This window comes from Streptomyces sp. NPDC044044 (assembly GCF_056434405.1).
Window position 1 is genome coordinate 228,547 of the sequence record NZ_JBWKFG010000008.1, and the last position, 57,671, is coordinate 286,217.

At 71.5% G+C, this 57,671-nt stretch carries 47 protein-coding genes (2 of these 47 only partly in view); 32 read left to right on the plus strand and 15 right to left on the minus strand.

The genetic code is table 11. The features are described from left to right. Together AC07AG_RS29105 and AC07AG_RS29110 are read right to left on the minus strand one after the other, a co-directional pair. Window positions 1-549, minus strand: the start of a protein-coding gene (locus tag AC07AG_RS29105) for a sensor histidine kinase (protein ID WP_478759086.1). Its footprint begins 1,251 nt before the window's first position; 549 of the gene's 1,800 nt are visible here — the first part of the coding sequence; its start codon is at window positions 547-549; its stop codon lies beyond the left edge, outside the window. Between the two features lie 258 nt (window positions 550-807). Beyond that, complete coding sequence (locus AC07AG_RS29110) at window positions 808-1,548, minus strand: hypothetical protein (RefSeq protein WP_478759087.1); 741 nt, start codon at window positions 1,546-1,548, stop codon at window positions 808-810. A 139-nt stretch (window positions 1,549-1,687) separates the two neighbouring features. On the opposite strand from AC07AG_RS29110, the gene AC07AG_RS29115 reads away from it, so the two are divergent. Further along, window positions 1,688-2,068, plus strand: coding sequence for a VOC family protein (locus AC07AG_RS29115; RefSeq protein ID WP_478759088.1), 381 nt, complete (start codon window positions 1,688-1,690; stop codon window positions 2,066-2,068). A 63-nt stretch (window positions 2,069-2,131) separates the two neighbouring features. On the opposite strand, the gene AC07AG_RS29120 is transcribed toward AC07AG_RS29115, so the two are convergent. The 3 genes from AC07AG_RS29120 to AC07AG_RS29130 all read right to left on the minus strand — a co-directional run bounded on the left by AC07AG_RS29120 (window position 2,132) and on the right by AC07AG_RS29130 (window position 4,253). Further along, window positions 2,132-2,380 (minus strand): hypothetical protein, encoded by a 249-nt coding sequence (locus AC07AG_RS29120; RefSeq protein ID WP_478759089.1) that lies wholly within the window; start codon window positions 2,378-2,380, stop codon window positions 2,132-2,134. A gap of 104 nt (window positions 2,381-2,484) precedes the next feature. After that, complete coding sequence (locus tag AC07AG_RS29125; RefSeq protein ID WP_478759090.1) at window positions 2,485-3,753, minus strand: MFS transporter; 1,269 nt, start codon at window positions 3,751-3,753, stop codon at window positions 2,485-2,487. Next, the gene (locus AC07AG_RS29130) at window positions 3,750-4,253 is read right to left on the minus strand and encodes a GNAT family N-acetyltransferase (protein ID WP_478759091.1); all 504 of its coding nucleotides are present in this window, start codon (window positions 4,251-4,253) and stop codon (window positions 3,750-3,752) included. The genes AC07AG_RS29125 and AC07AG_RS29130 overlap by 4 nt, the downstream gene beginning before the upstream one ends. A 26-nt stretch (window positions 4,254-4,279) precedes the next feature. On the opposite strand from AC07AG_RS29130, the gene AC07AG_RS29135 reads away from it, so the two are divergent. Then, window positions 4,280-4,810 (plus strand): CGNR zinc finger domain-containing protein, encoded by a 531-nt coding sequence (locus AC07AG_RS29135; RefSeq protein WP_478759092.1) that lies wholly within the window; start codon window positions 4,280-4,282, stop codon window positions 4,808-4,810. Window positions 4,811-4,994: 184 nt separating this feature from the next. Further along, entirely contained in the window at window positions 4,995-6,578 is a 1,584-nt protein-coding gene (locus AC07AG_RS29140) for a phosphodiester glycosidase family protein (RefSeq protein ID WP_478759093.1), read from the plus strand. Here AC07AG_RS29140 and AC07AG_RS29145 read toward each other — a convergent pair. Beyond that, the gene (locus AC07AG_RS29145; protein WP_478759094.1) at window positions 6,568-7,857 is read right to left on the minus strand and encodes a cytochrome P450; all 1,290 of its coding nucleotides are present in this window, start codon (window positions 7,855-7,857) and stop codon (window positions 6,568-6,570) included. The genes AC07AG_RS29140 and AC07AG_RS29145 overlap by 11 nt on opposite strands. Before the next feature lie 227 nt (window positions 7,858-8,084). On the opposite strand from AC07AG_RS29145, the gene AC07AG_RS29150 reads away from it, so the two are divergent. Then, entirely contained in the window at window positions 8,085-10,304 is a 2,220-nt protein-coding gene (locus AC07AG_RS29150) for an NADP-dependent isocitrate dehydrogenase (protein WP_478759095.1), read from the plus strand. Window positions 10,305-10,403: 99 nt separating this feature from the next. Here the strand turns inward: AC07AG_RS29150 and AC07AG_RS29155 are convergent, their stop codons facing one another. Continuing rightward, a complete protein-coding gene (locus tag AC07AG_RS29155) occupies window positions 10,404-11,351 on the minus strand; it encodes a hypothetical protein (RefSeq protein WP_478759096.1) in 948 nt (315 codons plus the stop codon). Between the two features lie 279 nt (window positions 11,352-11,630). On the opposite strand from AC07AG_RS29155, the gene AC07AG_RS29160 reads away from it, so the two are divergent. Further along, window positions 11,631-12,809: an acyl-CoA dehydrogenase family protein gene (locus AC07AG_RS29160; protein ID WP_478759097.1), complete on the plus strand. Its 1,179-nt coding sequence runs from the start codon at window positions 11,631-11,633 to the stop codon at window positions 12,807-12,809. A gap of 13 nt (window positions 12,810-12,822) precedes the next feature. On the opposite strand, the gene AC07AG_RS29165 is transcribed toward AC07AG_RS29160, so the two are convergent. Next, entirely contained in the window at window positions 12,823-14,391 is a 1,569-nt protein-coding gene (locus AC07AG_RS29165; protein WP_478759098.1) for an MFS transporter, read from the minus strand. 568 nt (window positions 14,392-14,959) lie between these two features. Here AC07AG_RS29165 and AC07AG_RS29170 point away from each other — a divergent pair. The 4 genes from AC07AG_RS29170 (at window position 14,960) to AC07AG_RS29185 (ending at window position 20,010) form a co-directional block, all read left to right on the plus strand. Next, window positions 14,960-16,333, plus strand: coding sequence for an MFS transporter (locus tag AC07AG_RS29170; RefSeq protein ID WP_478759099.1), 1,374 nt, complete (start codon window positions 14,960-14,962; stop codon window positions 16,331-16,333). A 110-nt stretch (window positions 16,334-16,443) separates the two neighbouring features. Further along, window positions 16,444-17,304, plus strand: coding sequence for a shikimate dehydrogenase (locus tag AC07AG_RS29175; protein WP_478759100.1), 861 nt, complete (start codon window positions 16,444-16,446; stop codon window positions 17,302-17,304). A 27-nt stretch (window positions 17,305-17,331) separates the two neighbouring features. After that, window positions 17,332-19,218, plus strand: a complete 1,887-nt coding sequence (locus AC07AG_RS29180; RefSeq protein ID WP_478759101.1) for a bifunctional sugar phosphate isomerase/epimerase/4-hydroxyphenylpyruvate dioxygenase family protein — start codon at window positions 17,332-17,334, stop codon at window positions 19,216-19,218. 114 nt (window positions 19,219-19,332) lie between these two features. After that, window positions 19,333-20,010 (plus strand): TetR/AcrR family transcriptional regulator, encoded by a 678-nt coding sequence (locus AC07AG_RS29185; RefSeq protein ID WP_478759102.1) that lies wholly within the window; start codon window positions 19,333-19,335, stop codon window positions 20,008-20,010. Here AC07AG_RS29185 and AC07AG_RS29190 read toward each other — a convergent pair. Beyond that, window positions 19,964-20,776 (minus strand): DeoR/GlpR family DNA-binding transcription regulator, encoded by an 813-nt coding sequence (locus AC07AG_RS29190; RefSeq protein WP_478759103.1) that lies wholly within the window; start codon window positions 20,774-20,776, stop codon window positions 19,964-19,966. The genes AC07AG_RS29185 and AC07AG_RS29190 overlap by 47 nt on opposite strands. Window positions 20,777-21,053: 277 nt before the next feature. Between AC07AG_RS29190 and AC07AG_RS29195 the strand changes: the two genes are divergently transcribed. The 8 genes from AC07AG_RS29195 (at window position 21,054) to AC07AG_RS29230 (ending at window position 32,051) form a co-directional block, all read left to right on the plus strand. Then, window positions 21,054-22,370, plus strand: a complete 1,317-nt coding sequence (locus AC07AG_RS29195) for an MFS transporter (protein WP_478759386.1) — start codon at window positions 21,054-21,056, stop codon at window positions 22,368-22,370. A gap of 13 nt (window positions 22,371-22,383) precedes the next feature. Continuing rightward, window positions 22,384-23,946, plus strand: coding sequence for an FGGY family carbohydrate kinase (locus tag AC07AG_RS29200; protein WP_478759104.1), 1,563 nt, complete (start codon window positions 22,384-22,386; stop codon window positions 23,944-23,946). Beyond that, a complete protein-coding gene (locus AC07AG_RS29205; RefSeq protein ID WP_478759105.1) occupies window positions 23,939-25,453 on the plus strand; it encodes an FGGY-family carbohydrate kinase in 1,515 nt (504 codons plus the stop codon). The genes AC07AG_RS29200 and AC07AG_RS29205 overlap by 8 nt, the downstream gene beginning before the upstream one ends. Further along, complete coding sequence (locus tag AC07AG_RS29210) at window positions 25,450-26,076, plus strand: histidine phosphatase family protein (protein ID WP_478759106.1); 627 nt, start codon at window positions 25,450-25,452, stop codon at window positions 26,074-26,076. The genes AC07AG_RS29205 and AC07AG_RS29210 overlap by 4 nt, the downstream gene beginning before the upstream one ends. Window positions 26,077-26,125: 49 nt before the next feature. Beyond that, window positions 26,126-27,169, plus strand: a complete 1,044-nt coding sequence (locus tag AC07AG_RS29215) for a 2-hydroxyacid dehydrogenase (protein WP_478759107.1) — start codon at window positions 26,126-26,128, stop codon at window positions 27,167-27,169. 42 nt (window positions 27,170-27,211) lie between these two features. Beyond that, complete coding sequence (locus AC07AG_RS29220; RefSeq protein WP_478759108.1) at window positions 27,212-28,165, plus strand: oxygenase MpaB family protein; 954 nt, start codon at window positions 27,212-27,214, stop codon at window positions 28,163-28,165. Beyond that, on the plus strand, window positions 28,147-30,384 hold the full coding sequence (locus AC07AG_RS29225; RefSeq protein ID WP_478759109.1) for a serine/threonine-protein kinase: 2,238 nt from the start codon (window positions 28,147-28,149) through the stop codon (window positions 30,382-30,384). The genes AC07AG_RS29220 and AC07AG_RS29225 overlap by 19 nt, the downstream gene beginning before the upstream one ends. 116 nt (window positions 30,385-30,500) lie before the next feature. Beyond that, on the plus strand, window positions 30,501-32,051 hold the full coding sequence (locus AC07AG_RS29230) for a phytoene desaturase family protein (RefSeq protein ID WP_478759110.1): 1,551 nt from the start codon (window positions 30,501-30,503) through the stop codon (window positions 32,049-32,051). A 37-nt stretch (window positions 32,052-32,088) separates the two neighbouring features. Here AC07AG_RS29230 and AC07AG_RS29235 read toward each other — a convergent pair whose 3' ends face one another. Continuing rightward, window positions 32,089-33,894 (minus strand): serine hydrolase domain-containing protein, encoded by a 1,806-nt coding sequence (locus tag AC07AG_RS29235; protein WP_478759111.1) that lies wholly within the window; start codon window positions 33,892-33,894, stop codon window positions 32,089-32,091. 175 nt (window positions 33,895-34,069) lie between these two features. On the opposite strand from AC07AG_RS29235, the gene AC07AG_RS29240 reads away from it, so the two are divergent. Continuing rightward, on the plus strand, window positions 34,070-35,173 hold the full coding sequence (locus AC07AG_RS29240) for an NAD(P)H-dependent flavin oxidoreductase (RefSeq protein ID WP_478759112.1): 1,104 nt from the start codon (window positions 34,070-34,072) through the stop codon (window positions 35,171-35,173). Between the two features lie 24 nt (window positions 35,174-35,197). Beyond that, the gene (locus AC07AG_RS29245) at window positions 35,198-36,775 is read left to right on the plus strand and encodes an acyl-CoA synthetase (RefSeq protein ID WP_478759113.1); all 1,578 of its coding nucleotides are present in this window, start codon (window positions 35,198-35,200) and stop codon (window positions 36,773-36,775) included. Here the strand turns inward: AC07AG_RS29245 and AC07AG_RS29250 are convergent. Continuing rightward, window positions 36,772-37,680 (minus strand): nitroreductase/quinone reductase family protein, encoded by a 909-nt coding sequence (locus AC07AG_RS29250; RefSeq protein ID WP_478759114.1) that lies wholly within the window; start codon window positions 37,678-37,680, stop codon window positions 36,772-36,774. The genes AC07AG_RS29245 and AC07AG_RS29250 overlap by 4 nt on opposite strands. Before the next feature lie 157 nt (window positions 37,681-37,837). Here AC07AG_RS29250 and AC07AG_RS29255 point away from each other — a divergent pair, with 157 nt between their 5' ends. Then, window positions 37,838-38,236, plus strand: a complete 399-nt coding sequence (locus AC07AG_RS29255) for a MarR family winged helix-turn-helix transcriptional regulator (RefSeq protein ID WP_478759387.1) — start codon at window positions 37,838-37,840, stop codon at window positions 38,234-38,236. A gap of 85 nt (window positions 38,237-38,321) precedes the next feature. Here the strand turns inward: AC07AG_RS29255 and AC07AG_RS29260 are convergent, their stop codons facing one another. After that, window positions 38,322-40,742 (minus strand): penicillin acylase family protein, encoded by a 2,421-nt coding sequence (locus tag AC07AG_RS29260; RefSeq protein ID WP_478759115.1) that lies wholly within the window; start codon window positions 40,740-40,742, stop codon window positions 38,322-38,324. A gap of 140 nt (window positions 40,743-40,882) precedes the next feature. Between AC07AG_RS29260 and AC07AG_RS29265 the strand changes: the two genes are divergently transcribed. Further along, complete coding sequence (locus tag AC07AG_RS29265) at window positions 40,883-42,382, plus strand: acyl-CoA synthetase (protein ID WP_478759116.1); 1,500 nt, start codon at window positions 40,883-40,885, stop codon at window positions 42,380-42,382. Between the two features lie 16 nt (window positions 42,383-42,398). Here the strand turns inward: AC07AG_RS29265 and paaK are convergent, their stop codons facing one another. Further along, window positions 42,399-43,685: a phenylacetate--CoA ligase PaaK gene (paaK, locus tag AC07AG_RS29270; RefSeq protein ID WP_478759117.1), complete on the minus strand. Its 1,287-nt coding sequence runs from the start codon at window positions 43,683-43,685 to the stop codon at window positions 42,399-42,401. Window positions 43,686-43,862: 177 nt separating this feature from the next. Between paaK and AC07AG_RS29275 the strand changes: the two genes are divergently transcribed. Further along, the gene (locus AC07AG_RS29275) at window positions 43,863-44,708 is read left to right on the plus strand and encodes an alpha/beta fold hydrolase (RefSeq protein ID WP_478759118.1); all 846 of its coding nucleotides are present in this window, start codon (window positions 43,863-43,865) and stop codon (window positions 44,706-44,708) included. 19 nt (window positions 44,709-44,727) lie between these two features. Continuing rightward, on the plus strand, window positions 44,728-45,366 hold the full coding sequence (locus AC07AG_RS29280; RefSeq protein WP_478759119.1) for a chorismate mutase: 639 nt from the start codon (window positions 44,728-44,730) through the stop codon (window positions 45,364-45,366). Window positions 45,367-45,562: 196 nt separating this feature from the next. Here the strand turns inward: AC07AG_RS29280 and AC07AG_RS29285 are convergent, their stop codons facing one another. After that, the gene (locus AC07AG_RS29285) at window positions 45,563-47,182 is read right to left on the minus strand and encodes an acyl-CoA synthetase (RefSeq protein ID WP_478759120.1); all 1,620 of its coding nucleotides are present in this window, start codon (window positions 47,180-47,182) and stop codon (window positions 45,563-45,565) included. Window positions 47,183-47,396: 214 nt separating this feature from the next. Here AC07AG_RS29285 and AC07AG_RS29290 point away from each other — a divergent pair, with 214 nt between their 5' ends. From AC07AG_RS29290 to AC07AG_RS29315, 6 genes are all read left to right on the plus strand, one after another. Continuing rightward, the gene (locus tag AC07AG_RS29290; RefSeq protein ID WP_478759121.1) at window positions 47,397-48,197 is read left to right on the plus strand and encodes a crotonase/enoyl-CoA hydratase family protein; all 801 of its coding nucleotides are present in this window, start codon (window positions 47,397-47,399) and stop codon (window positions 48,195-48,197) included. A 122-nt stretch (window positions 48,198-48,319) separates the two neighbouring features. Beyond that, entirely contained in the window at window positions 48,320-49,279 is a 960-nt protein-coding gene (locus tag AC07AG_RS29295) for a Zn-ribbon domain-containing OB-fold protein (protein ID WP_478759122.1), read from the plus strand. Next, a complete protein-coding gene (locus tag AC07AG_RS29300; RefSeq protein ID WP_478759123.1) occupies window positions 49,280-50,356 on the plus strand; it encodes a thiolase domain-containing protein in 1,077 nt (358 codons plus the stop codon). Between the two features lie 8 nt (window positions 50,357-50,364). Beyond that, window positions 50,365-51,531 (plus strand): thiolase domain-containing protein, encoded by a 1,167-nt coding sequence (locus tag AC07AG_RS29305; RefSeq protein ID WP_478759388.1) that lies wholly within the window; start codon window positions 50,365-50,367, stop codon window positions 51,529-51,531. Window positions 51,532-51,638: 107 nt separating this feature from the next. Next, window positions 51,639-51,902 (plus strand): DUF397 domain-containing protein, encoded by a 264-nt coding sequence (locus AC07AG_RS29310; RefSeq protein WP_249591741.1) that lies wholly within the window; start codon window positions 51,639-51,641, stop codon window positions 51,900-51,902. Between the two features lie 200 nt (window positions 51,903-52,102). Further along, entirely contained in the window at window positions 52,103-52,963 is an 861-nt protein-coding gene (locus AC07AG_RS29315) for a universal stress protein (protein ID WP_478759124.1), read from the plus strand. Between the two features lie 51 nt (window positions 52,964-53,014). Here AC07AG_RS29315 and AC07AG_RS29320 read toward each other — a convergent pair whose 3' ends face one another. Beyond that, a complete protein-coding gene (locus AC07AG_RS29320) occupies window positions 53,015-53,746 on the minus strand; it encodes a leucine-rich repeat domain-containing protein (protein WP_478759125.1) in 732 nt (243 codons plus the stop codon). A 178-nt stretch (window positions 53,747-53,924) separates the two neighbouring features. Between AC07AG_RS29320 and AC07AG_RS29325 the strand changes: the two genes are divergently transcribed. From AC07AG_RS29325 to AC07AG_RS29335, 3 genes are all read left to right on the plus strand, one after another. Next, on the plus strand, window positions 53,925-56,828 hold the full coding sequence (locus AC07AG_RS29325) for an ATP-binding protein (protein ID WP_478759126.1): 2,904 nt from the start codon (window positions 53,925-53,927) through the stop codon (window positions 56,826-56,828). A gap of 84 nt (window positions 56,829-56,912) precedes the next feature. Continuing rightward, on the plus strand, window positions 56,913-57,413 hold the full coding sequence (locus AC07AG_RS29330) for a hypothetical protein (protein WP_249591745.1): 501 nt from the start codon (window positions 56,913-56,915) through the stop codon (window positions 57,411-57,413). A 136-nt stretch (window positions 57,414-57,549) separates the two neighbouring features. After that, a protein-coding gene (locus AC07AG_RS29335) for a glycoside hydrolase family 95 protein (RefSeq protein ID WP_478759127.1) crosses the window boundary here: on the plus strand, window positions 57,550-57,671 show its 5' end (the start). Its footprint extends 2,212 nt past the window's final position; 122 of the gene's 2,334 nt are visible here — the first part of the coding sequence; it begins with the start codon at window positions 57,550-57,552; its stop codon lies off the right edge, out of view.

Genomic DNA, 57,671 nt, shown 5'->3' on the forward strand with positions numbered 1-57,671 from the left:
AGGCAGGGTCACCGCCGTCAGCTGGTCCAACTCGGTTGCCGCCTGCGCGAGTTGCCCCTGCGCCTGGTCGCGCCGGGACTCGACGTCGGCGGCGTGCCGCACGGTCTCCTCCACCACGGACGCGAACACCTGGACGACCTGGCGCAGCTGCGGATCCGACGGAGGTGCCGTCTGCGCCAGGGTCTCGCTCGCGCTCGCCCCGTCGCGCAGCCGTTTCACGACGGTCGGCAGCGTGACGTTCACCAGATGCGCGGACTCGGCACCCTGGCGCGCCAACTGCGCCTTGAGGGAGGAGGCCTCGGCGTGGTCCGCGGCGGCGGCCGCGTGGACCCGCTTGGTGAGCAGCGAACTGCTCACGAGGGCGATCGCCAGGCAGAGCCAGCCGGCCGCGACGGAGGCCACCGTCCAGACCCGGGCGTCGTCAGGTGCCGAGAGGCTCGCGATGGCACCGGCCGCAGCGGTCACCACCAGCACGACCACGGGCACGGCCGACGCGGGCCGCCGCGCCTTCGCTATTCGGTGCGGGCTGGGGGGAGCAGGCACGGGCATTCAGCGGTCCCTCGGTCCTTGAGTACAGGTGAGCAACGAGCCGACCGAATTTGCGCATCGGTCGCAGGCCCGGTGGGAACACCAAAGAGGACGGTGAGCTTCCGGGCTACACATGGCGCCATGCTAGTCACCCCGCGGGGTGCGCAGGACCCAGAGGTGGAACAGTCCTCCCAAGAGAGCACTTCGCCGCGTTCTCGCCCCTCGAACATGGCTGCGTGATAGTGAAGTTCGACTCTACAGCGGCCATCACGGGGTGGATCAGTCGACCGCCGACGTCTCGGTGACCTCGTGGGCCTCGATGCCCGGAGTCGCGAGGAGTTCCGCGACGCAGGCCGCCGTTCCGCCCACGTACGTGCTCACCAGGTCGACGTCACCGGCCACGCACCAGGCGCGGTCATCGGGCCACCACAGGTCGGGGATCTCGGGCAGTGCCATGTCGCGATCGGCCGCGGGTGACGCGGGCGAGTCGGCGTCGTCGAGAGGCCCGGCGAGCAGGATCTCGTGGCGGCCCGGTGTGCGGAACACGGGATAGCCGTCCCAGTTGTAGTTGCCGTACCCCTCCCAGAGTCCGTACCAGCAGCGGTCGGGCGTCCGGGTGTGCCGGGCCAGGACGGGGATCAGGGCGCGGGCCACGTCCGCGGGCGTCGGGCCCTCGTGCGGGTGTTCGTCCCAGAGGCCGGGGACGCCCGGGGTGTCGTCGTTGCGGTACAGGAGACGGTCCCCCAGGCCGATCAGCTCGTGCCAGCGCGTCCCCGCCGACACCGACCGGCCGTACGCGGAGGCCACTTCGTCCCACCGCACCGGCTCCGTACCGAGCAGGGCCGGGTGGAGGATCCGCGCGTACGCGTCGAAGCCGGGTGCGCAGACGCCTGCCACCGTGCCGAACCCGTCGTCGTGGGGCGGGCGTTGCTCCAGCCAGCGGGCGGGCTCGAGGTCGAGCCGCTCGACACGGAGACGGCCGTAGAGGGGCGGGGGCGGGGACTGGTGGACGAGGCGCATGGCTCCAGTGTCGCCTGCGCCGGGGCCCACGCGCTCTGGGGTGGCTGCCGATTGAGGCGGTCCGCGCGGGGCAGTTGGTCAGTCGCGGGGTGGCCGGGCGATACGGCCGCACGCCCTGGCGTCGACGGAAGAGGCTTCCATGGCTGTGAAGAAGACCGCGGTTCTCGTCCTGGACTGCGCGGAGCCCGAGGAGCTCGCGGAGTTCTACGCGGGACTGCTCGGGGGAACGGCCGGCACGGGCGAGGATCCCGACTACGTCGAGGTCCACGACGGGCAGGGCATCCGCCTGGCGATCCACCGGGACAACGGATACGCGCCTCCGAGCTGGCCGCGGCCGGAGGACGCGCAGCAGGCGCACCTGAGGATCCTGGTGCCCGACGGCGACATCGACGAGGCGGAGCGCGAGGCCGTGGGCCTGGGCGCCCGGCCCGTGGACACCACGGACAACTCGGGTTCCCGGGACACCCGGACCTACAGCGACCCGGCCGGCCACTCGTTCACCCTGACCGTGTCCGGCTAGCCGCAGGCGCCCGGCAGGGCAGGCGGCGCCGGGCTCCGTACGGCCGGCCGCGACGGTTTCCCCTCAGCCGGTTGGCTCGTCCGGCACCGGCTGGTCCGGGCGCACACCACCCGTGGGCGGGGCGCCCCGTGGGCCGGTGCCCGCCTCGTCCGTGTCCGGTACGTCGTCGTCGGCGTCCGCGGCGTTGCCGGTGGTGGCCGACGCGTCGTCCGGCTCCCAGTGGTCCTCCTCGTCCGAAGCCTGCTGATCGGGCAGATCCCTCGGTACGGGCTTCTCGTCCTCGCCCCTGGTCTCGGGCTGCTCCTCGCTCACGGTGTCCTCCAGTGCCTTGTCACTTCGTTCCGCGTGGTTCCACGACGGCTTCCGGTGCGGTGGCCCGGCTACCCCTCGTCGTCGCGGCAACACCTCGTACTGGTTCACGGTGGACCGCAGACGCCTTCCCGGCCACACGAGCGGGGCCGGTTGCCCGGCCGTACCCGGGCCGATGCGGCCAGGGCGACGGCGGTCATCGCCGACAGGAGACCCCAGACCGGCACGAAGCTGCCGGACAGGTCCTTGAGCAGGCCGAGCACGGGCGGCATCACCACGATGGCGATCTGGTTGACGGACATGGCGAGACCGAGCGCGAATCCCGTCCTGTCCGGCGGGGCCGATTCGCTCACGTAGGTGACCCAGGGGCCGTACCAGCCGAAGCCGAAGAAGCCGAGCCAGACGAGCGTGCAGCAGGCGATCGCGGGCGACCGGCCCAGCGGTGTCATCAGCACGGCCATTCCCATGAGTACGGCGGCCATGCACAGGACCAGCGAGCCGTACCGCCCGTACCTGCCGCGGTCGCTCCAGGCCGCGAGAGCGATACGGCCGACGACGCCCGCACCCTGGACGGCCACCAGGACAAGGGCCGCCGGTCCGGCGCCGAGGGACGCCGTCCCGTGCAGATGCAGCACGGTCAGGATGCCCACGCCGTACTGCACCGAGATCAGGCTCGTCCCGGTGAGCATGATCCGCGCTATGGACGGGTCGCGGAGCATCCGCAGCCGGGCGCCGGGCTGTGCCCCGAGCGAGGCGCGCCGCTCGCCGCCGCGGGGAGCGGAGGTCACGGGCGGCATGCGGTAGAAGCCCATGAAGACGCCCGCCCCGAGGAGCGCGACGAACCCGCCGGCCACGAGCGTCGCCCGCCAGCCGTACGCCTCCGCGATGAACGGCAGCGCGGCCGATGCGAGCGCCGCGCCCAGCGGAAGGCCCGCCTGGCGGATCCCCATCGCGAAGCCCCGCTGGGACGCGCCGAACCAGGACGCCACCGATTTGCTGCCGCCGGGCTGGACGGTGCTGTATCCCGCGCCGACGAGCAGCAGCACAAGGAGCAGGGACGCGTACCCCGGCGCCGCGCTTCCCGCGAGCAGGCCCGCGGCGACCACGCCGGCGCCCGCCCCGACGACCCAGCGCTCGTTGCAGCGGTCGAGCAGCTCCCCGGCCACGAGGAGCCCGGCCAGGGGGACCAGTTGGGCCGCCGAGACCAGCAGGCCCAACTGGACCGTGCTCAGCTGCAGGTCGCGCTGCAGGTGGATGCCCATCGCCCCGATGCCCTGCACGAAGAACCCGGCGGCGGCCTGGGTGAAGGTGGCGATGCCGAGGACGGCCCAGCGGTAGCGCCAGGCGCTGTGAGCCACCTTGTCGACGGTGGTCACGGGCGCCAGTACAGCGCGGGATCCGGGTGGTCGACGAAGCCGAGGTCGCGGTAGAGCGGCTCGCCCTCGTGAGAGGCGTACAGGTCTACCCGGGCCACCTCGCGTTCCCGGAACCAGTCGAGCAGGCCGGCCATGAGCGCGCGGCTGTGCCCGCGTCGCCGGTGCGCCGGGTCGGTGACCACGCCGATCACGAGCCCGACCCTGCCGTTGCGCAGGTGCGGGCCCGGCAGCCGTTGCTCGACCGAGCCGATGGCGCACGCGGCCAGGCGCCCGTCGCCGTCGCCGTCGCCGTCCACGACGAGGATCCGTGTGCTGCCCGCTGCCAACTGGTCCGTCAGGACCACGGCCAGGGCGTCCCGCCAGCCGCCGTCCCCCGACGGCGGGTTGAAGTAGGCGCCGCCGAGGTCCTTGAACAGCAGGGCCCGCAGGCGCACGAGTTCCGTGATGTCCTCCTGGGTCGCCGGACGTATGTCGGTGTGTACCGCGGTGCGTTGTGGCATGCCGCTCAGCCTGATGTAATGGTCTTGTGCACCTCAACCCTTACGGCGAGGAGGTCGTGAATCTGGCCGCCGACCTCGCCAACCGGCGCCCGGAGACCGCCGATGAGCTCGCGGAGCGCTGCCGCGCCGCCGGGCTCGTCCTGGAGCGTCCCGTGACGCCGGAGGACCTCGACCGCACCCAGGGCGCGCTGGACGCGTGGGAGAAGGTCGTCGACGCCACCGACGAGGACGAGCGCGCCGAGCTGCTCAACGGGATGCTGGCGGCCTCCGCCGCCCACCCACGCCTGACCGACCACGCGGACACGGGCTGGCACCTGCACTACCGCGACGACCGGCAGCCGCTCGGCGCCCTGCTGTTCCAGCTGATCTCCGTCGGTACGGCGCTGCACCTGGCGGGCCGGGGCATGCACCGCCTGAGGCGGTGCGCCGTGACCGAGTGCGTCACGATCTTCGCCGACACCTCCCGCACCGGGCACCAGCGCTACTGCTCCCAGCGGTGCGCCAACCGCGACGCGGTACGCAGGCACCGCGCGCGCTCCACAGGGCGAGACGACTGAGGCAGGGCGAGGCGACTGAAGCAGGGCGAGGCGCCTGAAGAGGGCGAGGCGACTGAATCCGGCCCTCAAATGCGGGGCGGGGGCCCTGTTTTCCGGCCGGACTTCTGGTATTCACTCCTGGGATCGATCGCCGTCCGCGCGCTCGCGTTCGCTGCGGTGTACCTCATGCGACCTAGGAGTTCCCGTGGCCCTCGTACGCCGTCCGTTCAGAGCCGCCGCGAAGGCGTCGGTGGTCGCCGCCGCCGCGGCGGGGCTTCTCGCCCCCGGTGTCGTCGTCGACCGGTACGGGGACACCGCCGCCGCGGCCGCGCCAACTGCCGCTGTCCCCGGGCCGATCGCCGACTGGCAGCACGAACGCCTCGCCTCCGGCGCCGACCTGTACCAGGGGAGCATCTCGGGCCGCCCGGGTGCCGACCACTGGACGGTCACGGTGCGCGCGAACGGTGCCCACCTCGCCGCCGGACGGGACGCGCAGGCGCTTGCGGAACGGGTGCGCGGCGCCGGGTTCGGCGCGCGTGCCGAGGCGGTCGCGTGGCCGCGGGGTTCCGACCGGCACGGCGTGATCGGGGTGCGGGTCCGGGTGGGGGAGTACGCCACGCGCGCCGATGCCGACGCCGAGCGCAAGGCCCTGGCCGCCGCCGGATTCGACGCGGTGAGCGAGTGGACCGGCGCCGATGGTGTGCCCGGCACCGGAGTCGCCCGGGTGAAGGTGGCGATCGTCGACCCGAAGCGATACCGCGGTGCGCTGAAGGGCACGTACGGCGAGGGAGTGGCCGGCCGTGAGACGGTGAGCGACATGGCATCGGGCGGCGACGCCCTGCTCGGCGTCAACGCGGGCTTCTTCGTCATGGAGGGCAAGGACGGCGTGCCGGGCGCGGCGGCCGGAATCGCCGCGTACGACGGGGAGTTGCAGAGCGCGGCGACCGACGGCCGGATCGCGGCGGTGCTGCGCGGCGACGGCCTGCGCCCGGAGTTCGAGAAGCTCAGCACGGAGCTGAGGGTCCGCGCGGGCGCGGCGTCCGCGGTCGTGGACGGCGTCAACCGCGTGCCGGGCCTGGTGCGCAACTGCGGCGGTGTCGGCGGCGATGCCCCCACCCAGCGGCCGCAGCACGACGTGACCTGCACCGACCCCGACGAGATCGTGAAGTTCACCGACGAGCTCGGAGCGGACACCCCGGCGGGCGACGGGGTGGAGGCGGTGCTCGACGCGCGCGGACGCGTGCAGGAGGTGCGAGCGCGCGGCGGCGCCGTGCCCGAGGGCGGCAGCGTCCTCGCGGGCATCGGCGCGGGCGCCACCTGGCTGCGTACACACGCGCAGCAGGGCGGCGCGGTGCAGGTGCGGCAGCGGATCCTGGACGAGCGGGGCCGGGAGCTGAAGCTCGGCCCGCAGGACGACATCGTCAACGGCGGCCCGGAGCTGGTGCGGGACGGCAAAGTCGCGGTGAACTACGCCGCCGACGGCATCGAGCACCCCGGCGACCCCTCCTTCGCGTACACCTGGGGCATCAAGCGCAACCCGCGCATGCTCCTGGGCGTCGACCGGCAGGGCCGCATGCTCTTGGTCGGCGCGGACGGCCGGCAGCCCGGCCACAGCGACGGGTTCGGGCTCAACGAAGGTGCGGAGCTGATGAAGTCGCTCGGCGCGGTGCGCGCCATGGCCCTGGACGGCGGCGGCTCGGTCACCATGGCCGTGAACGGCAAGGTGATCAACTCGCCGTCGGACGGCACCGAGCGCGCGGTGGGCGACGCGCTGCTGCTCACGCGCTGACGGACGAGGCGGCCAGGGGAGCGGTGGTGACGGGGACGTGGCGCGGGCCGCGGACCAAGAGGCCGGGCCGGTAGGGGAGTTGCGCCGGGTCGGCCGTCAGGCGGAGGCCGGGGAAGGACGCGAGGAGCCGGGGGAGCGCGATCGTGGCCTCCAAGCGGGCGAGCCGTGAGCCGACGCAGAAGTGCGGTCCGTGGCCGAAGGCTGCGTGGGGCGCCGTGCGCGTGCCGCCCGCCCCCGCCAGATAGCGGCCCGGACGGAAGGCGTCCGGCTCCGTGAAGTGCCGGGGGTCGCGGTTGGCGGCGGCGAGCACCGCGAGGACGGAGGCTCCCGCGGGTATGACCACGCCGTCGCCGAGGTCCACCTCCTCGGTCGTGTGCCGCCACGTCGTGCCCTCCAGCGGGCTCGCGTGGCGCAGCGTCTCCTCGACGACGGCCGGCCAGCGTGCGGGATCACGCCGGGCGGCCGCCAGCTCGCCGGGGTGCGTGAGCAGCAGCAGCGAGGCCGACGCGAGGAGGTTCATCGTGGTCTCGTAGCCGGCGAACAGGAGGAGGAACGCCATGGCGAGCAGTTCGCCGTCGTCGAGCCCGCCCTCCGTCGCGTCCTGCGTGAGCGCGCTGAACAGGTCGGGTCCGGGGGCGCGCCGCTTGCGGGCGATCAGCTCGGTGAAGTAGGCGTACAGACCTGTCCATGCCTCGTCCACCGCTCCCGGCTCCAGGGCGTCGGCGGGCGAGCCGACCCGGTAGGTCCACTCCCGCAGATCCGCCCGGTCGGCCTCCGGCACCCCGAGCACCTCACCGACCACCAGGACGGGCAGCGGGAAGGCGAAGGCGTCCACGAGGTCCACGCTCCCGTCCCGCCGCAGCCGCATCGCCATCTCCCGCAGGAGCCCGGCGGTCAGCTCCTCGATCCGCGGCCGCAGCGCGTCGACGCGGCGCGGGGCGAACGCGGCGGTGGTCAGCCGCCGCAGCCGGGTGTGGTCGGGGGCGTCGGAGTTGAGCATGTGCCGGGCCAGACAGGCGCGGGCACGCCGCGCGGGGGAGTCACCCTTCGGCCGCCCCGCGCCCTGCGGGGGCACGTTCGAGAAGCGGGGGTCGGCGAGGACGGCCCGCGTCCGCTCGTAGCCGGTCACGAGCCAGGCGTACGTCCCGTTGGCGAGCGGGACCCGCGCGGCGGGCCCCTGGCCGCGCAGGCGGGCGTAGTAGGGATACGGGTCGTGGGCGAAGGCGGGGTCCGCGGGGTCCAAGGCGGGGCCTGCGGGGTCCTGGGAAGAAGCGATCACCCGCTCATCCTTGCCGCGGCGGCCCCACCGCCGGGATCGGGCCCGTCGCCAGGAACGCGGGGCCGGGTCTGTGGGAACCGGACAGCAACCACGCGTGCCGATTCGGCTCCGGACCGTGACGGACGCTACGGACTGTGACGTTCGGAACCAGGCCCGCTTCGTGGGAGGGGGCGATCACGAGATATCTTGATGTCGAGCAATGTTGCAGACGTGGAGCGGAGCACCCGGTGACTGACTCGACCATCATTTACACCCACACTGACGAGGCCCCGGCCCTCGCGACGTATTCGTTCTTGCCGGTGGTCGAGGCCTACGCCTCGACGGCCGGAGTCACTGTGGAGAGCCGTGACATCTCCCTGGCGGGGCGCATCATCGCCCTCTTCCCCGAGTTCCTCGAGGAGAGCCAGCGCATCGACGACGCCCTCGCCGAGCTCGGCGAGCTGGCCAAGACGCCCGGCGCGAACATCATCAAGCTGCCGAACGTCTCGGCCTCGATCCCGCAGCTGAAGGCGGCCGTCGCCGAGCTGCAGTCGCAGGGCTACGCACTGCCGAACTACCCGGACGACCCGAAGACCGACGCGGAGAAGGACATCCGCGCCCGTTACGACAAGGTCAAGGGCAGCGCCGTCAACCCGGTCCTGCGCGAGGGCAACTCCGACCGCCGCGCCCCCGCCTCGGTCAAGAACTACGCCAAGGCGCACCCGCACCGCATGGGTGCCTGGACGGCCGACTCGAAGACGAACGTCGCGACCATGGGCGTCGACGACTTCCGCTCCACCGAGAAGTCCGCGACCATCGCCGATGCCGGCACCCTGCGCATCGAGTTCACGGGCGAGGACGGCAGCACCACGGTCCTGCGCGAGTCCGTACCGGTCCTCGCGGGCGAGGTCGTCGACGCGGCCGTGCTGCGGGTCGGCCCGCTGCGTGAGTTCCTCACCGCGCAGATCGCCAAGGCCAAGGCCGACGGCGTGCTGTTCTCCGTGCACCTGAAGGCCACGATGATGAAGGTCTCCGACCCGATCATCTTCGGCCACGTCGTGCGCGCCTTCTTCCCGAAGACGTTCGCCGCGTACGGCGAGGCGCTCGCCGGTGCGGGTCTGACCCCGAACGACGGTCTCGGCGGCATCCTCAACGGCCTGGACGCGCTGCCCGAGGGCGCGCAGATCAAGGCGTCCTTCGAGGCGGAGCTCGCCGAGGGCCCCGAGCTGGCGATGGTGGACTCCGACAAGGGCATCACCAACCTGCACGTGCCGTCGGACGTCATCGTCGACGCCTCGATGCCCGCGATGATCCGCACCTCCGGCCACATGTGGGGCCCGGACGGCGGCGAGCACGACACCCTCGCGGTCCTTCCCGACTCCAGCTACTCCGGCGTGTACCAGGTCGTCATCGACGACTGCCGCGCCAACGGCGCCTTCGACCCGGCGACGATGGGCTCGGTGCCCAACGTCGGCCTCATGGCGCAGAAGGCCGAGGAGTACGGCAGCCACGACAAGACCTTCGAGATCGCCGCGCCCGGTACGGTGCGCGCGCTCGACGCGGCCGGCAACGTCGTCCTGGAGCAGACCGTCGCCACCGGCGACATCTTCCGGATGTGCCAGGCCAAGGACGCCCCGATCCGCGACTGGGTCAAGCTGGCCGTCAACCGCGCCCGCGCGACCGGCTCGCCGGCCGTGTTCTGGCTCGACGAGACCCGCGCGCACGACGCGCAGCTCATCGAGAAGGTCAAGGCGTACCTGCCCGAGCACGACACCGAGGGCCTGCAGATCGAGATCATGTCGCCGGTGGACGCGACCGCGTTCTCCCTGGAGCGCATCCGCCGCGGCGAGGACACCATCTCGGTCACCGGCAACGTGCTGCGTGACTACCTGACGGACCTCTTCCCGATCCTCGAGCTCGGCACCAGCGCCAAGATGCTCTCGATCGTCCCGCTCATGAACGGCGGCGGCCTCTTCGAGACGGGCGCGGGCGGCTCCGCCCCCAAGCACGTCCAGCAGCTGGTCCGCGAGAACTACCTGCGCTGGGACAGCCTGGGCGAGTTCCTCGCCCTGGCCTCCAGCTTCGAGCACCTCGCGCAGACCACGGACAACGCGAGCGCCCAGGTCCTGGCCGACACCCTCGACCGCGCGACGGCGACGTTCCTGGAGAAGGACAAGTCGCCGACCCGTCGCGTCGGCGGCATCGACAACCGCGGCAGCCACTTCTACCTGGCCACGTACTGGGCCCAGGAGCTGGCCAAGCAGACCGCGGACGCCAAGCTCGCCGAGGCGTTCGGCCCGCTGGCCAAGACGCTGGTCGACCAGGAGCAGACGATCGTCGACGAACTGAACGCGGTCCAGGGCTCGCCCGCCGACATCGGCGGCTACTACCAGCCCGACCCGGCGAAGGCCGCATCCGTGATGCGCCCGTCGGCCACGCTGAACAAGGCGCTCGGCCTTCTTGGCTGAGTGAACTTGGCCGAGTGAACTTCGGCCGGTATGGGTCCGCCCCGGTAGCGAAACCGCTACCGGGGCGGACCCATGTCAGGGGCGCGTGGCGCCGAGACCTCAGCCGAACGTCACCGAGCTGATCTTGTCGTCGAAGCCGATGGTGGACAGGTCGGCCACGTCGCCGTTGATGACCTTGGACGTGCCCTTGCAGTCGGGGGACGCCCAGAGCTTCATCGAGCCGCTCACGGAGACGGACGACGTCACCTTCGGGCGGGCGACGTTCTGGCAGCCCTCGCCCGCGACGCCCTGCGCGGGGCCGTTGTCCGAGAAGTTGGCGTCGTCGAAGAGGATCGCGCTGCTCGCGGGCACGGCCTGGGCTTGGTCCGGGGCCTGATCCTGGGCCTGGTCCGGGGCCTCGGTCGGTTCGGCTCCGGCCTGCGCGCCCGACTTCTGGCCGTCGGGCTGGACGCCGAACCAAGTACCGCCCACGCCTTGGCCGTTGGTGTCGCCGGGCTTGAGGTCCTTGCTGAAGCGGTAGACCGGCCAGCCGCCGACGGTGACCTGGCGGGTGCCGTCGTCCCGCCTGACCACGCCGACGTCCGACGCGTTCACGCCGTCGACGAAGATCTTGCTCCCCGGGTCCACGAGGACCGGCGGCCAGGTGGTGGCGCAGGCGTCGTTGCAGGTGGACTTGGAGGGTGACGCGGTGTCCTTGTCGAAGCGGTAGAGGGTGAAGCCGGAGCCGTTGACGACGACCGGGTCCAGGTCGCCCGCCCTGGACGCCGACAGCTGAACCCACTTGCGCTGCACCGGCTGTGACGCCGCCTTGCCGGGCGGATTGGCCCAGTCCCCGGTCTTCTTGGGCGCGTTGTTCTGCCGCGCGGTGCCGGACTTCAGGGCGAGGTCCATGGAGCCGTCGGCGGCGGGCGCCGCGGCGGAGGGCTTGGTGTCCCCGCCGCCGCAGGCGGAGAGCAGCAGGACTCCCGCCGTGGCGAAGGAGGCGAGGACGGCGGTGCTCCTGCGGGCGTTCTTGCCGGTGTTCTTGCCGGAGTTCTTGCTGAGCATGGGAGATCTCCCTATATCGGCGTTCAGATCATTTCGAGTCGCTTTGGTGCGTTCGAAGCGTGAATACGGACGCCGCTCAGCCCGGCGCTCACCGAGTTTGCGACCGATACCAAACCGAGACAATGTCTAAACTGCGATCTCTTCCGGGTGCTACACGTGGACGCACACGGGCGCTCGCCTCACTGTCATGCGTCAGCGCCATTCCCTATTACTGAAACGCGTTCTACTGTGTGCGCCGTCAAGGCCAAGCCCGGAGAGCCAGCGAAAGCAGGAGGGGCCGTGCACCTCGAATACACGCCTGAGCAGCGGCAGTTGCGCACCGAGCTGCGCACGTACTTCGCCGAGCTGGTGCCCGACAACGCGTACGCCCGGTACGCCGACCCCACGGCGCAGAAGCGGTTCTACCGGGAGACCATCCGCCGGCTCGGGTCCGACGGCTGGCTCGGCGTCGGCTGGCCCAAGGAGTACGGCGGGCGCGGGCTCTCGCCGATGGAGCAGTTCATCTTCTTCGACGAGGCCGCCCAGGCCGGCGTCCCGCTGCCCCTCATGGCCCTGAACACCGTCGGGCCGACCCTGATGCAGTTCGGCACCGACGAGCAGAAGGCGTACTTCCTGCCGAAGATCCTCTCCGGTGAACTCGACTTCGCGATCGGCTACAGCGAGCCGGACGCGGGCACCGACCTCGCCGCGCTCAAGACGAAGGCGGTCAGGGAAGGCGACGAGTACGTCGTCAACGGCCAGAAGATCTGGACCACCAACGGCGACACCGCCGACTGGGTCTGGCTCGCCGTCCGCACCGACCCGGACGCCCCGCCCCACAAGGGCATCACCATGCTCCTCGTACCGACGAGCGACCCCGGCTACTCCTGCACCATCATCAACACCCTTGCCTCGCACGACACGACGGCGAGCTACTACGAGAACATCCGTGTCCCCGTCGCGCGCCGCGTGGGCGAGGAGAACAAGGGCTGGCGGCTCATCACCAACCAGCTCAACCACGAACGCGTCACGCTCGCCGCGCACGGCACCATGGCCATCCGCGCCTTCCACAACGTGCAGCGCTGGGCCGCCGACACCAAGCTCGCCGACGGCCGCCGGGTCATCGATCTCAGCTGGGTCCGCCAGCGCCTTGCCAGGACGCACACCAAGCTGGACGCGATGAAGCTCCTCAACTGGCAGATGGTGAACGCGGACCAGGAGGGCACCCTCACCCCCCAGGACGCCTCCGCCGTGAAGGTCTACGGCTCCGAGGCGCGCAGGGACGCGTACGCCTGGCTCATGGAGGTGGTCGGCTCGGCAGGCTCCCTCAAGGAGGGCTCCGCGGGCGCGGTCCTCCACGGCGAGCTGGAACGCGGCTACCGCAGCGCCGTCATCTTCACCTTCGGCGGCGGCAACAACGAAATCCAGCGCGAGATCATCTCCTGGATCGGGCTCGGGATGCCGCGGGTGCGCCGCTGACGTGCGGTGACTCTCAGGCGGAGCTGCGGGCCTCTTCGTATTCCGGCTCCGGCTCCGATAGCGGACCCTTCTTCTTTCCGGCGGCAGGCAAGGCGATCAGCAGCACGGCTGCCCCGAGAAGCGCGATGGCCGCGATCCAGCCCGCGCCGACATGCATCGCGTGGATGAACGCATCATCGGCGGCCTGAGCGAGAGTGGGCTGATTGATGGTGGCGGCGACGTGGCGGGCCTGTTCGGCGGAGACTTGCGCCTGATCCCGCACCGGACCGGGGGCACCCTCCAGTGAAGGTCCGATCGCGCGTCGGTACTCGATCGACATGATCGTGCCGCCCACCGCGATTCCGATGACACTGCCGGTCTGTCGCACGGTGTTGGTGACGGCCGATCCCGCACCGGCCTGTTCCAACGGCAGGTCGCTGATCAATGCGGCCGTCACAGGGCCGATCACCATGCCGATCGAGAGCCCCTGGATCAACAACAGGATCTCGATCCAGACGAGGGGAGTCTGTAGTCCGAGGAATCCGTACCCACCCATGCTCAGCGCGGCCACGATCAGCGCCGGCACCGTGACAAGACGGAGTGAAAGGCGGCGCACCAGGCGCGAGGCGAGCGGAGCCGCCGCGAGCGCGCCGAATGCGGTCGGGATATTGGCGAGACCCGCCTTCATCGGCGAAAAGCCGAGCGCTCCTTGCAGGTAGAAGGCGTTGTAGAAGGTGATGGCGGCCACGCCGAAGAGCAGAAGTCCGAGCGCCACATTGCCGCCACCGAATGCGCGCTGTGCGAAAAGTCGCGGGTTGAAGCTGGGAACCTTTACGCGCATTTCGACGAGTGCGAAAACGGCCAGCAGAATGAGACCGGCAATGATCGGCGCCCAGACGTCGGTACGACTCCACGTCGCCACCTGCCCCGCCCGGATGAGTCCGTAGGCCAAGGCCACGAGTCCACTGATCGACAGCAGCATTCCAGCGGGGTCCAGTGGCCGCCGAGCGGGGCTGCGGAAATTCGGAACCAGCATGGCGAGTCCGACAAGAGCCAATACCGCGACCGGAACATTGATCAGAAAGACCGAGCCCCACCAGAAATGATCGAGCAGAAACCCGGCCAGCACAGGTCCGGCAGCCATTCCCACACCGGCCGACGTCGAGAAGATGCCGATCGCGGCAGCCCGAGCGGGGCCGGTGAAGGTCCACATAAGGATGGCCATCATGGCGGGCGTGATCAGCGCGCTGCCCACCCCCATCGCCGCTCGAGCCGCAATCAGCTGGCCCGCATCGCTTGCGTACGCCGCCCACAGCGAAGACCCGGCGAAAATGACAAGACCAATGGAGAACACGGTCCGGTGACCGAACCGATCGCCCAATGCGCCTGCGGAGAACATCAATGTCGCGAAGGCCAGGGTGTACGAACCGGTCGCCCATTGCAGCTGGCCGGGATCGGCCCCCAGCCCACGGCCCGGGTCCGCGAGGGTCTCCAGCGTGGTGCTCAGGACGGTATTGTCCAGCCAAATCAGCAGCGAACACAGCATGAGAACGGACAGAATCAACTGCTGCCTGAACTTCGGCAACGTTGGAGTCGCGGTCATGAACACCTTCGGATAGCGAGCGGCGGGAACGTGAACGACTGGACCATAAGCAAACTCCGCGACGCCGTCAAGCCTGGAATTTCTTACCGATACTGTTGCGGCTGAACGGACTTTATGCCCTCCGCCGTATTTGTGGAATGAATAATTGTGTGCCCTCCGGCAGATTCGGCGGATTTGCAATGTGGAGGAATTCATGGCTTCCGGATGGTCGCCGTTACCGATCCGCGCCGGCGCGGGGGCGGGGGCGGGGCGGGGCGCCGGTGCGGGACGGCCCGCGTGAGGCCCGGCTCAGGGGCGTGATCATCTGTGTGTCGGCGCCCGGCGCCCGACGCCCGACGGCCGTGACGCTCAGCCCGGCCGGGCTGTTACGGCCGGAAGTATTGACACGGCTCCAGGGGCGGGCCAGCATCACATCCACGTTAATTAACTATCTAGTGCGTTAACTACAGCATGTGCCGGGTGCGCACCGCTCGCCACCCGCCTCGGCGTTCCCCCCAGCAGCGCCGGTCCCCGTCCCCTCGCAGCCGCCCCAGCAGGTGGTTGCGCTGCTCTCCCCCGAGGAGTTCACGTGTCCGCTCACCCGCCGGCCGACCAGGCGTCGGCCGTGCCGCCCCAGGGCAGGCCACGCAAGGCCGCGTTCGCCGCCTGGATCGGCAGCGCGCTGGAGTACTACGACTTCTTCATCTACGGCAGCGCCGCGGCCCTGGTCTTCCCCAAGGTCTTCTTCGACCCGGACGACCCGGCCACCGCCACCCTGATCTCCCTGGCGACCTTCGGCGTCGCCTACGCCGCCCGCCCCCTCGGGGCGCTCGTCCTCGGTCACTTCGGCGACCGGCTCGGGCGTCGGAAGATCATGGTGTGGACGCTGATCCTCATGGGTCTCTCCACCTTCCTCATCGGCTGCCTGCCCACATACGCGCAGGTCGGCACCGTCGCACCGGTGCTCCTTGTGCTGATGCGGGTGTTCCAGGGCCTGTCCGCGGCCGGTGAGCAGGCCAGCGCGAACGCGATGACACTGGAGCACGCGCCGGAACACCGGCGCGGCTACTACACGAGCTTCACCCTCAACGGGACCCAGGCCGGTCAGCTCCTCGCGACCCTGGTGTTCCTGCCGGTCGCCGCGCTCCCGGACGAGCAGCTGTACACCTGGGGCTGGCGCATCCCGTTCCTGCTGAGCGCCCTCGTCGCGGTCGCCGGGTACGTCATCCGCCGCACCCTGGAGGAGACCCCCGTCTTCCAACAGGTCTCCGCGGACCAGGAGGTGGCCAAGATGCCCCTTGCGGAGCTGCTCAGGAACCACTGGGCCGACGTGCTGCGAGTGGTCGCGGCGGCGCTGATCGCGACGGTCAGCACGATCTTCTCCGTCTGGGCCCTCTCGTACGCCACGAGTGACGCGGTCGGCCTCGACAAGACGGGCATGCTCTGGGTCGCCGGAAGCGCCAACGCGGTGGCTCTCCTCGCGATCCCGCTCTGGGCAAAGCTCTCCGACCGGATCGGTCGCAGGCCGGTCTTCCTCGTCGGGGCGATCGGCAGCGGAGTGATGATCTTCGTCTATCTGTGGGCGATCTCGACCGCCAGCTACCCGCTGGTCTTCGTGACCGGAGTGCTGCTCTTCGGCGTCGTCTACAGCGCGGCCAACGGCATCTGGCCCTCGTTCTACGGCGAGATGTTCCCCGCCAGGGTCCGGCTTTCCGGCATGGCCATCGGCACCCAGATCGGGTTCGCCATCGCGGGCTTCGCGGTGACCTTCGCGGCCCAGATCGACGGCCCCGACGGTGACAGGTGGGTCGGCGTCGCGATCTTCACCGCCGCCTTCTGCGCGATCTGCGCGATCGCCGTGGCCACCGGGCGCGAGACGCACCGCGTGCCCACGGCCGATCTCGGCCTGCGCCCCGGGGACGCGAGGACACCGGCGAAGGCCCGCGAGGCCGCCGCTCTGTGAGCCGGACACGCCGGGGGAGCGCTGCCGCGCCGGGGGGCGCTCCGCCGAGCCACGATCAACCGTGCCCGGCCGACCAACAACCGTGCCCGGCCGACCAACAGGAAGACTTGATGACCTCGTACCTCACCGGCCTGATCGGCTCCGGTATCGGCCCCTCCCTGAGCCCCGCCCTGCACGAGCGCGAGGCGGACCGGCACGGTGTGCGCCTCATCTACCGCACGCTCGACATCGACGTCCTGGGCGTCGCGCCCGAGGGCGTCGGTGAGTTGGTGCGCGCCGCCCACCGCATCGGCTTCGACGGGCTGAACATCACCCACCCCTGCAAACAGCTGGTCATCGAGCATCTTGACGAGCTCGCCCCCGAGGCCGCCGAGCTCGGAGCCGTGAACACCGTCGTCTTCAGGGACGGACGCGCCGTCGGGCACAACACCGATGCCACCGGCTTCGCCCAGTCCTTCGCCCGCGGCCTGGCCGACGCGCCGACCGGTGAGGTCGTCCAACTCGGGGCGGGCGGAGCGGGCGCCGCCGTGGCACACGCCCTGCTGAACCTCGGTGTCGACCGGGTCACCCTCGTCGACACCGATCCGGACCGTGCCGCCACCCTGGCCGCCGCCCTGACCGCGCGCTTCGGACCTGGCCGTGCGCACTGCGCGCCGGCCGGGGAGCTGGCCGAGCGCCTCGCCGCAGCGGACGGTCTCGTGCACGCCACACCGACCGGCATGGTCGCCCACCCGGGCCTGCCCCTCGCGGTCTCACTGCTCAGGACCGGCCTGTGGGTGGCCGAGGTCGTCTACCGGCCGCTGGAGACCGAGCTGTTGCGCGAGGCCCGCGCCATCGGCTGCCGCACCCTCGACGGCGGCGGCATGGCCGTCTTCCAGGCGGCCGACGCCTTCCGGCTCTTCACCGGACTCGAACCGCACACCGGACCGATGCTCGCCGACCTCGGCGATCTGGCCGCCTTCCCGGCCTGACCGGCCCTGACCCGACAGGAGGACACCATGCGCACATCGATCGCCACTGTCTCGCTCAGCGGGCCGCTGTCCGAGAAGCTCACCGCCGTCGCCACCGCCGGATTCGACGGTGTGGAGATCTTCGAGAACGATCTCCTCGGCAGCCCGCTCAGCCCCGAGGAAGTGCGGCTGCGCTGCGCGGACCTGGGCCTGAGCATCGACCTCTACCAGCCGTTCCGCGATTTCGAGGCCGTTCCCGCCGACACTCTCGCCCGCAATCTGCGGCGCGCTGAACGCAAGTTCGCCGTGATGGAGCGCCTCGGCGCGGACCTGCTCCTCGTCTGCTCCAGCGTCGCCCCGGAGTCGGTCGACGACGACGCGCTCGCCGCCGAGCACCTGCGGCTGCTCGCCGACCGGGCAGCCGACCACGGCATCCGCATCGCCTACGAGGCGCTCGCCTGGGGCCGGCACGTCAGCACGTACGACCACGCCTGGCGGATCGTCGAGCAGGCGGACCATCCCGCCCTCGGCACCTGCCTCGACAGCTTCCACATCCTCTCCCGCGGCTGCGACCCCAAGGGCATCGCGGACATCCCCGGCGAGAAGATCTTCTTCCTTCAGCTGGCGGACGCACCGCTGATGGCGATGGACGTCCTCCAGTGGAGCCGCCACTACCGCTGCTTCCCCGGCCAGGGCGGCTTCGACCTCGCCCCTCTGGTGGCCGCGACGGTGGCGGCCGGGTGCCAAGGGCCCCTGTCGCTCGAAGTGTTCAACGACGTGTTCCGGCAGGCAGGGGCGGCCTCCACCGCCGTCGACGCGCTCCGCTCGCTGCTCCTCCTTGAGGAGTCGGCCGGTCTGTCCGTGCTCCCCGCCGCGTCCGCGCCCTCCGGCTTCGCCTTCGCCGAGCTGACCGCGGCCGACACCGAACCGCTGCGCGGCGTGCTCGACTCCCTCGGCTTCGCCCCCACCGCTCGGCACACCTGGAAGCCGGTCGAACTGTGGGAACAGGGCGATGCCCGGATCCTGCTCAACACCGGTGTCAGCGGCCGTCGTCAGGATCCGGCACTGACCGCCATCGGCGTGGAGACCCCCGACCCCGACCGAGCCGCACGGCGCGCCGAGGCGGTGCTCGCCCCCGTGGTGCCGCGCCGTCGCGCGCAGCTCGACGCACCCCTGGACGCGGTGGCCGCACCCGACGGCACGGAGATCTTCTTCTGCCGAACGGACCAGGCCGACCACATCAGTTGGACCGGGGACTTCACCGAACTGCCGTCGCGCGGGCTGCCGGATGAGCGCGCGCTGCCGGATGAGTGTGTTCTGGCGCAGGAGCGTGCCCTGTCGCAGGAGCGTGCTCTGCCGGAGGAGGCGGGAGAGCCGTCCGCGGCCGCCATCCGCCGTATCGACCACATCGCGCTCACCCAGCCCTGGCACCAGTTCGACGAGGCATCGCTGTTCCACCGTGGCGTCCTCGGCCTGGAGGCGGACGGCAGCCTCGATCTGGCCGACCCCTACGGGCTCGTGCGCAGCCGGGCCGTCGCGTCACCCGACGGCGGAGTGCGCATCGTCCTCAACATCGCGCCGGCGCCGGACGCCGATGCCGCCCGCCTGCAGCACATCGCGCTGGCGACGGACGACATCGTCGGCGCCGCCCGGCGCATCCAGGAGAGCGGCGCGAGCCTGCTGCCGATCTCCGCCAACTACTACGACGACCTCGGCGCACGCCACGATCTAGACCCGGAGCGCCTGGCCACGCTGGCGGAGCTCGGCATCCTCTACGACCGGGACGAGAACGGGGAGTTCCTGCACTGCTACACCGCCACGGTCGGGCGGGTCTTCTTCGAGTTGGTGCAGCGCACGGGCGGCTATCAGGGGTACGGGGCCCAGAACGCGGCCGTACGGCTCGCGGCCCAGCATCTTCACCAGCAGGGGGCGTGAGCGGGAGGGTGTGACCTTCCGGATGTTCGCGGAACCCAGCCACCGGTGACAAAAGCCCCAGGGCGGACCGAGGTTAGACTGACCGGCGCCGATGAGTCCGCCCTGAGGAGCCGCATGGCCGCCGCAGTCCCCCCGTCGTCACCGCCCGCCAAGCGCACCCGGGACGCGGCCCGTACGCAGGGGGAGATTCTCGATGTGGCCACCGAGGAGTTCGCCCGCATGGGCTACGCGGGGGCCAGGGTCGACGAGATCGCCGCCCGCATGCGGACCACGAAGCGGATGATCTACTACTACTTCGGCAGCAAGGACCAGCTGTTCACCGCGGTCCTTGAGCGCGCGTACAAGGTCATCCGGCACGAGGAGCAGCAGCTCGACGTCGGGCATCTCGACCCGGTGTCCGCCATCCGCCGCCTTGCCGAGCTCACCTTCGACCACCACGAGGCGCATCCGGACTTCATCCGCCTCGTCAGCATCGAGAACATCCACGAGGCGCAGCACATCGGCGCCTCACCGAGTCTGGCCTCCCTCAGCTCGCCGGCGATCGACGTCATCGCCTCCATCCTCGAAACCGGGCGCGAGCAGGGCGTGTTCACGGCCGAGGTGGACGCCGTCGACCTGCACGCGATGATCAGCTCGTTCTGCTTCTTCCGGGTCTCCAACCGGCACACGTTCCGCGCGCTCTTCGGCCGCGACCTCACCGAGGCGCCCCGCCGCGAGCACTACCGGACGATGCTCGGGGACATGGTCATCTCGTACCTGACCTCGGATCGCCCTGGCGCGGGCCGGAGTTGACCACCATCACCTCGGTCCCGGCGGCCCGCACCGCCCGCACCTGTTCCGCCGCGAGGCCGTCGTCCACGATCAGCAGATCGAAGTCGGTCAGCGGCGCAAGGGCGTAAAGACCGTCCTTGCAGAACTTGGTGTGGTCCGCGACCAGCACCCGGCGCGCCGCGCACTCCATCATCGCCCGCTTGACCTGCACCGTTTCCGGTGATGTGTGATAGCAGCGGCCGTTGCTGACGGCCGTGGTGGACATGAAGAGGACGTCGGCGCGAAAGGCCCGGACCGCGTCCGCGGTGTGCAGGCCCATGAACGCGTCGTACGCCGGGAAGTACGCGCCGCCCAGCGTGATCAGCGAGATACCGGGTTCCTTCGCGAGCGTGGTGATGGCCGGCAGCGAGTTGGTGATCACCGTCAGCGGGGTTTGCTCGGTGGCCTGGTGCGCGAGAAGCAGGCAGGTGGTGCTGTCGTCGAGCAGCACCGTCTGGCCCGGCACGAGGAGGGTCGCCGCGGCCCGCGCCAGGAGCTGTTTGGTCTGCGCCATGGTGGCCATCCGCTCCGCGACACTGCCGTGGAACTGCGCCGACGGCAGGCCGGTCGCACCGCCCCGCACCTTGCGCAGCCAGCCCTGTGCCTGCAGGGCGTCCAGATCGCGGTGCGCGGTCATCAGGCTGACGCGGAACTCATCGGCGAGGTCCGCGGTCCGTACGAAGCCGCGGCCGATGACGGCCTCACGCATCTGCCGTCGCCGTTCCTCCTGCGCCTCGACCCGGTCCATCGCAGCGCTCCCTCCGGTGTCCGCGCCCTGTGCGGTGCCAGGGCTCTGCCTGTGCCGTGCGCGGCACGTGTGTGAACTCGCCGCGTTATGTTCGCACGGATCTAACGCGCGTCGCCGGGCGAGTGCGGCGTCCGCGAGCGGCTCCGGTGCGACGCAACACGGCAGGTCGGCGCCCCGATGGGAAGATTTCAGCCGCCATTGACTCGCCTTTCCGGCCAGCTGTTCCATCAGCTCGTCCGTCCCTCCTGCCCCTGCCGCAGAAAGGGGAGAGTCGATGATGACTTCTCTGCCCCCTCCTCCGCGTTCGCTGATCACACGCCTGGGCATTCCGCCGACCCTCGCCTGGGGCTACCTCGGGCTGCTCCTCTTCATGATCGGAGACGGGGTCGAGTCCGGCTATCTCTCGCCCTACCTGATCGACGAGGGCATCTCGCAGCCCCGGGTCGCGCTCCTGTTCACCGTCTACGGAGGCGCCGCGGCCATCGCCGCCTGGCTCTCCGGAGTGCTTTCCGACCTGTGGGGCCCGCGCCGCGTGATGTGGACAGGGCTCGGCATCTGGGGCGTCTTCCAGCTGCTCTTCCTCGTCCTGGCCATCCCCATGACCAGCTATCCGCTGATGATGCTCGGGTACGGCCTGCGCGGCCTCGGCTATCCGCTCTTCGCCTACGGCTTCCTGGTCTGGATCGCCTCGGTGGCGCCCCGCGCCCGGCTCGGCACGGCCATGGGCTGGTTCTGGTTCGCCTTCACCGGCGGTCTGCCCACCCTCGGCTCGCTGGTCGCCAGCGGACTCATCCCGCAGATCGGCGCGTACGCCACGCTGTGGTCCGCGCTGGCCCTGGTGACAGCGGGCGGTCTGATCGCCCTGCTCCTCGTCCGTGACGACCGGGGCGGCAAGCTGCCGCGCGGCGAGGGTGAAGGACCGCTCGCCACGCTCGTCGGCAGTGTCACCGTCCTGTGGCGCAATCCCCGGGTCGGCGCGGGCTCGCTCGCCCGGGTCATCAACACGGCCTCGCAGTTCGGCTTCTTCGTGATCATGCCGATCCACTTCACGAAGACGGTCGGCTTCAGCCTCACCGAGTGGCTGCATCTGCTCAGCGCGATGTTCGCGACCAACATCTTCGCCAACCTGCTGTTCGGCGTGGTGGGCGACCGGTTCGGCTGGCGCAGGACCATCGCCTGGTGCGGCGGCGCCGGATGCACCGTCAGCACGCTGCTGCTCTTCCACGTCCCGGACGCGGCGGGCGACAACTTCCCGCTCGCCCTGCTGGCCGCCGCCTTCTACGGCGCTACGCTGGCCGGATATGTACCGCTTTCGGCGCTGGTGCCCTCGCTGGAGCCGCGACACAAGGGGCAGGCGCTCGCCGCGCTCAACCTGGGTGCGGGAGCCAGCACCTTCGTCGGCCCCGCGGTCGTCGCCGTCTTCGTCGGGCCGCTCGGTGTCACAGGGGTGGTCTGGATTTTCGCGGGGATGCATGCGGTGAGCACCGTGCTCGCGCTCTTCCTGAAGCTGCCGGACGACACGGGTGCGGCACAGGCGCAGAAGGCCAGCGCCGCGCCGGACGCCGCGCCCGCCACCGCCTCGGCCCCGGCGTGAAAGGACCCACCTGATGTCCGTACTGACCATTGACGTCGGCACCACGATGATCAAGTCGGTCGTCTTCGACGACCAGGGCAAGGAGATCGCGGTCGCGCGGCTCGCCACCGAGGTCCTCCGTCCCCACCCCGGCTGGGCGGAACAGGACATGGATGCCGTCTGGAACGCCGTCGTGCACACCGTCCGCAGTGTCCTGTCCGGCCTCGCCGACCCCGTCTGGCTGGTGTCCTTCACCGCCCAGGGCGACGGCGCCTGGCTCGTCGACGAGGGCGGCCGCCCCACCGGTCCCGCGATTCTGTGGTCCGACGGCCGGGCCGGCGACCTGCTCACCGCCTGGCAGCGCGAGGGAGTTCTCGAAGCGGCCTTCCGCCGCAACGGCTCGCTGACCTGCGCCGGCATGCCCAACGCCCTCTTCAGCTGGCTCGCCGCCCACGACCCGGACCGCCTCGCGCGCTCCGCCACCTCGCTCACCGCCGCAGGCTGGCTCTTCCTGCGTCTCACAGGTGTCCGCGCCTGCGACGAGTCCGACGCCTCCGCCCCGTTCCTCGACCACGCCACCGGGGACTACGACCCGCGGATCCTCGACCTGTTCGGCCTGAGCGCCTACCGCCGGCTCCTGCCGACCGTTCTCGGGGAGTCGGAGCGGATTGCCGAGATCACCGGCGACGCGGCGGGCCAACTGGGCCTGCCCGCCGGTCTTCCGGTCGTGATGTCCCCGTACGACATCGCCGCAACCGCCCGCGGCGTCGGCGTGGTCAACCCCGGCCAGGCGTGCAGCATCCTCGGCACCACCCTGTGCACGGAGATCGTCCGTACCGACGTCGACACCAGCGGCGAACCGTCCGGCATCAACATCGCCTACCGCGGCCGCGAACGGGTGCTCCGCGCCTTCCCGACCCTCAACGGCGCCGAAGTCCTCGGCTGGGCCGCGCAGATGCTGGGCACCTCCGGTCCGCCGGAGCTCGCGCGGCTGGCCTTCGAGTCGGAGCCCGGCGCCCGCGGGCTGATGTTCCTGCCCTACCTCTCCCCGGCCGGCGAACGCGCGCCGTTCCTCGACCCGCGCGCCCGGGGCTCCTTCTGGGGTCTGTCCCTGGAGCACTCGCGCGCCGACCTGGCCCGCGCCGTCTTCGACGGGCTCTCGCTCGTCCTGCGCGACTCGCTGGCCGCGGCCCGTACGGAGGTGAGCGAGCTGCGGCTGTGCGGCGGCGGCGCCAACAGCGACGCGTGGTGCGCGCTGATCGCCGATGCCACAGGCGTGCCGACCGCCCGCTCCGGCGACACCGAACTGGGCGCCAAGGGCGCCTTCCTCACCGGTCTTGTCCGCTCCGGCGCCGAGAGCAGCATGCACACCGCCGCCGCCAAGTACGTCCGGATGCAGAGCAGTTGGGAACCCGACCCGGAACGCGCGCAGTTCTACGCCGCCCTGTACGAGGACTTCATCGGCCGGCGCACCATCTCCCGCGATGCAGGCTGGCGGGGCGGCGCGACATGGCAGGGGAGCGGCGCGGCGAGGCCGGGCGCGGCCCCGCACGAAGGCGACGACCACCGCACCGCCCCCGGAGGCATCGATGTCTGAGACCCGTTCCACCGACCCTGCCCTCGCTTCCCTCGACGGCATCTGGCTGGGCCTCGACCTCGGCACCCAGAGCGCCCGCTGCGTCGCCGTCGACGGCACCGGCAGGCTGCTCGCCGCCGCTTCCCGGCCACTGACCAGCCACCGCGACGGCGTACGCCACGAACAGGACCCCGAGCAGTGGTGGACCGCGCTCTCCGCCGCCTGCCGCGATGCGCTGAGCGGACTCGACGCGCGGCGCGTCCGCGGGCTCGCCATCGACGGCACCTCCGGCACGATCCTGCTCGCCGACGCCGCGGGCCCCCCGCTCACCCCCGCCCTGATGTACGACGACGGGCGCGCCGCCGACCAGGCGGCGGCCGTCAACGAGGCGGGCGCGGAGGTCTGGCGGGAGCTCGGCTACCGCAGCATGCAGCCGTCCTGGGCGCTGCCGAAGCTGCGCTGGCTCCTGGACCATGACGGGGCGGCGGCCGATGCGGGGGCCAGGCTCCTTCACCAGGTCGACCTGATCACCTGGCGTCTCGCAGGACATCAGGTCGCGGCCGACGCCAGCCATGCACTCAAGACCGGCTACCACCTGGTCGAGGAGCGCTGGCCGCACAAGGCCATGGCCGAACTCGGCGTCCCCGAGAGCCTGTTGCCCGACGTCGTACGCCCCGGCACTGTGCTCGGCACCGTGTGCGCCGAGGCCGCGCAAGCCACCGGCATCCCCGAAGGCACCCCTCTCGTCGCCGGAATGACCGACGGCTGCGCCGCCCAGATCGGCGCCGGAGCCCTGGAACCCGGCGCCTGGAACTCGGTGCTCGGCACCACCCTCGTCCTCAAGGGCACCAGCACGCACCTGATCCGCGACCCGGCGGGCGTCGTCTACTGCCACCGCGGACCGGGCGACAACTGGCTGCCGGGAGGCGCCTCCAGCAGCGGCGCGGGCGTCATCTCCCGGCACTTCCCCGGCGAGGACCTCGACGCGCTCACCGAGCGGGCCGCCGCGCTCGACCCGGACGCGGTCACCTACCCCCTGGTCTCCACCGGCGGCGAACGCTTCCCCTTCCGTGCCCCGCGAGCCGAACCCTTCACCCTCGGGGAAGTGCCCACCCGCGCCGCCGAGTTCCACGCCCAACTGCTCGGCGTCGCCTGCCTGGAGCGGCTCTGCCTCGACTATCTCGACCACCTCGGCGCCCCCGTCGACGGACCGCTCACCCTCACCGGCGGCGGCGCCCGCAACCGCTACTGGTGCCGCCTTCGCGCCGAGGTCATCGGGCGCCCCGTACGCCTGCCCGAACAGGCCGAGGGCGCCATCGGCATGGCGGTGCTCGCCGCCACCTCCTGTGGCGTGAGCCTCCAGGAGGCGGCCGCCGCCATGGTCAGGACCGGCGAGGAGATCCACCCGTCGCCGGCCCGCACCGCCCGCTACCTCCCCGTCTACCTCCGCTTCATCGACGAACTCACCCGCCGTGGCTGGCTCGACCAGACCGTGGCCGACCACGCCCGCAGGAGGGCAGCACAGTGACCGACTTCATCCTCGTACGCCACGGCGAATCCGCCTGGCACGCGGAGAACCGCTACGCGGGGCGCACCGACGTGCCCCTCACCCCGCACGGCCGCGAGCAGGCCGCCGCGCTCGCCGAGTGGGCCGTCACCGCGCGGCTCACGGCCGTCTGGAGCTCCCCGCTCTCCCGCGCCCGGCTCACGGCCGCCCCCGCCGCCGACGCCTGCGGCCTCACCGCGCGCGTCGACGACCGGCTCAGCGAACTCGACTTCGGCGAGGGCGACGGCCTGACCAGGGACGAGATGCGGCAGCGTTTCCCGGAGCACCTCGCGGCCTTCCTCGACGACCCGGTCGCCCACCACCTCCCCGGCGGCGAGGACCCGCGCAAGGCCGCCGCCCGCGCCGCCGACTGCCTGGCCGACATCGCCCGCGAAGAGCCGGACGGCAGGATCCTCCTCGTCGCCCACTCCACCCTCGTCCGGGTCACGCTCTGCCATCTCCTCGGCATCCCGCTCGCCGACTACCGCCGGGTCTTCCCCCAGCTGCTCAACGGCGCCCTCACGGAGATCCGCATCGAGGACGGGCAGACCGCACTCCTGCGCCTCAACACCCCCGCGACGGCCCGGACCCCCGACGTCCACTGACCCACTGACCGGCCACCCGCCCCCACCGCCCTCCAGGAGACACCCGCCCATGAGCACCACCGTCCTCGCCGCCGGCAACCACTTCATCCGCCCGAGCCTGTTCACCGAGGCCGTGCGCGCCGCCGCCGGGGAGCTGCCACTGGACGTCCGCGAGCTCCAATTCCCTTGGCCGCACACGCCGTTCGGACCGGTCGCCGAGGTCATCGAGGCGTCCGGCAGCGAGGACGAGATGATCGAGGCGCTCCAGGGCGTACGGATCTGCGTCACCGAACACGGCCCGCTCACCGAGCGCATCCTCGCCAACTGCCCCGACCTGAAGCTGTTCTGCACCAGCCGGGGCGGCCCGGTCAACGCCAACCTCGAAGCCGCGACCCGGCACGGCGTCGCGGTCTGCTACGCCCCGGGCCGCAACGCCACCGCCACCGCGGAGCACACCCTCACCCTGCTGCTCGCCGCCGCCCGCGGAGTCGGCGACACCCACACCGACCTGCGCAAGGGCACCTGGCGCGGCGACTACTACGACTACGACAACTGCGGCATCGAGATCGACGGCGCCACCGTCGGCCTGATCGGCTACGGCGCCATCGGCAGCCGCGTCGCCAAGGTCCTGCGCGCCATGGGCGCCGAGGTCCTGGTGCACGACCCGTACGTACGGCCCGAGGCCCTGTCCGGTGTCGCCGAACAGGTCTCTCTCGCCGAACTGCTCCGCCGCTCGCGCATCGTCTCCCTGCACGCCCGGGTCACCGACGAGACCAAGGGCATGATCGGCCGCGCCCAGATCACCGCGATGCCCCGCGGTTCGATCATCGTCAACTGCGCCCGCGGCGCGCTGCTCGACTACGACGCCGTCTGCGACGCACTTGACTCGGGCCACCTCTCCGGCGCGGGCTTCGACGTCTTCCCCGAGGAGCCGCTGCCCGCCGGCTCCCGGCTGCTCACCGCCCCCGGCGTCGTCCTCACCCCGCACATCGCCGGCGGCAGCCAGCAGGTCGCGCACAAGGCCGCGGGCATCGTGGCCGCCGAGGTCGGCCGCTTCCTGCGCGGCGAGCCGCTTGAGCACTGCGCCAACCCCGAGGTGCTCAAGGCGGGTTGAGGCCACCGTCGGCGGCGTAGCCTGCGGTCAGGAGGTGGTTGTATGCGCGAGGCATCCTCATCGGGGCACCCGGTGGAAGCCGACCCGGGGCTCTTCGGCCCCTCGTCCGTGACCTGGCAGATGCACGGCGACCCGATGATGTGGGTCGCCGGGATCCGCGCCCTGTACCTGCAGGCCCTGCACCCCCGCGCGGTGCGCGGCGTCATGCAGAACAGCGACTTCCGCAAGGACGCCTGGGGCCGCCTCATGCGCACGGCGAGCTTCGTGGGCACCACCACGTACGGCACCACCGAGGTCGCCGAGCAGGCGGGCGCCCGCGTCCGCAAGATCCATACGATGCTCACGGCCACGGACCCCGACACGGGGGAGCGGTACGGCGTCGACGAGCCCGGCCTGCTGCTCTGGGTGCACTGCGCCGAGATCGACTCCTATCTGCACGTGGCACGCCGGTCGGGGTTCCGGCTGACCGACGAGCTCGCCGACCGGTATGTCGCCGAGCACCGGGAGAGCGCCCGCCTGGTCGGCCTGGACCCCGCCGGCGTACCGGCATCGACCGCCGAACTGGCCGCGTACTTCCAGCGGATCCGGCCCGAACTGGCCGCGGGACCCGAGGCGCGCGACGTCGACGACTTCCTCCAACGCCCGCCGACCCACCCCCTGTTGATCCCGGCGCGCGCCCTGCTGTGGCGGCGCGTGGCGAATCTGGCGTACGCCTCGCTGCCGCCGTACGCCCACGAGCTGTACGGCAGGACGGCGCCGCCGCCCGCCACCGTGACCCGGCGGCTCGTCACCACCGGCACCATCCTGCGCACCATTCCCGCACGTCTACGCTGGCAACTTCCGCCGAAGCACATTCTGCGCGCGATGGCCAGGCTCGGGCCCGGCGCCCGGCCTGCCCCGTACAAACTCGACAGGCGTGCAGCCATACTGGACGGGCCGGGGAGGGCAGAGCGAGGCAACGGGGGCGACGGCGGGAGATGGCGGACACCAGGCTGATCCAGGGCCGGTACAGGCTGCTGGACCTGATCGGGCGCGGCGGCATGGGCGAGGTGTGGCGTGCGCGCGACGAGTCCCTCGGGCGGAGGGTCGCGGTCAAGTGCCTCAAGCCCATGGGGCCCCAGCACGACCAGTCCTTCACGCGCGTGCTGCGCGAGAGGTTCCGGCGCGAGGCACGCGTCGCGGCGGCGCTGCAGCACCGCGGCGTCACCGTCGTCCATGACTTCGGGGAGCACGACGGCGTCCTGTATCTGGTCATGGAACTGCTCGAAGGGCGCAACCTCAGCCAGCTCCTGGAGGACAACAAACAGCATCCGCTGCCCGTCGCGGACGTCGTGGAGATCGCCGACCAGGTCGCGTCCGCGCTCGCGTACACCCACGAACAGGGCATCGTGCACCGGGACCTGAAGCCCGCGAACATCATGCGGCTCACGGACGGCACGGTGAAGATCTGCGACTTCGGCATCGCCCGGCTCGGCCACGACATCGGCTTCACCTCACGCCTGACCGGCACGGGCATCGCGATGGGCACGCCGCACTACATGTCGCCCGAGCAGATCAGCGGCACCCAGGTCGACCAGCGCAGCGACCTCTACTCCTTCGGGTGCGTGCTGTACGAGATCGCCACCGGGGCGCCGCCGTTCGACCTGGAGGACGCCTGGGCCGTGCTCGTCGGTCACCGCGACACGGCTCCAGAGCCGCCGCGCAGCCACCGCGACGAGCTGCCCGAGTACTTCGAGCGGATCGTCCTCGACCTGCTCGCCAAGGAGCCGGACGAGCGGCCGAGCGACGCACGTGAGCTGGGGCGCCGCATCGTCTCGGGCCGCACCGTCCCCACGTACGTCCCGACCGTCGTCACCCCGCCCGTGCGCCGCCCGGAGCAGCCGCCCTCGCGCGAGCCCCGGCTGCCCTCGTGGACCCGCGGCATGACGACCGGACACAAGGCGAACGGCGCCTCCGAGCTGCGGACGACACCGCCCGACGCGGCGGCGGGCCTGACCGGCGAGTGGATCCCGCGCACCGACGCGCGCCGGACCGCGACGCCGCGCAGGCCCGAACGGCCCACGCCGTCACCGGAGGTGGTCGCCACCCTCGTCAGCCGCCACAACGCGGGCCTGAGCCTGGGGCGCCTCGGCCGCTGGGCCGAGGCGGGCGAGGTGCACCGCGCGGTGGCCGCCGAGCGGGAGCACGCCCTTGGCCCCGACCACCCGGACACGCTCGCGAGCCGTTACGAAGTGGGCTTCACGCTCAGCCGAACCGGCCGCGCGGCGGACGCCCTGCGGGAGTACGGCCGCGTCGCCCAGGGCAGGGAGCGCACGCTCGGCCCCGAGCACCCCGACACGCTCGCCGCCCGGCAGGAAATGGCCTATGTCCTGGGGCAGTTGGGGCGGCACTTCGAGGCCCACCAGATGTACACGTCGGTCCTTGCCGTGCGGGAGCGCACCGCGGGCGTCGACCACCCCGACACCCTGCGCTGCCGGCACAACCTCGCGTACAACCTCAGCAGGCTCGGCCGCCTGGAGGACTCCTACCGACTGGCCCGCGATGTCGCGACGGCCCGCGCGCGCGTCCTCGGTGTCACGCACCCGGACACACTCGTCACCCGCTACGAAGTCGCCTACGCCCTTGGCCAGTTGGGCCGCTGGCCCGAGGCGCTCCAGACGTACCGCGAGGTCGCCGACGCGCGGGTGCGGGCGCTCGGCGCCGACCACCCCGACACCCTCGCCGCACGCTACGAAGTGGGCATCAGCCTCGGCCGGCTCGGCCGCAGCGGCGAGGCTCTCGAGCTGTACCGCGACCTGATCGACGACCGCACCCGCGTGAACGGCCCCGCCCACCCCGAGACGCTGCGCGCCCGCCACGGCCTCGGCGTCAACCTCGGCCGTCAGGGCCGCTGGGAGGAAGCCCTGGCCGAGGCCCGTGACGTCTGCGCGATCCGTGAGCGCGTCCTGGGCGGAGACCACCCGGACACCCTGGTCAGCCGCCGCGAGGTGGCGGTGGGCCTCGGCTGGCTCGGCCGCTGGGCCGACGCCCTGACCGAGTACCGCCGGGTCGCCGCCGCCCGCGAACAGGTGCTCGGCGCCGACCATCCCGACGCCCTCGCCAGCCGCAATGACGAGGCGCACTGCCTGGAGCAGCTGGGCCGCGGCACCGAGGCGGTCGAGCTGTACCGGCGGGTGGCGGCCCTGCGCCAGCGGCGTGCGTCGGGAGGGCTCTAGGCAGCACCCGGAAGGAGCGCGGGGAACCGCGCGACCAGCCACGACGCACCCCCGGGAGTCAGCCAAGGGGAGCCGACGGTCACGCCGCGCGGTGCGTGTACGTGCTACCAAGAGCTATGCCTCCTCGCGATCGATACGACGCCGTCATCGTCGGCGGTGGTCACAACGGCCTCGTCGCCGCCGCCTATCTCGCCCGCGCCGGACGCTCCGTCCTGCTCCTGGAGCGGCTCTCCGGAACCGGCGGCGCGGCCGTGTCCAGCCGCCCCTTCGCCGGGGTGGACGCCCGGCTCTCGCGCTACTCGTACCTGGTCAGCCTTCTGCCGCGGAAGATCGTGCGAGACCTCGACCTGGACTTCCGGGTGCGCACCCGCACCGTCTCCTCCTACACCCCGACCGAGCGCGCGGGCCGCCCCGCCGGACTGCTCGTCGGCGGGGGCGACGCACGCACCAGGAACGCGTTCGAGCGGCTCACCGGCGGTCCGCGGGAGTACGAGGCGTGGCGGGAGTTCTACGCCATGACCGGGCAGGTCGCCAAGGAGGTGTTCCCCACGCTCACCGAACCCCTGCCCACGCGCGAGGCACTGCGCGAGCGGATCGGTGACGAAGCCGCCTGGCGGGCGCTCTTCGAGGAACCCATCGGCGCCGCCATCGAGGAGCGGTTCGACGACGACCTGGTGCGCGGGGTGGTGCTCACCGATGCCCTCATCGGGACGTTCGCCGACGCCCACGACCCCTCCCTGCGCCAGAACCGCTGCTTCCTCTACCACGTCATCGGCGGCGGCACCGGCGACTGGAACGTGCCCGTCGGCGGCATGGGCGCGCTCACCGGCGCCCTCGCCGCCGCGGCCCGAGCGGCGGGCGCCGAACTCGCCACGGACCACGAGGTCACCCGGATCGAGTCGGACGGACAGACCGCGGAGGTCACCTACCGCACGCCCGAGCGCGAAGCCACCGTCGCCGCCCGGCACGTCCTGGTCAACGCCTCACCGCAGGAGCTCGCCGCCCTCGTCGGTGACACCGCGCCCACCCCGGCCGAAGGCGCCCAGCTCAAGGTCAACATGCTGCTCGAACGGCTGCCGAGGCTGCGCGACACCTCGGTCGACCCGCACGAGGCCTTCGCCGGGACCTTCCACATCGGGGAGGGATACGGCGAGTTGGCGACCGCGTACGCCCAGGCCGCGGCCGGTGAACTGCCCGCCGCGCCACCGTCCGAGATCTACTGCCACTCCCTCACGGACCCCAGCATCCTCGCCCCCGACCTGGTCGAGCGCGGCTTCCAGACCCTGACCCTCTTCGGACTCCACACGCCCGCCCGCCTCTTCGCCCACGACAACGACGCCGTACGGGCCGAACTCCTGAAGTCGACCCTGGCGCAGCTGGACGCGCACCTGGCCGAACCGCTCGCCGACTGTCTGGCCACCGACGCCGAAGGACGCCCCTGCATCGAGGCCAAGACCCCGCTCGACCTGGAACGCGACCTGCGCCTGCCCGGCGGCAACATCTTCCACCGCGACCTCGTCTTCCCCTACGCCCAGGAGGACACCGGCCGCTGGGGCGTGGAGACACGGCTCGCGAACGTCCTGCTCTGCGGGGCGGGCGCCGTGCGCGGTGGCGGGGTCAGCGGCATCCCCGGGCACAACGCGGCGATGGAGGCGTTGGGGGAGTAGGGCACGGGCCCCGGCGGCCATCCGCTTCCGTCCGCCTTCAGTCGGCCGAAGGGGCCCACCCCACCGCCTCGATGCGTGCCGCGTCGGCGGGCCGTGCCTCGTCGAACGCCGTACGGCCGCCGTCCTCGACCCGCAGCCCGTCGGCGTACGCGCCGCGCCCCACGTAGAGCTGGTCCGTTGCGTACCGCCAGCGCAGCCGCACCCCCTCGCCCCGCAGGTCCGAGAGGTCCGCGGTCAGCCGGTGCCAGACACGCCCCGACCAGCCCGAAGCCGTGCCGTCGGGGTGCTCCCGGGGGTCAGAGCCCTTGCGCTGCGTCGTGAACGGCACCGGCTGCCACGTGGCGCCGTCGTCACGCGAGGCCTCCAGCGCCAGCAGGTCCGAGCCCGGCTCGGTGTCCCACCACAGCGCGCACCGCAGCCGCGCCCGGTCCGTGGTGAGGGTGAGCGGCGGCAGGGTCAGGGTGGCCGACGTCGCGTTCGCCATGCCGGAGAACCACGCGGTGCGCCCGTGTGCGGGACGTACCGGAACGGCGCGCGCCATGCGGTTCGCCGCCGCCACCCTGGGGGCCGAGCCCGAGCGCCAACTGCGCACCGGGTGGACGGAGTTGCCGAGGACGACGAGGAAGGAGTCGGTCGTCGGGTCGAGGACCAGGGAGGTTCCGGTGAACCCCGTGTGGCCCGCGGTGCGCGGCGTCGCCATCGCGCCCATGTACCAGTGCTGGTAGAGCTCGAAGCCCAGGCCGTGCTCGTCGCCGGGGAAAGCGGTGTTGAAGTCGGTGAACATCAGCTTCACGGACTCGGCGGAGAGGATGCGGGAGCGGCCGTAGACCCCGCCGTTGAGGAGCGTACGGCCGAGGATCGCGAGGTCCCAGGCGCAGGAGAAGACCCCCGCGTGCCCGGCGACCCCGCCGAAGCCGAAGGCGTTCTCGTCGTGCACCTCGCCCCACACCATGCCGCGGTCGAGGCCGGACCAGGGCAGGCGGGCGTCCTCGGTGGCGGCGATCTTCCGCTGCCAGGAGGCGGGCGGGTTGTAGCGCGTGCGGTGCATCCCGAGCGGAGCGGTGATCTCGTCGTGGAGCAGTGCGTCCAACTGACGACCCGTGATCTCTTCGAGGACCAGCTGGAGCGAGATCAGGTTCAGGTCCGAGTAGAGGTACTTGGTGCCGGGCGCGTTGAGGGGTGCCTCGTTCCAGATGAGGCGCAGCTGGCCCTCGCGCGTGGGCTCCTTGAAGAGGGGGATCCAGGCGCGAAAGCCCGAGGTGTGGGTGAGGAGCTGGCGGATGGTGACGTCCTGCTTGCCCGCGCCCCCGAAGTCGGGGAGGTACGAGGCGACCTTCGCCTCCAGCTCCAGCGTGCCGCGCTCGATCTGCTGCACCGCGAGCAGCGAGGTGAACAGCTTGGAGACGGAGGCGAGATCGAAGACCGTGTCCTTGGCCATGGCGATCTGCCGGTCGGCGGGCAGCTCGACGCCGGTGTCGGTCTTCTCGTCGTACGCCGCGTAGCGCACCGCCTTGCCGATGGGCTGGTGCAGGGCGACCGTGCCGCCGCGGCCCGCGAGCAGGACGGCGCCCGCGTACCAGGGGTGCTTGGGGGATGGGCCGAGGAACTGCTCGGCGTCGGCGACCAGTTGCCGCAGATGTCCGGCGAGCAGCCCGGCCCGCTCGGGGGTGCCCGGCCGCAGCGTCGGACGCCCGCCATCGGCCGCTGACTCCGCTGCCGCCGCGGGGCCCGCGGGGAACGGCACGAGCGCCAGCGCCCCGCCCAACGCCACGGCCCGCACGCCCAGTTGGCGTCGGCTGAGACCGTCACCCGCTCTGTCCGCCGCCCCGCTGTCCTCGGCCATGACCGTGCCCCCTCCTGAAACTCTCCACAGCTGAAATTATCTTTCGGGATCACAAGAGACTGCTGAAACTTTCATGTCACCGCCGGGCCCTGTCAACCAAGGGCGCCCGGCAAAGATCTGACACTGCATCAGAAAATCTCTTCCGTCGTCCGGACGGCTGCGGCATCCTGCGGCCATGCAGACAGATCTGAGCAGGAAACTGGGGATCGAGCACGCCATCTTCGGCTTCACGCCCTTCCCGGCTGTGGCGGCAGCCATCAGCAGGGCCGGTGGATTCGGTGTGCTCGGCGCGGTCCGCTACACGGCTCCCGACGAGCTGGCCCGGGATCTCGACTGGATGCAGGAGCACGTCGACGACCGGCCCTACGGCCTTGACGTCGTGATGCCCGCGAAGAAGGTCGAGGGGGTGAGCGAGGCCGACGTCGAGGCGATGATCCCTGAAGGGCACCGGCAGTTCGTCAAGGACACCCTCGGCAAGTACGGCGTGCCCGAGCTCGCCGAAGGAGAGGCCTCCGGCTGGCGCATCACCGGGTGGATGGAGCAGGTCGCCCGCAATCAGCTCGACGTCGCCTTCGACTACCCGATCAAGCTGCTCGCCAACGCGCTCGGCTCACCGCCCGCCGACGTCATCGAGCGAGCCCACGACCACGACGTACTCGTGGCCGCTCTGGCGGGCAGCGCACGGCACGCGCGCAAGCACGCGGAAGCGGGCATCGACATCGTCGTCGCGCAGGGCTACGAGGCGGGCGGCCACACCGGCGAGATCGCCTCCATGGTCCTGACGCCCGAGGCCGTCGAGGCCGTCGCGCCGCTGCCGGTCCTCGCGGCCGGCGGCATCGGCAGCGGGGAGCAGATCGCGGCCGCGTTCGCGCTCGGCGCGCAGGGCGTGTGGCTCGGCTCCCTCTGGCTGACCACGACGGAGGCCGACCTGCACTCGCGGGCTCTCACGGAGAAGCTCCTGGCGGCGGGTTCGGGCGACACGGTCCGCTCGCGCGCCCTCACGGGCAAGCCCGCGCGCCAGCTGCGCACCGAGTGGACCGACGCCTGGGACGACCCGGCGGGGCCCGGCACGCTGCCCATGCCCCTGCAGGGGCTCCTGGTCGCCGAGGCGGTCTCACGTATCCAGAAGCACGAGGTCCAGGCGCTGCTCGGCACACCCGTCGGGCAGATCGTCGGCCGGATGAACAGCGAACGCAGCGTCCAGGCCGTCTTCGACGAGCTGACCCGCGGTTTCGAGCGCGCCATCGACCGCGTGAACCGCGTCGCCGGACGCGGCTGACGAGACGACGGAGGAGAGGTTCCCATGAGCAGCACGCCGAGCAGCACGCCGGGCAGCACGCCCCCCAACGGCTTCTGGGCCCAGGCCCAGGCCGACCCGGACCGTGCGGTCCTGATCGCGCCCGACGGCGAGGAGTGGACCGCGCGGCGCCTGCACGAGGCGACCAACCGGCTCGTCCACGGGCTGCGCGCCGCGGGCCTGGAACGCGGCGACGCCTTCGCCGTCGTGCTGCCCAACGGCGTCGAGTTCCTCACCGCGTATCTGGCGGCCTCCCAGGCCGGTCTCTATCTCGTCCCGGTCAACCACCACCTGGTCGGACCCGAGATCGCCTGGATCGTCGCCGACTCCGGTGCGAAGGTGCTCGTCGCGCACGAGCGGTTCGCGCAGGCGGCGACCCACGCCGCCGACGAGGCGAAGCTCCCGGCCACGCACCGGTACGCCGTGGGCGAGGTGGCGGGTTTCCGTCCGTACGCCGAACTCCTCGCCGGACAGCCGGAGTCCGTGCCGCAAGGCCGCACACTCGGCTGGGTCATGAACTACACGTCGGGCACGACGGGGCGCCCGCGCGGCATCCGGCGCCCGCTGTCCGGCAAGCTCCCCGAGGAGTCGTACCTGGGAGGCTTCCTCGGCATCTTCGGCGTCAAGCCCTTCGACGGCAACGTGCACCTGGTCTGCTCGCCGCTCTACCACACCGCGGTCCTCCAATTCGCGGGCGCCGCCCTGCACATAGGCCACCCCCTGGTCCTGATGGACAAGTGGACCCCGGAGGAGATGCTCCGCCTGATCGACAGGTACAAGTGCACGCACACCCACATGGTGCCGACCCAGTTCCACCGCCTCCTCGCCCTGCCGGACGCGACGAAGGCGGCGTACGACGTGTCGTCGATGCGTCACGCCATCCACGGCGCCGCGCCCTGCCCCGACCACGTCAAGCGGGCGATGATCGAGTGGTGGGGCGAGTGCGTGGAGGAGTACTACGCGGCCAGCGAGGGCGGCGGCGCCTTCGCCACCGCGCAGGACTGGCTGAAGCGGCCGGGCACCGTCGGCAAGGCCTGGCCCATCAGCGAACTGGCCGTCTTCGACGACGACGGCAACCGGCTGCCGCCCGGTGAACTCGGCACCGTCTACATGAAGATGAGCACCGGCGGATTCTCCTACCACAAGGACGAGTCCAAGACGAAGAAGAACCGCATCGGCGACTTCTTCACCGTCGGCGACCTCGGCCTCCTGGACGAGGACGGCTACCTCTACCTCCGCGACCGCAAGATCGACATGATCATCTCGGGCGGGGTCAACATCTACCCCGCGGAGATCGAGTCCGCGCTGCTCACCCACCCCGCCGTCGCGGACGCCGCGGCGTTCGGCATCCCGCACGACGAGTGGGGCGAGCAGGTCAAGGCGGTCGTGGAGGTGGCGGACGGCCACACGGCGGGCGACGCACTCGCCGCCGACATCCTGGGGCACTGCGAGCGTCAACTGGCGGGCTACAAAAGGCCGAAGAGCGTCGACTTCATCGAGGTCATGCCACGCGACCCGAACGGCAAGCTCTACAAGCGGCGGCTGCGCGAGCCGTACTGGGAGGGACGGGAGCGCGCGGTCTAGGGGCGGCGGCCGTACAGCGCGGGCAGGAGCTGTTCCTCCTCGTAGGCGAAGTGCTCCTCAAGGCCCGACGCGAGTCGGTCGAGTTCGCCGACCAGGTCGGGGGCCGCGTCCGGATCGGCGACGAGCGCCTCCAGTTCGGCCAGGGTCCGCGCGACCGTCTGGTGCTCCTCGCGGAGTCTGGTGATCCCCGGGGTCAACTCAGGGAACTGGCGCTCCAGTTCGGTGAAGGCGCCGTCCTCGTTGGTGTGGTGCTCGTGGAGCGCGCCGCAGAGGGTGAGGCAGTGGCGAGTGAGCTGCTCGCCGAGGGACGGTGCGGGGCGCGGGGTGCCGGATGCCGTCTGGCGGGCGGCTGCCTGCTTGCGTAAGTCGGCGAGCTCGTCGCGCAGTTCGGCGTGGACGCGGACCAGGTGATCGGCGATCGCCCGGTGCCGTGCGGGGTCGGCCGCGCTCAGCCGGTGCAGCGCGATGACGGGAATGGTGCGGTCCGTGCCCTGCTGGTAGGCGGTGAAGGCCGGGTCGCGCTCGCACTGCGCCGCGTACTGGCGGTCGCGTTCGTCGCCGGCGAGCGGCTCGGCCGTGGCCGGGAAGCGATCGACGCCGCCCGTGCCGTCGGCGATCTCGACGGTGAGCCGCGGGTCGGCAAGGAGGTTGTGGTACCAGTCCGGGTTCTTGTCCCCGCCGCCGTTGGAGGCGAAGACGAGGAGCCGGTCGCCGTCGCGCGCGTACACGGCGGGATTGCTCCGGGGGCGGCCGCTGCGGGCGCCGGTCGTGGTCAGGAGGACGAGCGGGGCGCCGGCGAACATGCCGCCGACCTGGCCTCCGTTCGCCCGGAAGTCGGCCATGAGCTGTCGGTTGAACTCTGCGGGGGAGGGGAGCTGCGCGGGCTGTTCAGGCTCTTCGGGCATGGCTGTGTACCCCTTCGATAGCATCGGCACGGCAGATGCGTTTGCTTTGAAAGCGAATTAGCTTTGACGTCAAAGCTATTGAGGAGGGTGGCGAGTGTCAACCGGTGACCAGGCCGGTCCGGAGGTCGACGACGCCGTCCGGACCCTGCTCCTGCTGATGCCGCGCATGGTCGGACGGGTCAAGCGGATCAAGATCCCCGAAGAGCTGCAGTCGCTCGCGCTCGCGCCCCGCCATCTCTCGCTGCTCGCCTACCTCCTCTTCGACGGCCCGATGAGCGTCAACGAACTGGCCGCCCGCCTGGAGGTCGCGCCGACGACGGTGAGCCTGATGGTCGGCGAGCTGAGCCGCAAGGGAGTCCTGGAACGGCAGGAGGACCCGGCCGACCGCCGACGCAAGATCGTCGACATCGCCGATGCGCACCGCTCGTCGATCGACGGCTGGCTCGGCAGGGGCGCCGTCGCCTGGCGCAAGGCGCTCGCGCCGCTCACCGGAGCCGAGAGGAAGCTGTTCATCGACACGCTCACGGCGTACGAGGACGGCCTCGCCGACGGCTGAGCGCCCCCCCGGACACGACAGAGCCGGGCCGCACCGCGTCGATGGCAACGCGGTGCGACCCGGCCCCGGTCGGTGCGGCGAAGCCTCAGCGGCGTTCGCGCACCTTGACCACCTTCAGCTTCGGGTCGCCCAGGATGTCCTTCTCGCAGAACCGCGACGTCACCCAGCGCTCATCGGCGTACAGCCGCGTCTGATCGCTGTAGTGCGGCGAGTTCGGGTTCGACGACTGCGAGTAGGTGAGGAGCGTGCGCGCCTTCGGGCAGCGGCCCTTGTCCCAGCCGACCGCCTGGATGTGACTCGAACCGTGCGCGACCTCGGTGTAGCCGCCGCCCTTCGCGTCCCAGACCGGCTCGACCTTGTTCCACACGCCGATCGACTCCGTGCCGCCATGGACCGGCAGCCGCTCGGAGCCGCGCACGACGAACTGGTTCTTGCCCAGCGGAGCGTCGAGCGCGATGCCCGCCCCGCTCAGCTGCGTCACCGCGTCGGCGAGCGCGGTCGCGAAGCCAGGAGCGGCCGTGTTCAGCGTGTGCGGGGTGCGCACCGGGTCGGCGGCGGAGAACGGCACCTTCCACAGCTGTGCGTTCGGCACGGTGGCGACGAGCCCCCGCCAGAACCGGTCGAAGAGCAGTGCGCCCCTGCTGTCCGTGTTCATGCTGTGGTCCCAGGCCTTGAGGACGTCACAGGCCTTGCGTACGTCGACGGCCTTGCCGTCACTGCCGGTCGCGGTGCCCCCGGGCAGCGCGGCACACGCACGTGCCGCGTCGTCGGCGGCCAGGTCGCCCGCCGGCGCACGGTTGGCGAACTGCTGCTTCTGGAGGTCCCTGACCGTCAGACCGCCTTCCTTCGCCATCGCCGCGACATCCTCGAGGGCGCCGCGCGTGCGCATGGAGCGCTGCGTGCCGATCGTACCGAAGACCCGCTCGTACCCCGTGATCGGCCGGTCCGCGTTGGTGAGCCAGGCGCTGTCGTTGGAGTTCTCGGCGTACGGGGCGTCCTTGAGGGTGGGCATCTTCGACGGCCCGAAGACACCCGGCTGGACGGCGTCCTTGTCCGACCCGATCGCACAGTCACCACGCGATCCGTCGAGCACGGCGACACCCGACGCCGGATACGTCACCTTGCCCAGGTCGGTGGAGCAGCGCCCGGCCAGGTCGTCGGTGATGCGGGGCAGCACCTGCGACTGGCTGAGCAGCGAGTGGCCCCTGCGGTCCGCGGCGACGGTGTTGACCCACGGCAGGCCCTGGGTGTCGCGCAGCGCCTTCAGGATCCCGTCGGTGGAGCGGGCCTTGCCGAAGCCGAGGTCGGTGTCGCTGCCGCGCATGTTCGTGGCGTTGGGGTCGTTCAGGGCGTACGCCGTCTTCGCCGACCACGGCAGCGGCAGCTGTGCGCCGAGGCCGGTGGTGACCGGGCCGTACCGGGTCCACCACTGCGTGCGGGTCACCGGCTTGCCGTCCTTGACCGGCACATCGACCGTCCGCTTCGTCATCTTCTCCGGCTTCCCGTCCACCAGATAGGTGGTCGGATCGGCCGGATCCAGCGTGAGCTGATGCAGATTGAGGGTCACGCCGGTCGCCACCGTGTGGCTCCACGCCACATCGCCGTTGAAGCCGATGTTCACCACACTCGTGCCGAGCAGCGAACCGCCCGAGACGTTCAGCTCGCCGGGGATGGTCTGCTGCGACTGCCAGAAGCGGCGGCCGCCCTGCCAGGGGTAGTGCGGATTGCCGAGCAGCAGCCCCTTGCCGTTCGCGGTGGTCTTCCCGCTGAAGGCGACGGCGTTGGAGCCCATGACGGCCTCGTCGGCCGAGAACAGCCTGCGCGCCTCCTTGGCGGTGCGCTCGGGGTCCGGTGCGCGGTCCGGGGCCGAGGCGGTCGGCGGCTGCGCGGCCGTGATGCCGTCGATGCCGCGCCCCTGACCGCCAAGGACCTGAACGGCGAAGCCCTGCCGTGCCACGTCCAGGGCGGTGATCGGGCGCAGCCACTTCGCGCCCTTGCAGGCCGGGTCGGTGACGCGGTTCTGCTTCAGCCAGGCGTTGTAGCCGGCGGCGAATCCGGCCATCAACTTCTTGGAAGTGGCGCTCGGCCCCGCCGGGGCGGGCTGCTTGAGGAGCTTCTCCACCGTGTGCGTGTCGCGGACGCCACCGAAGTAGAGGTCGCTGGAGAGGTTCGTGGTGGCCGACGACAGCGAGCCGTCGGGCTTGCCGTCAGGGCCGAAGTGACGTGACCGCTCCCCGCGCACGGTCACGTATCCCTCGGCGAGCGTGCACACCTGGTCGGCGGCCTGCGCCCAGCCGGTGCCGAAGCCGAGGTTCTCGTAGTCCTTGGCGAGAATGTGCGGAATGCCGTACTGGGTGTAGCGGACGGTCGCGGACAGGCCGCCGCCCGAAGGGCGGGCGTCGCGCCCCTCCGCCGCGCCGGCGATGGCGCCGGACGACGGCAGGAGAGCCGTGGCGGTCAACAGGCTGATGCCGAGGGCCGTCAGGCGTCTTGTGCGGGTACGCATGGTGCCTCCCAACTGGAGTGAGGGAAGGGGCGGTTGAGCGTACCAATCGGTATGTCACTTGATCGAGTACCGAAACCGGACCAGTTCGTGCCCCGTCCGGAGCCTTGACCACCGAGACGCGCGCGGCACAGGATCACGCCATGACGGGTGTACGCAGCAATACGGTCGACGGGGTCCTTCGGCGGAGCGCGCGGCGCGTGCCGGGGCGAGTGGCTCTGCGCTACGGCGAGCGGGTCTGGACGTACGCGGAGCTGGACGACGCCGTCTCGCGCGCGGCCCGGGCACTGTGCGCCGAGGGGCTCGGCCACGGTGACCGTGTCGCCGCCTACGCACACAACTCGGACGCCTATCTCATCGGCTTCCTGGCCTGCTCGCGGGCGGGCCTGGTCCATGTGCCGGTCAACCAGAACCTCGTCGGGGACGACCTGGCGTACATCGTGGGGCAGTCGGGCAGCTCCCTGGTCCTCGCCGATCCGGACCTCGCCCCGCGCCTTCCCGGTGACGTCCGCGTGCTCCCGCTGCGCGACGCGGACGACTCGCTGCTCGCGCGGCTCGCGGGCACGGCGGCGTACGACGGAGAAGCACCCGGCGCCGACGACCTGGCCCAGCTGCTCTACACCTCCGGCACCACCGCGCTCCCCAAGGGCGCGATGATGAGCCACCGCGCCCTCGTGCACGAGTACGTCAGCGCCATCACCGCCCTTGACCTCAAGGAGACGGACAAGCCCGTCCACTCGCTGCCGCTCTACCACTCGGCGCAGATGCACGTCTTCCTGCTGCCGTACCTCGCGGTGGGCGCCGAGAACACGATCATCGACGCGCCCGACGCCGAGCGGATCTTCGAGCTCGTCGAGGCGGGCCGCGCCGACAGCCTCTTCGCGCCGCCCACCGTGTGGATCGGCCTCTCGAACCACCCCGGCTTCGCCACCCGTGACCTCGGCGGGCTGTGCAAGGCCTACTACGGGGCGTCGATCATGCCCGTCCCCGTCCTGGAGCGGCTGCGCGAACGGCTGCCGTCGCTCGGCTTCTACAACTGCTTCGGGCAGAGCGAGATCGGCCCCCTCGCCACGGTCCTGGGGCCCGAGGAGCACGAGGGGCGGATGGACTCCTGCGGGCGGCCGGTCCTCTTCGTCGAGGCGCGGGTCGTCGACGAGCGTGGCGCCGAGGTGCCCGACGGCACGCAGGGTGAAGTCGTCTACCGCTCACCGCAGTTGTGCGAGGGCTACTGGGACAAGCCCGAGGAGACCAAGGAGGCCTTCCGTGACGGGTGGTTCCACTCCGGGGACCTCGCCGTGCGGGACGAGGAGGGCTACTTCACGGTGGTCGACCGGGTGAAGGACGTCATCAACTCCGGCGGCGTCCTCGTCGCGTCCCGCCAGGTCGAGGACGCGCTCTACACCCACGAGCGGGTCGCCGAGACGGCCGTGATCGGCCTGCCGGACGAGCGCTGGATCGAGGCGGTCACCGCCGTCGTCGTACGCAGCGGAGACGTCACCGAAGCCGAACTCATCGACCATGCGCGCGAGAAGCTCGCCCACTTCAAGGCGCCCAAACGGGTCCTCTTCGTGGACGAGCTGCCGCGCAACGCGAGCGGGAAGATCCTCAAGCGGGAGCTGCGGGACCGTTTCAGCGCGTCGTAGGGGTACGTGTCAGGCGCTACTTGTCCCGCAGGTCCACGATCCGCTTGAACTTGCCCACCGACCGCTCGATCGTCTCCGGATCGACGATCTCGACCGCCACCGAGACGCCGATGCCGTCCTTCACCGCCGACGCGATCTCCCGTGCCGCCGCATCGCGCCGCTCGGGAGTCGTGTCCGCGCGGGACTCGGCCCGGACCGTCAGCGCGTCCATGCGGCCCTCGCGGGTCAGGCGCAGCTGGAAGTACGGGGCGACGCCCGGAGTCCGCAGGACGATCTCCTCCACCTGCGTGGGGAAGAGGTTCACGCCACGCAGGATCACCATGTCGTCCGTGCGGCCCGTGACCTTCTCCATCCGGCGGAAGGTCCGTGCGGTGCCGGGCAGGAGGCGTGTCAGGTCGCGCGTGCGGTAGCGGACGACGGGCATGGCCTCCTTGGTGAGGGAGGTGAAGACCAGCTCGCCGCGCTCGCCGTCCGGGAGCACCTCGCCGGTGATCGGGTCCACCACCTCGGGATAGAAGTGGTCCTCCCAGATGTGCAGGCCGTCCTTGGTCTCCACGCACTCCTGGGCGACACCGGGGCCGATGACCTCGGAGAGCCCGTATATGTCGACGGCGTCGATCGCGAACCGCTCCTCGATCTCGGCGCGCATCTCCTCCGTCCACGGCTCGGCGCCGAAGATGCCGACCTTGAGGGACGTCGTGCGCGGGTCGACGCCCTGGCGCTCGAACTCCTCCAGGAGCGTCAGCATGTACGACGGGGTGACCATGATGATCTCGGGGCGGAAGTCCTGGATCAGCTGGACCTGGCGCGCCGTCATGCCGCCGGACGCCGGGATCACCGTGCAGCCGAGACGCTCGGCGCCGTAGTGCGCGCCGAGACCGCCGGTGAACAGGCCGTATCCGTAGGCCACATGGACCTTGTGGCCGGGGCGGCCGCCCGCCGCGCGGATCGAGCGGGCGACGACGTCCGCCCACATCGACAGGTCCTGCTCGGTGTAGCCGACGACCGTGGGCCGCCCCGTGGTGCCGCTGGAGGCGTGCAGGCGCCGCACCTCGGACTGCTCGACCGCGAACATCCCGAAGGGGTAGTTGTCCCGCAGATCGGTCTTGGCCGTGAACGGGAAGCGGGCCAGGTCGCCGAGTGAACGGCAGTCGTCGGGGCGCAGGCCCGCCTTGTCGAACGCCGCCCGGTAGAAGGGAACGTTCTCGTACGCGTGCAGCAAGGTGTCCTGCAGGCGCTCCAGCTGCAGCGCCTCGAGCTCCTCGCGCCCGAGGCGCTCCGCCGCGTCCAGCATGGCCGTCATATGGATGCTCTCCCGTCCCAAACGGGCGACCGATCATTCGGTCGTGGATCTTCTGTCGAGGTCAGTAATCCAGCCCCGGGGGCGGCCGTCAAGAGATCGCGCACGGCCGCATTGAGCTGGGGCGCTGCCTCCGAACGGCATTGTCCGGGTGCGGCGCGAGATGTGATGATCAACCCCATGCCGACATTCACCGCATACGACGGGACCGAGCTCGCCTACCACGAGAAGGGGGAGGGCGAACCGCTGCTCTGTGTGCCGGGCGGTCCCATGCGCGCCTCCGCCTACTTCGGCGACCTCGGCGGCCTGACCGCGCACCGCCGCCTGATCCTGCTCGACCTGCGCGGCACGGGCGACTCGGCGGTGCCGGCCGACACGGTGACGTACCGCTGCGACCGACTCGTGGACGATGTCGAGGCGCTGCGCGAGCACCTGGGCCTCGACGAGATCGACCTGCTCGGCCATTCGGCGGCGGGGAACATCGCCACGCTGTACGCGGCGCGCCACCCGAAGCGGGTCCGCCGCCTCGTCCTCGTCGCGCCGGCCACCCAGTCGCTCGGCCTCACGCCGGGCGCGCGGGATCACCTTGACGCCGCGGCGGCGCACAAGGCCGAGCCCTGGTACCCGGCCGCCGAGGCCGCCCTGAAGGAGATCGAGGGCGGTCGCAGCCCCCTCGAGGTGTGGGACGCGATCGTGCCCCTCGCCTACGGCCGCTGGGACGACGCGGCGCGGGCGCACCAGGCGGCGAGCGCGAGGGAGAAGAACGCCGAGGCGGCTGCTCTGTTCTACGGTGACGGCGCGTTCGACCCTGCGGGTACGCGCGAGGCCCTGGCCGCTCTCGCGGCGCCGGTGCTCGTGCTCGCGGGTGAGTACGACGGTGCGCCCAACCCCGCGCACGCGGAGGAGTTCGCCGGGTACTTCCCCGGCGGCGTGCGCCAAGTGCAGCCGGGCGGCGGGCACTTCCCGTGGCTGGACGATCCGGAGTGGTTCGCGCGGCGCGTGGCAGGATTCCTCGCGCAGGACTAGGAATACGGAGGAGAACACCGTGCGTCTTACCGCGTCCGTCGGGCGTTTGTTCACCGCTGGGGCCGTGGGCGTGGCTCTGCTGGCGGGGAGCGGGGGTGTTGCTGTTGCCGCTCCGACTGCCGCTCCCGCTGCCGCTCCGTCGCAGCGGTCCGGGGCCGTTGCCCCCGCGGGGTCGTACGCCCGGCTCCATCCGCTGGTCGATCTCGCCGCCCAGCGGCTGGCCACCGCCGATCTCGTCGCCGCCGCGAAGTACGGCACCGGCAGCCCCATCGACGACCCTGCCCGCGAGAAGCAGGTCCTTGACGATGTCGCGCGCCAGGCACGGGATGTGGGGGCCGATCCCGAGGCGACCGTGCGGATCTTCCGGGACCAGATCGAGGCCAACAAGGTGGTGCAGCGAGAGCTGCACCGGCGGTGGGACGCGGATCCTTCGCAGGTGCCCGCGGAGAAGCCGGACCTCGGGGAGGTTCGCAAGGAGATCAATCGGGTGAACGGGGAGTTGGTGCGGGGGATCGCCGACTCTGCGTCCGCGCGTTCAGCGCCGGCTTGCCGTGGGCTTGTCACCGTGGCGGGCGTACGGGTTCTCCATGAGCGGCAGCTTGACGTGCTGCACACCGTGGCTCTGGAGCGTGCGCTTCGGTCTGTGTGTGCGGGCTGACTCTCTTCCGGGCCGCCGCTTCGCGGCGGATTCTTTCCCGCCCACCCACCCGATTGCCCCGTGGTGAAGTTGGTTGGGGTGGAGGTGGGTGGGGGTGCCCGATTGGCCTGTGGTGACGTCGGTTGGGGCCGGGTGGGGGTGTCCGATTGTCCCCTGGTGACCTCGGTGGGCGTGCGTGCCCGATTGGCCCGCGGACTCAGCGACCCGCCCCCGCCGCCACCGACTTCGCCCACCGGTAGTCCGCCTTGCCGCTCGGTGAGCGTTGGATCTCCGTGGTGAAGACCACCGCTCGCGGGATCTTGTAGCCGGCGAGGCGGGTGCGGCAGTGGGTCTGGATGGCCTCCAGGTCCAATGAGGGTGCGCCCTGCCGGAGTTGGACCACCGCGGCCACCCGATTGCCCCAGCGTTCGTCGGGGACTCCGGCGACCAGCGCGTCGTACACGTCCGGATGGGACTTGAGCGCCTGCTCGACCTCCTCCGGATACACCTTCTCGCCGCCGGTGTTGATGCACTGCGAGCCGCGTCCGAGGACGGTGACGATGCCGTCCTCGTCGACCGTCGCCATGTCGCCGAGCAGTACCCAGCGCTCGTCGCCCTTCTGGAAGAAGGTCTCGGCGGTCTTCGCCGGGTCGTTGTAGTAGCCGAGCGGCACATGGCCGCGCTGGGCCAGGCGGCCCGGTACGCCCACCGGGACCGGATCGTGCGTGACCAGATCCACCACCTGCGTACGTTCGTTGACCTCCAGGCGGAAGCCCTTCTCCGGACCCGAGTCGTCCGTCGCCTTGCCGTTGGACCCGGACTCGGATGAGCCGAAGTTGTTCAGGAGCAGGACGTTCGGGGCGAGTTCCTGGAACTGGGCGCGCACCGTCTCCGACATGATCGCCCCGGACGACGAGACGCTGAAGAGCGACGACAGGTCGGTGCCCTTGAGCGGGCCGTGCAGGGCGTCGATGAGGGGCCTGAGCATGGCGTCGCCCACCAGCGAGACGCTGGACACCTTCTCCCGCTCGATGGTGCGGAGCACCTCTTCGGGGACGTACTTGCGGTGAATGGCCACCCGCTGGCCGTAGTTGAAGGCGATGAACGACGTGAGCGTCGACGTGCCGTGCATCAGCGGGGGAGCGGGGAAGAACGTGATGCCGGGGCCGCCCGCCGCGACGCGCTCCGCCAGTTCCTCGGGACGCTTCACCGGCTCGCCCGCGGGTTCGCCGCCGAAGAGCCCGGCGAAGAAGAGGTCCTCCTGGCGCCACATGACGCCCTTGGGCATGCCGGTGGTGCCGCCGGTGTAGATGATGAACAGGTCGTCGGCCGAGCGCGCCGGGAACCCGCGCTCCGGCGAACCCGCCTCCTCCGCCTGTGCGAAGGCCACCACGTCGAGCACCGGGGCGTCGGCCGGCGGGGTCCCCACCCGCACCAGATGCCGCAGCTTCTCCGTGCGCGGCAGCGCGGCCGCGACCCGCTCGGTGAACTCCGCGTCGAAGATGAGGGCAGCGAGGTCCGCGTCACGGTAGAGGTAGACCAACTCCTCTTCCACATAGCGGTAGTTGACGTTGACCGGGACGAGGCGCGCCTTGAGGCAGGCGAGCACCGTCTGCAGGTACTCGACGCCGTTGTAGAGGTGGAGCCCCAGGTGTTCGCCCGGCTTCAGGCCGCTGTCGATCAAGTGGTGCGCGAGGCGGTTGGCGGCCAGGTCGAGCTCGGCGTACGTCAGCCTGCGTTCCGCCCCGGTGCCGGGGTGATCGATGTACACGAGCGCCTCGCGGTCGGGGACCACGTCGACGACCGACTCGAACAGGTCGGCAAGGTTGTACTCCACCGCTCCTCCTGACCCCGGAGTCATCTCTTCTGGCGGTCATCAGAGCAGAGGCACCCACAAGTGGGAAGGGTGCTCGTTCAAGAAATCTGACTGACTGTCAGAAAACTATTGAACTGGCTCCCCACCTACTGCAACCTGTTCCAGGTCCGAAGCCGACAGCAGATGGCCGACGCGGGCCGGCCGTCGACGAGCCGTCACGAGAGGGAGCACGGCCATGGGTGGGACGGAACATCTCGCTGTACGGCGCGAAGGCGCCACACTGATACTCACGCTCAACCGGCCGGAGGCGAAGAACGCGCTCTCGCTGCCGATGCTGGTGGGCCTCTACGACGGCTGGGTGGCCGCCGACGAGGACGACGCGATCCGCTCCGTCGTGCTCACCGGGGCGGGCGGCGCGTTCTGCGCCGGCATGGACCTCAAGGCCCTCGCGGGCAAGGGGATGGACGGCGAGCAGTACCGGGGCCGGATGAAGGCCGACCCCGATCTGCACTGGAAGGCGATGCTGCGCCACCACCGCCCCCGCAAGCCGGTCATCGCCGCGGTCGAGGGGTACTGCGTCGCGGGCGGCACGGAGATCCTCCAGGGCACGGACATCCGTGTCGCGGGCGAGTCCGCGACGTTCGGGCTCTTCGAGGTCAAGCGCGGCCTCTTCCCCATCGGCGGCTCGACCGTGCGCCTCCCGCGCCAGATTCCTCGTACGCACGCCCTGGAGATGCTGCTCACCGGGCGGCCCTACTCGGCGGCCGAGGCCGCCGCGATCGGCCTCATCGGCCACGTAGTCCCGGACGGCACCGCTCTGGAGAAGGCGCTCGTCATCGCCGAGCAGATCAACGCCTGCGGGCCGCTGGCCGTCGAGGCGGTCAAGGCGTCCGTGTACGAGGCCGCCGAGATGACGGAGGCGGACGGCCTGGCGGCCGAGCTGAAGCGGGGGTGGCCGATCTTCGACACCGCCGACGCGAAGGAGGGCTCCAGAGCCTTCGCGGAGAAGCGGGACCCGGTGTTTCGGCGGGCCTAGGCCGACGGTCACCTGGCGACCGGTGGGGGCTGGTCGCGCAGTTCCCCGCGCCCCTTACGAGGCGCCCCTGTCGTTCCCGCACGGGGCGACTTCTTACCCTGCTGAGAAACGGAGTTCTGCTCATGGCATCCGCTCCCTCCCCCGAAGTGCTGCGAGCCCCGCTCGTCGTCGAGTTTCCCTTCACCCGGTCCCTCGGGCCGGTGCAGAGCGCGTTCCTGACCGGGCTGCGCGAACGCACCGTGCTCGGCGTGAAGACCAAGGACGGCAGGACGCTCGTCCCGCCCGTCGAGTACGACCCCGTGACCGCCGACGAGATCCGTGACCTCGTCGAGGTCGGTGCCACCGGCACCGTCACCACCTGGGCCTGGAACCACGAACCCCGCAGGGGACAGCCCCTGGACACTCCCTTCGCCTGGGTCCTCGTGCGGCTCGACGGCGCCGACACCGCCCTGCTGCACGCCCTGGACGCCCCTGGCCCCGATGAGGTCAGGACCGGCATGCGCGTCCGGATCCGCTGGGCCGCCGAACGCACCGGTGCCATCACCGACATCGCCTGCTTCGAGGCGTACGACGGGGCGGCTCAGAGCGAAGTCGTGCCGCACGACGGGGAGTTCAGCGACCCCGTCACCGGCATCGTCGCGGCCGCACGCCTCGACTACACCTACGCGCCGGGCCGCGCCCAGACCGCCTACATCAACGCCCTCTCCGACCAGAAGACCGTCGGCGAGCGCTGCCCCTCCTGCCACAAGGTCTACGTCCCGCCGCGCGGCGCCTGCCCCACCTGCGGCGTCGCCACGACCGAGCGGGTCGAGGTCGGGCCGCGCGGCACCGTCACCACGTACTGCATCGTCAACATCAAGGCGAAGAACCTCGACATCGAAGTGCCCTACGTCTACGCGCACATCGCCCTCGACGGCGCGGACCTCGCCCTGCACGCCCGGATCGCGGGCATCCCCTACGACCAGGTGCGGATGGGGCTGCGCGTCGAACCGGTGTGGACCGAGGGCGGTCGCTTCCCCGATCACTACCGGCCCACGGGCGAGCCGGACGCCGACTACGACACGTACAAGGAGCTGGTGTAGATGCCGTCCGCCAAGCCGTCCGTGATGCGGCCCGTCCGGGACATCGCCATCGTGGCCTTCGGGCAGACCGACCATCTGCGCTCCACCGACGAGCTCTCCGAGGTGGAGATGCTCATGCCGGTCCTGCACCAGGTCCTCGCCGCCACCGGCCTGAAGACCAGCGACATCGGCTTCACCTGCTCCGGGTCGTCGGACTACCTCGCCGGGCGTGCCTTCTCCTTCACCATGGCGCTCGACGGGGTCGGGGCCTGGCCGCCGATCTCCGAGTCGCACGTCGAGATGGACGGGGCCTGGGCGCTGTACGAGGCGTGGACCAAGCTGCTCACCGGCGAGGCCGACACCGCGCTCGTGTACTCCTACGGCAAGTCGTCCCCCGGTTCGGTGCGTGACGTCCTGACCCGGCAGCTCGACCCGTACTACGTGGCGCCCCTCTGGCCGGACTCGGTCGCTCTCGCGGCCCTCCAGGCGCAGGCGCTGATCGACGCGGGGGACACCGACGAGCCCGCGCTCGCCGGGGTGGCATCGCGCAGCCGTCAGGACGCCTCCGCCAACTCCCATGCGCAGTTGCGGGGTTCGGTGGCGCAAGGGGATTACGTCGTACGTCCCCTCCGTACCGGCGACTGCCCGCCCATCGGGGACGGGGCCGCAGCCGTGATCCTCGCTGCGGGGGAGCGGGCCCGTGACCTGTGCGAGCGGCCGGCATGGATCCGCGGGATCGACCACCGCGTCGAGGCGCACAGCCTCGGCGTGCGCGACCTCACCGACTCGCCGTCGAGCCGCCTGGCCGCCGAGCGCGCCGGCGCCTTCGAACGGCCCGTGGACACCGCCGAGTTGCACGCGCCGTTCACCTCACAGGAGGTCGTCCTGCGCAAGGCGCTGAAGCTGGGCGCCGACGTCGCGGTGAACCCCTCCGGGGGTGCGCTCGCCGCGAACCCCGTCATGGCCGCCGGGCTCATCCGGCTCGGTGAGGCCGCCGCCCGCATCCACCGGGGCGAGTCGGACCGGGCCCTCGCGCACGCCACATCCGGCCCTTGCCTCCAGCAGAACCTGGTCGCCGTCCTCGAAGGAGATTCGTGATGAGTGGGGTGGGCAAGGAGCCCGTGGCCGTCGTCGGTATCGGCCAGACCAAGCACGTCGCAGCCCGGCGGGACGTCTCGATCGCGGGACTGGTCCGCGAGGCCGCCCAAGCCGCCCTCGCGGACGCCGAGTTGACGTGGACCGACATCGACGCCGTGGTCATCGGCAAGGCGCCCGACTTCTTCGAGGGCGTGATGATGCCCGAGCTGTACCTCGCCGACGCGCTCGGCGCGGTGGGCAAGCCGATGCTGCGCGTCCACACGGCGGGCTCCGTCGGCGGCTCCACGGCGCTGGTCGCGTCGAACCTGGTCGCGGGCCGCGTCCACGGCACCGTACTGACCCTCGCCTTCGAAAAGCAGTCGGAATCCAACGCGATGTGGGGGCTCTCCCTGCCCGTCCCCTTCCAGCAGCCGCTCCTCGCGGGCGCGGGCGGCTTCTTCGCCCCGCACGTGCGCGCGTACATGCGGCGCACCGGCGCCCCCGACACGGTCGGCTCGCTCGTCGCCTACAAGGACCGGCGCAACGCCCTGAAGAACCCCTACGCCCATCTGCACGAGCAGGACATCACCCTGGAGAAGGTCCAGGCATCGCCGATGCTCTGGGACCCGATCCGCTACTCCGAGACCTGCCCGTCGTCCGACGGTGCCTGCGCGATGATCCTCACCGACCGTGCGGGCGCGGCCCGTTCGACCCGGCCGCCGGCCTGGATGCACGGCGGCGCGATGCGCAGCGAGCCGACCCTCTTCGCGGGCAAGGACTTCGTGTCGCCGCAGGCGGGCAAGGACTGCGCGGCCGACGTCTACCGGCAGGCGGGGGTCACGGACCCGCGGCGCGACATCGACGCCGTCGAGATGTACGTGCCCTTTTCCTGGTACGAGCCGATGTGGCTGGAGAACCTGGGCTTCGCCGCGGAGGGCGAGGGCTGGAAGCTGACCGAGTCGGGCGTGACGGAGCTGGACGGCGATCTGCCCGTCAACATGTCGGGCGGCGTCCTGTCCACCAATCCCATCGGCGCCTCGGGCATGATCCGCTTCGCCGAAGCGGCACTTCAGGTGCGCGGCCAGGCCGGCGAGCACCAGATCGAAGGGGCCCGCAGGGCGCTCGGGCACGCCTACGGAGGCGGCTCGCAGTTCTTCTCCATGTGGCTGGTCGGCGCGGAGCCGCCCACCACGTGAGGGGTCCGCCGGGCCGGACGGGCGGCCGTCCTCCTTCCGCGGCCTGTCCGGCACCGGAACCGAAAGCTAGGCTGGCGGGCGGACGACGCATCGGGAGGAGCACGGACGTGGCCGAAGGCACCATTCAGCAGCATCCGCTCGCAGGTCAGCAGCGCCCGCTCGCAGGCTGGGACAAGCCGGAGCTCGACCTCAGCACAGCAGACTGGCAATCGGGCAGTGAGGGGCGGGGTGATGTGGAGATCGCCTTTGTCGAAGGATTCATCGCGATGCGCAACGCGGGCCGCCCCGAGAGCCCTTCCCTCATCTTCACTCCGGCGGAGTGGGGAGCGTTCGTGCACGGCGCGCGTGCGGGGGAGTTCGATCTGACGTAGGCCGTGTGGGCGTTGTGGACCCTCGTCTCCGGCTGTCGCCACCGCTCACGGCCTCTGCCGTGCTGACCTGGTGACTTTGGACTCTGCCCCCGGCCCGCCTCCTGGGCGAGGCCGGGACCGGAAGCAGAGCCGGTCGACCTTGGCCTTGCGCCGGAGACGAGGAAGCCATGAGTGGCGACGCGCCCGTTGAACCTGTTGTCGTGGCCGTCGACGGTTCGGCCGGCAGCGACCACGCCCTGGAATGGGCACTGACCGCGGCGCGACTGCGGGGAACGCCGCTGCGGATCGTGCATGTGCGGCAGTACGCGATGCCGCTGGCCGACGGTCCGCACATGCCGACCATCGACCACCGGCTCGACGCCGACCCGGTCATCGACCGCACACGCCGGGCCCTGGAGCGGCGCCCGGAACTGCCTCCCCTGGACTTCGCCGTCGTGGAGGGCGCCCCCGGGCGTGACGTCCCGAGGCTCGGCGACGGGGCGCGGCTGCTGGTGCTCGGGTCGCGCGGGCGGGGCGGCTTCGCCAGCCTGCTGCTCGGCTCGAAGGGGCTCGCGAGCGCGCGGGAGGCGGCGTGCCCCGTCGTGGTGGTGCGGCCGGGCGACGAGCTCACGGCGGGCGCCGAGCCCCGCGTGGTCCTCGGCCTCGACGCGCTCTCCCCGCACGACGAGACGATCGGCTTCGCCTTCGAGGAGGCGGCGCTGCGGGGCGCGGTGCTCCGGGTCGTCTGCGCCTATCCCGGGCCCGTCCTCGTCTACACCGCCACCGGTGACTTCGTGACATCGGCGGAGGCGGACGCGGCGACATCGGCGCGGTACACCGAGCTCGCGGGCGAGCAGCTCGCGCCCTTCCAGGAGCGGTATCCCCAGGTGGACGTCGAGAGGGAGATCCTGCCGGGGGACGCGGCGGGGCTGCTCGTGGAGGCGTCGCGGGACGCGGAGCTCGTGGTGGTGGGGCGGCATCAGAGCCGGATGCCGCTGGGGAGGCTGATGGGGTCGGTGACCAACGCGGTGCTGTTGCATGCGCGGGGTGCGGTGGCCGTGGTGCCACTGGAGTCCCGGTAAGGCCGCTGTCACGCAGGGGTCTCACGCGTGTTCGCGCACACGTCCCACGTCTCACCGCAGCACCACGCACCCCCGCCCCGCCAACCTCCCCAGGAGGTCCCGTGGCACGGTGACGTCGTTCCAGCGCAGGTCCAGCTTCTCCAGCGCGGGCAAGTCACCGACCCAGGGCGGGAGTTCACGCAGGAGATTCGCCCGCAGATCCAGCCTCCGCAGCAGCGGCAGACCGCGCAGCGCCTCCGGCACCGTCGTGAACTGGTTCTCGCGCAGCTCCAGTTCGCGCAGTCCGCGCAGGTGGCCGACCGAGGCGGGGAGCGCGGCGAGACGGTTCCCGCGCAGCCACAGTTCGCGCAGGGCCGTCAGGCCGCCGAGCGACGCGGGGACCGAGGTCAGGTGGTTGTGCTGGGCGCGCAGCTCGACCAGGGCCTCGAGCGATCCCAGTGTGTCCGGCAGTGCCGTCAGCCGGTTCTCGCCCACGTTGAGGTACGTCAGCCGCTTCAGGTTGCCCAGCGACTCCGGCAGTGACGTGAGGCGGTTGTCGTGGAGGTAGAGGAAGCGGCTCAGAGCCGACAGGTCGCCCAGCTCGTCCGGAATGGAGCTGAGGTGGTTGTGGCCCAGGTCCAGTGTGTGCAGGGAGGCCAAGGATCCGATCCGCGCGGGGAGATGCGTGAGCGCGTTGTCGGGGAGAAGCAGGACCTCCAGGGACGGGTGGTGCCACACCTCGTCGGGCACCTCGCTCAGGCCGCCGTGCCAGTAGTTGAGTACGTTCTCGGTGCCGACCGTCACGTGGGGGTCCCTTCGTCCGGGGTGGATGCCACCCGTCCGGGGTGGATGTCACAGCCAACCGCATCGCTGTGGCCGAATCGGCTCCCGGCGGGCCCCGCGGGCGTAATCTGAGGTGCCTGAAGGTCAAGGCACGCGCAGCAGGAAGCGCCCGGCGCACCACCATGGCGGAGGGTGTCCCATGGTGCATCACGTTCCCCATGGCAAGCGGACCCTCTTCGAGCGGGAGAGCGAACTCGCGGCGGTCGACGAGGCGTTGAGTGAACTGTGCGGTCTGTCGCGGGACGGCTCCGAGCCCCCGGACAGGCCCCGGGGAGCACTCATCGCCTTCGCGGGGCGCGCGGGCCTCGGCAAGACCTCCCTTCTCGCCGAGGCCCGCCGCCGTGCCGCCGCCAAGGGCTGCACCGTGGCGTCGGCACGCGGCGGTGACCAGGAGCAGCGGGTCGCCTTCCACGTGGCGCGGCAGCTGGTGCAGCCCCTGCTCGCCTCCGTCCCCGACGCGGAACTGCGGGACGTACTGGGCAGTTGGTACGCCATCGTCGGCCCCGCCCTCGGGCTCTGCGCCCCGCCGGACGGCGCGCCGCCCGACCCGCAGGGGCTGCGCGACGGACTGGACTGGGTGCTCACCCATGTCGCCGTGCAGCGCGCCCCGCTGGTGGTCGTGATCGACGACGCGCACTGGGCCGACGCCGAGTCGCTGAGCTGGCTCTCCGCCTTCGCGCCCCGCGCTGAGGCCCTGCCCCTGCTGCTCGTCGTCGCCTACCGTCCCGAGGAACTGCCCGCCCACGCCGCGGAGTTCAGAGGCCTGCCCGGACGCGCCGGGCAGCGGCCCATCGGACTCGAACCGCTCAGCGCCACCGCTGTCGCCCGCCTCGTACGCGACGCGCTCGGCACCCGTGCCGACGACGCGTTCTGCCGCGAGTGCTGGGCGGTCACCGCGGGCAACCCGTTCGAGGCCGTGGAGCTGGCCGCGAAGGTGCACGACCGCGGGCTCACCCCCGACGAGGCCGGCGCGCATCTGCTGCGCGATCTCGCCGCGGCCGTGAAGGGCAGTGGCCTCGTCGCACGCCTGGAGCGTCTTGGCACCTCGACCGTCCGGTTCGCCTGGGCCTGCGCCGTCCTCGGGATCTCGGTCCCCCCGGCGCTCGCCGCCGCCGTCGCGGGCATCGGCGAGCGGGAGGCCGCCGACTGCGCCGACCGGCTGCGCCGCGCCCGCGTCCTGACCGGCGCCCACACCCTGGAATTCGTGCACCCGCTGATCGCCACCGCCGTCTACCGCGCCATCCCTGGCGGTGTCCGCGTCGCCCTGCACGGTCAGGCAGCCTGGTGCGTGGTCAACGCGGGGCTCGGCGCGTCCGCCGCGGCCCGGCATCTCCTGGAGGTCCACCCCGACGGCGACACCTGGGTCGTGCAGCAGCTGCGCGCCGCCGCCCGCGAGACCGTCCGCGCGGGCGCCCCCGACGCGGCACGCCGCTATCTCGCCCGCGCCCTGCGCGAACCCCCGCCCTGGGAGGACCGCGCCGCGGTCCTCTACGAACTCGGCTGCGCGTCCTACCTCACCGAACCGGCGACGACCGTCAACCACCTGCGCGCCGCACTCGAAGAGCCCATCACCGACCCCGTCCTGCGCAACGGCATCGTCTACCGCCTCTCCCAGGTCCTCGCCCACTCCGACCGCCTGGGCGAGGCCTCCGACACCCTCGCCCGCGAGATCCGGGTGACCACCGAGCCACGGGTGCGGATCCGGATGCAGGCCGAGCAGTTCATGTGGGACGCCTTCCGGGCCGACGAGCCGGACTCGCCCGCCCGGTCACGTCGCCTTGCCCGGCTCGCCGACCGGCTGCCCGGCCGCGATCTCACCGAGCGGTACATCATCGGGCTCCGCGCCTGGGACGCGACGCTGCGCGCCGAGCCCGCCCGGACCGCCGTCCGGCACGCCGAGCGCGCCCTGGTCGGCGGGCTCGGCTGGGCCGAGGAGGACCGGGGCTTCGAAGTCCCGGTCCTGGTCGCGCTCACCTTCCTGTACGCCGACCGGCCGGGCCGGGCGGAGGAACTGTTCGCCGCCGGGATCGCCGACTTCGAGCGCCAGGGCTGGCGCGGCGCCCATCTGTCGTTCGCGTACACCCTTCTCGCGTACGTACGGTTCCGGCGCGGACGCCTCGCCGAAGCCGAGGACTTCGTGCGCGCCGGGCTGCGGATCGCCGAGCGTGTGGGGTCGGGAACGCCCGCGCACTGGTACGCCGTCGGCATCCTCATCGAGATCCTGCTGGCCCGTGGCCGCGTCGCCGAGGCCACGCGCACCGCCGAGGAGTACGGCTTCGGGGAGCCGTTCCCCTCGGCCGTGGTCTTCCCCGACGCGCAGGCCGTGCACGGCGAACTGCTCCTCGCCCGCGGCCTCACCAAGGACGCGGCGGCCGAACTCGCCGCTGCGGGCCGCCGCCTCGACCCGCGGGGCATGCGCAACCCCGCCTGGTGCCCCTGGCAGCTCCACCTCGCGCTCGCCGAGGCCGACGACGCCCCCGAGCGCGCGCTCGCCACCGCGTACGAAGCGGTCCGGCGCGCCCGCGGGTTCGCCACCGCGTCGGCGATCGGGCAGGCGCTGCGGATCACCGCCGAGGTCGCTCCGGGTTCCGTGCGCGTCAAGCTCCTGGAGGAGTCCGTCAGCCACCTGGAGCGGTCGCCCGCGGCGTACGAACTCGCCTGTGCGCTGGTCTGCCTGGGCGCCGAGCTGCGCCGCGCCGGCCGCCCGAAGGACGCGGCCGACCCCCTCTACCGCGGGCTCGAAGCGGCCGTCCAGTGCGGCGCGGACGGCCTGGTCGAGCGGGCCCGCGAGGAGCTGGCGGCGGCCGGACTGCGCCCCCGGCTGCTGCACAGCACGGAGACGGACACGCTCACCGCGCGCGAGCGCAGCGCCGCCGCGCTCGCCGTCCGCGGTGAGCCGGCCGCCCGCATCGCCGAGGAGCTGCACACCGACGAGGCGGCCGTCGTCCGGCTGCTGTCCGCCGTGTACCGGAAAGTGGGAACGGATCACTCCGGTCTTGCCGCCGCGCTCGGCGTCCCGCCACCCCCGCTGACCTCGCGCTGAGCGCGTGACCGCGCCACGGCCGCCCCGCGCGGACCGGCGCCGCCCCCGCGCCGACAACCGCCGCGGGCCACGTACCATTGGCGCATGTCCTTCCTCCGCCGCCGCAGCTCCGCCACTCCCGCTGGCCCGGACTTCGATGTCCTGGCCATGGACCCGGGTGACTGGCCCGGCAACCTCGGCGCGGGCCTGCTGCCCGCCCCCGACGGCAGCTGCCAGGGCGTCTTCCTGCGCTACGACCTCTTCGGCGGGCGCGGCCCCGCGATGATCATCGGCAATCTGCCCGAGGGCTCCCCGGCGCGCGAGATCGCCGACGACGAGGTGCCCTTCGAGGTGGCCCAGCTGATGCTCGCGCTGGAGAACGACGAGGAGATCACCGTCGTCACCACCGAGGACATGCCGGTGATGCAGGGGGACAACCTCCTCATCGTGCGCCGCCTCAAGCTCTCCGAAAGCCGCATCTCCTGCGTGCAGTTCGACCGCAGCGACGGCGTCCTGGTCACCATCGCCGCCTGGGACCGGCCGATCACCGACGATCTGTACGCCCTTCTGAAGCCGCTGCCCGCCGAGCTCTTCCAGCAGGGCTGAACCGCCCCGGACCGCCGCAGGCCACGCACCCACCCCTTCTGCCGGAGGGGTGGGTTTTGTCATGCGCCTTGCCAGGCCAGTCATCGGACTTTTAACGTGACCGGTCATGACTCCCGGGATCTCGCGAAGAACCACGATGAAGTCCGCCGTAGGCGGAGCAGCCGTACTGGCAGCGGGCGGAGGCGTTCTCTCCGGTGTCGCGGCCGCAGCCGAGGGGCGTCGCGACACCTCCGATGAATCGGTGCTCTGGTACGCGGC

Excerpts from the sequence above, each read along its gene's own strand:
- AC07AG_RS29110 (WP_478759087.1), bottom strand. The coding sequence starts at position 1,548 with ATGCGCCTCGTCCACCAGTCCCCGCCCCCGCCCCTCTACGGCCGTCTC.
- AC07AG_RS29115 (WP_478759088.1), top strand. The coding sequence starts at position 1,688 with ATGGCTGTGAAGAAGACCGCGGTTCTCGTCCTGGACTGCGCGGAGCCC.
- AC07AG_RS29130 (WP_478759091.1), bottom strand. The coding sequence starts at position 4,253 with ATGCCACAACGCACCGCGGTACACACCGACATACGTCCGGCGACCCAG.
- AC07AG_RS29155 (WP_478759096.1), bottom strand. The coding sequence starts at position 11,351 with ATGCTCAGCAAGAACTCCGGCAAGAACACCGGCAAGAACGCCCGCAGG.
- AC07AG_RS29165 (WP_478759098.1), bottom strand. The coding sequence starts at position 14,391 with ATGACCGCGACTCCAACGTTGCCGAAGTTCAGGCAGCAGTTGATTCTG.
- AC07AG_RS29175 (WP_478759100.1), top strand. The coding sequence starts at position 16,444 with ATGACCTCGTACCTCACCGGCCTGATCGGCTCCGGTATCGGCCCCTCC.
- AC07AG_RS29180 (WP_478759101.1), top strand. The coding sequence starts at position 17,332 with ATGCGCACATCGATCGCCACTGTCTCGCTCAGCGGGCCGCTGTCCGAG.
- AC07AG_RS29185 (WP_478759102.1), top strand. The coding sequence starts at position 19,333 with ATGGCCGCCGCAGTCCCCCCGTCGTCACCGCCCGCCAAGCGCACCCGG.
- AC07AG_RS29190 (WP_478759103.1), bottom strand. The coding sequence starts at position 20,776 with ATGGACCGGGTCGAGGCGCAGGAGGAACGGCGACGGCAGATGCGTGAG.
- AC07AG_RS29195 (WP_478759386.1), top strand. The coding sequence starts at position 21,054 with ATGACTTCTCTGCCCCCTCCTCCGCGTTCGCTGATCACACGCCTGGGC.
- AC07AG_RS29200 (WP_478759104.1), top strand. The coding sequence starts at position 22,384 with ATGTCCGTACTGACCATTGACGTCGGCACCACGATGATCAAGTCGGTC.
- AC07AG_RS29205 (WP_478759105.1), top strand. The coding sequence starts at position 23,939 with ATGTCTGAGACCCGTTCCACCGACCCTGCCCTCGCTTCCCTCGACGGC.
- AC07AG_RS29215 (WP_478759107.1), top strand. The coding sequence starts at position 26,126 with ATGAGCACCACCGTCCTCGCCGCCGGCAACCACTTCATCCGCCCGAGC.
- AC07AG_RS29220 (WP_478759108.1), top strand. The coding sequence starts at position 27,212 with ATGCGCGAGGCATCCTCATCGGGGCACCCGGTGGAAGCCGACCCGGGG.
- AC07AG_RS29225 (WP_478759109.1), top strand. The coding sequence starts at position 28,147 with ATGGCGGACACCAGGCTGATCCAGGGCCGGTACAGGCTGCTGGACCTG.
- AC07AG_RS29230 (WP_478759110.1), top strand. The coding sequence starts at position 30,501 with ATGCCTCCTCGCGATCGATACGACGCCGTCATCGTCGGCGGTGGTCAC.
- AC07AG_RS29235 (WP_478759111.1), bottom strand. The coding sequence starts at position 33,894 with ATGGCCGAGGACAGCGGGGCGGCGGACAGAGCGGGTGACGGTCTCAGC.
- AC07AG_RS29240 (WP_478759112.1), top strand. The coding sequence starts at position 34,070 with ATGCAGACAGATCTGAGCAGGAAACTGGGGATCGAGCACGCCATCTTC.
- AC07AG_RS29245 (WP_478759113.1), top strand. The coding sequence starts at position 35,198 with ATGAGCAGCACGCCGAGCAGCACGCCGGGCAGCACGCCCCCCAACGGC.
- AC07AG_RS29250 (WP_478759114.1), bottom strand. The coding sequence starts at position 37,680 with ATGCCCGAAGAGCCTGAACAGCCCGCGCAGCTCCCCTCCCCCGCAGAG.
- AC07AG_RS29255 (WP_478759387.1), top strand. The coding sequence starts at position 37,838 with ATGCCGCGCATGGTCGGACGGGTCAAGCGGATCAAGATCCCCGAAGAG.
- AC07AG_RS29260 (WP_478759115.1), bottom strand. The coding sequence starts at position 40,742 with ATGCGTACCCGCACAAGACGCCTGACGGCCCTCGGCATCAGCCTGTTG.
- AC07AG_RS29265 (WP_478759116.1), top strand. The coding sequence starts at position 40,883 with ATGACGGGTGTACGCAGCAATACGGTCGACGGGGTCCTTCGGCGGAGC.
- paaK (WP_478759117.1), bottom strand. The coding sequence starts at position 43,685 with ATGACGGCCATGCTGGACGCGGCGGAGCGCCTCGGGCGCGAGGAGCTC.
- AC07AG_RS29275 (WP_478759118.1), top strand. The coding sequence starts at position 43,863 with ATGCCGACATTCACCGCATACGACGGGACCGAGCTCGCCTACCACGAG.
- AC07AG_RS29290 (WP_478759121.1), top strand. The coding sequence starts at position 47,397 with ATGGGTGGGACGGAACATCTCGCTGTACGGCGCGAAGGCGCCACACTG.
- AC07AG_RS29295 (WP_478759122.1), top strand. The coding sequence starts at position 48,320 with ATGGCATCCGCTCCCTCCCCCGAAGTGCTGCGAGCCCCGCTCGTCGTC.
- AC07AG_RS29300 (WP_478759123.1), top strand. The coding sequence starts at position 49,280 with ATGCCGTCCGCCAAGCCGTCCGTGATGCGGCCCGTCCGGGACATCGCC.
- AC07AG_RS29325 (WP_478759126.1), top strand. The coding sequence starts at position 53,925 with ATGGTGCATCACGTTCCCCATGGCAAGCGGACCCTCTTCGAGCGGGAG.
- AC07AG_RS29330 (WP_249591745.1), top strand. The coding sequence starts at position 56,913 with ATGTCCTTCCTCCGCCGCCGCAGCTCCGCCACTCCCGCTGGCCCGGAC.